At 66.6% G+C, this 55,833-nt stretch carries 53 protein-coding genes and 1 tRNA gene (2 of these 54 cut by a window edge); 26 read left to right on the top strand and 28 right to left on the bottom strand.

Annotated elements, in window-relative coordinates:
• A protein-coding gene (locus RAM80_RS30185; protein ID WP_416424028.1) for a trypsin-like peptidase domain-containing protein crosses the window boundary here: on the bottom strand, positions 1-626 show its 5' portion. 25 nt of this gene lie to the left of the window's left edge; 626 of the gene's 651 nt are visible here — the first part of the coding sequence; it begins with the start codon at positions 624-626; its stop codon lies beyond the left edge, outside the window.
• Positions 627-803: 177 nt separating this feature from the next.
• Here RAM80_RS30185 and RAM80_RS30180 point away from each other — a divergent pair, with 177 nt between their 5' ends.
• Positions 804-1,361: a flavin reductase family protein gene (locus RAM80_RS30180; RefSeq protein WP_416424027.1), complete on the top strand. Its 558-nt coding sequence runs from the start codon at positions 804-806 to the stop codon at positions 1,359-1,361.
• Between the two features lie 86 nt (positions 1,362-1,447).
• Here RAM80_RS30180 and RAM80_RS30175 read toward each other — a convergent pair whose 3' ends face one another.
• Both RAM80_RS30175 and RAM80_RS30170 read right to left on the bottom strand, forming a co-directional pair.
• Positions 1,448-1,858, bottom strand: a complete 411-nt coding sequence (locus RAM80_RS30175; RefSeq protein ID WP_416424026.1) for a RidA family protein — start codon at positions 1,856-1,858, stop codon at positions 1,448-1,450.
• Between the two features lie 27 nt (positions 1,859-1,885).
• Positions 1,886-3,190, bottom strand: a complete 1,305-nt coding sequence (locus RAM80_RS30170) for a flavin-containing monooxygenase (protein ID WP_416424025.1) — start codon at positions 3,188-3,190, stop codon at positions 1,886-1,888.
• Between the two features lie 237 nt (positions 3,191-3,427).
• On the opposite strand from RAM80_RS30170, the gene RAM80_RS30165 reads away from it, so the two are divergent.
• Positions 3,428-4,753 (top strand): hypothetical protein, encoded by a 1,326-nt coding sequence (locus RAM80_RS30165; RefSeq protein ID WP_416424024.1) that lies wholly within the window; start codon positions 3,428-3,430, stop codon positions 4,751-4,753.
• Here the strand turns inward: RAM80_RS30165 and RAM80_RS30160 are convergent.
• Positions 4,750-5,355 (bottom strand): TetR/AcrR family transcriptional regulator, encoded by a 606-nt coding sequence (locus RAM80_RS30160; protein ID WP_416424023.1) that lies wholly within the window; start codon positions 5,353-5,355, stop codon positions 4,750-4,752. The two genes, RAM80_RS30165 and RAM80_RS30160, sit on opposite strands and share 4 nt — an antisense overlap.
• Positions 5,356-5,486: 131 nt before the next feature.
• Here RAM80_RS30160 and RAM80_RS30155 point away from each other — a divergent pair, with 131 nt between their 5' ends.
• The 9 genes from RAM80_RS30155 (at position 5,487) to RAM80_RS30115 (ending at position 16,684) form a co-directional block, all read left to right on the top strand.
• The gene (locus RAM80_RS30155) at positions 5,487-6,869 is read left to right on the top strand and encodes an aspartate aminotransferase family protein (protein ID WP_416424022.1); all 1,383 of its coding nucleotides are present in this window, start codon (positions 5,487-5,489) and stop codon (positions 6,867-6,869) included.
• Positions 6,870-7,080: 211 nt separating this feature from the next.
• Positions 7,081-7,755 carry a DUF1028 domain-containing protein gene (locus RAM80_RS30150; RefSeq protein ID WP_416424021.1) on the top strand — a complete coding sequence of 225 codons (675 nt, stop codon included), beginning with the start codon at positions 7,081-7,083 and terminating at the stop codon, positions 7,753-7,755.
• Positions 7,748-8,899, top strand: coding sequence for an acetylornithine deacetylase (gene argE / locus RAM80_RS30145; RefSeq protein ID WP_416424020.1), 1,152 nt, complete (start codon positions 7,748-7,750; stop codon positions 8,897-8,899). The genes RAM80_RS30150 and argE overlap by 8 nt, the downstream gene beginning before the upstream one ends.
• A gap of 211 nt (positions 8,900-9,110) precedes the next feature.
• Positions 9,111-10,601 (top strand): aldehyde dehydrogenase, encoded by a 1,491-nt coding sequence (locus RAM80_RS30140; RefSeq protein ID WP_416424019.1) that lies wholly within the window; start codon positions 9,111-9,113, stop codon positions 10,599-10,601.
• A 172-nt stretch (positions 10,602-10,773) separates the two neighbouring features.
• Entirely contained in the window at positions 10,774-12,168 is a 1,395-nt protein-coding gene (locus tag RAM80_RS30135; protein ID WP_416424018.1) for a purine-cytosine permease family protein, read from the top strand.
• Positions 12,165-13,781, top strand: a complete 1,617-nt coding sequence (locus RAM80_RS30130; RefSeq protein WP_416424017.1) for a GMC family oxidoreductase — start codon at positions 12,165-12,167, stop codon at positions 13,779-13,781. The genes RAM80_RS30135 and RAM80_RS30130 overlap by 4 nt, the downstream gene beginning before the upstream one ends.
• Before the next feature lie 288 nt (positions 13,782-14,069).
• Positions 14,070-15,056 carry an ABC transporter substrate-binding protein gene (locus tag RAM80_RS30125; RefSeq protein ID WP_416424016.1) on the top strand — a complete coding sequence of 329 codons (987 nt, stop codon included), beginning with the start codon at positions 14,070-14,072 and terminating at the stop codon, positions 15,054-15,056.
• 9 nt (positions 15,057-15,065) lie between these two features.
• Positions 15,066-15,869, top strand: a complete 804-nt coding sequence (locus tag RAM80_RS30120; RefSeq protein ID WP_416424015.1) for an ABC transporter permease — start codon at positions 15,066-15,068, stop codon at positions 15,867-15,869.
• Positions 15,857-16,684 (top strand): ABC transporter ATP-binding protein, encoded by an 828-nt coding sequence (locus RAM80_RS30115; protein WP_416424014.1) that lies wholly within the window; start codon positions 15,857-15,859, stop codon positions 16,682-16,684. Before RAM80_RS30120 ends, RAM80_RS30115 begins: the two co-directional genes overlap by 13 nt.
• Positions 16,685-16,759: 75 nt before the next feature.
• On the opposite strand, the gene RAM80_RS30110 is transcribed toward RAM80_RS30115, so the two are convergent.
• Positions 16,760-17,170 carry a cupin domain-containing protein gene (locus RAM80_RS30110; RefSeq protein ID WP_416424013.1) on the bottom strand — a complete coding sequence of 137 codons (411 nt, stop codon included), beginning with the start codon at positions 17,168-17,170 and terminating at the stop codon, positions 16,760-16,762.
• A 39-nt stretch (positions 17,171-17,209) separates the two neighbouring features.
• Positions 17,210-18,358 (bottom strand): aldose epimerase family protein, encoded by a 1,149-nt coding sequence (locus tag RAM80_RS30105; protein ID WP_416424012.1) that lies wholly within the window; start codon positions 18,356-18,358, stop codon positions 17,210-17,212.
• A gap of 163 nt (positions 18,359-18,521) precedes the next feature.
• On the opposite strand from RAM80_RS30105, the gene RAM80_RS30100 reads away from it, so the two are divergent.
• Complete coding sequence (locus RAM80_RS30100) at positions 18,522-18,656, top strand: hypothetical protein (RefSeq protein WP_416424011.1); 135 nt, start codon at positions 18,522-18,524, stop codon at positions 18,654-18,656.
• Positions 18,657-18,779: 123 nt separating this feature from the next.
• Here the strand turns inward: RAM80_RS30100 and RAM80_RS30095 are convergent, their stop codons facing one another.
• The 12 genes from RAM80_RS30095 to nac all read right to left on the bottom strand — a co-directional run bounded on the left by RAM80_RS30095 (position 18,780) and on the right by nac (position 28,491).
• Positions 18,780-19,613 (bottom strand): ABC transporter substrate-binding protein, encoded by an 834-nt coding sequence (locus RAM80_RS30095; protein WP_416424010.1) that lies wholly within the window; start codon positions 19,611-19,613, stop codon positions 18,780-18,782.
• 29 nt (positions 19,614-19,642) lie between these two features.
• Positions 19,643-20,371 (bottom strand): amino acid ABC transporter ATP-binding protein, encoded by a 729-nt coding sequence (locus RAM80_RS30090; protein ID WP_416427590.1) that lies wholly within the window; start codon positions 20,369-20,371, stop codon positions 19,643-19,645.
• A gap of 23 nt (positions 20,372-20,394) precedes the next feature.
• The gene (locus RAM80_RS30085; RefSeq protein ID WP_416424009.1) at positions 20,395-21,138 is read right to left on the bottom strand and encodes an amino acid ABC transporter permease; all 744 of its coding nucleotides are present in this window, start codon (positions 21,136-21,138) and stop codon (positions 20,395-20,397) included.
• A gap of 6 nt (positions 21,139-21,144) precedes the next feature.
• On the bottom strand, positions 21,145-21,846 hold the full coding sequence (locus RAM80_RS30080; RefSeq protein WP_416424008.1) for an amino acid ABC transporter permease: 702 nt from the start codon (positions 21,844-21,846) through the stop codon (positions 21,145-21,147).
• A gap of 106 nt (positions 21,847-21,952) precedes the next feature.
• Positions 21,953-22,705, bottom strand: coding sequence for an SDR family oxidoreductase (locus tag RAM80_RS30075; RefSeq protein WP_416424007.1), 753 nt, complete (start codon positions 22,703-22,705; stop codon positions 21,953-21,955).
• Between the two features lie 94 nt (positions 22,706-22,799).
• Positions 22,800-23,570 (bottom strand): LamB/YcsF family protein, encoded by a 771-nt coding sequence (locus RAM80_RS30070; protein ID WP_416424006.1) that lies wholly within the window; start codon positions 23,568-23,570, stop codon positions 22,800-22,802.
• 10 nt (positions 23,571-23,580) lie between these two features.
• Entirely contained in the window at positions 23,581-23,976 is a 396-nt protein-coding gene (locus RAM80_RS30065; protein WP_416424005.1) for an acetyl-CoA carboxylase biotin carboxyl carrier protein, read from the bottom strand.
• Positions 23,977-23,986: 10 nt separating this feature from the next.
• Positions 23,987-24,946, bottom strand: a complete 960-nt coding sequence (locus RAM80_RS30060) for a biotin-dependent carboxyltransferase family protein (protein WP_416424004.1) — start codon at positions 24,944-24,946, stop codon at positions 23,987-23,989.
• Positions 24,943-25,614, bottom strand: a complete 672-nt coding sequence (pxpB, locus tag RAM80_RS30055; RefSeq protein WP_416424003.1) for a 5-oxoprolinase subunit PxpB — start codon at positions 25,612-25,614, stop codon at positions 24,943-24,945. Before pxpB ends, RAM80_RS30060 begins: the two co-directional genes overlap by 4 nt.
• The gene (accC, locus tag RAM80_RS30050; RefSeq protein WP_416424002.1) at positions 25,611-26,963 is read right to left on the bottom strand and encodes an acetyl-CoA carboxylase biotin carboxylase subunit; all 1,353 of its coding nucleotides are present in this window, start codon (positions 26,961-26,963) and stop codon (positions 25,611-25,613) included. The genes pxpB and accC overlap by 4 nt, the downstream gene beginning before the upstream one ends.
• The gene (locus RAM80_RS30045; protein ID WP_416424001.1) at positions 26,963-27,382 is read right to left on the bottom strand and encodes an acetyl-CoA carboxylase biotin carboxyl carrier protein; all 420 of its coding nucleotides are present in this window, start codon (positions 27,380-27,382) and stop codon (positions 26,963-26,965) included. The genes accC and RAM80_RS30045 overlap by 1 nt, the downstream gene beginning before the upstream one ends.
• A gap of 212 nt (positions 27,383-27,594) precedes the next feature.
• The gene (gene nac, locus RAM80_RS30040; RefSeq protein ID WP_416424000.1) at positions 27,595-28,491 is read right to left on the bottom strand and encodes a nitrogen assimilation transcriptional regulator NAC; all 897 of its coding nucleotides are present in this window, start codon (positions 28,489-28,491) and stop codon (positions 27,595-27,597) included.
• Positions 28,492-28,849: 358 nt separating this feature from the next.
• On the opposite strand from nac, the gene RAM80_RS30035 reads away from it, so the two are divergent.
• From RAM80_RS30035 to RAM80_RS30025, 3 genes are all read left to right on the top strand, one after another.
• A complete protein-coding gene (locus RAM80_RS30035; protein ID WP_416423999.1) occupies positions 28,850-30,058 on the top strand; it encodes an aspartate transaminase in 1,209 nt (402 codons plus the stop codon).
• An 11-nt stretch (positions 30,059-30,069) separates the two neighbouring features.
• Positions 30,070-31,611, top strand: a complete 1,542-nt coding sequence (locus tag RAM80_RS30030; protein WP_416427589.1) for an MFS transporter — start codon at positions 30,070-30,072, stop codon at positions 31,609-31,611.
• Between the two features lie 64 nt (positions 31,612-31,675).
• Entirely contained in the window at positions 31,676-33,016 is a 1,341-nt protein-coding gene (locus tag RAM80_RS30025) for an OprD family porin (RefSeq protein ID WP_416423998.1), read from the top strand.
• 34 nt (positions 33,017-33,050) lie between these two features.
• On the opposite strand, the gene RAM80_RS30020 is transcribed toward RAM80_RS30025, so the two are convergent.
• Positions 33,051-33,734 (bottom strand): glycosyltransferase, encoded by a 684-nt coding sequence (locus tag RAM80_RS30020; protein ID WP_416423997.1) that lies wholly within the window; start codon positions 33,732-33,734, stop codon positions 33,051-33,053.
• Between the two features lie 154 nt (positions 33,735-33,888).
• On the opposite strand from RAM80_RS30020, the gene RAM80_RS30015 reads away from it, so the two are divergent.
• On the top strand, positions 33,889-34,788 hold the full coding sequence (locus RAM80_RS30015; RefSeq protein ID WP_416423996.1) for an SDR family oxidoreductase: 900 nt from the start codon (positions 33,889-33,891) through the stop codon (positions 34,786-34,788).
• Between the two features lie 71 nt (positions 34,789-34,859).
• On the top strand, positions 34,860-35,075 hold the full coding sequence (locus RAM80_RS30010) for a hypothetical protein (RefSeq protein ID WP_416423995.1): 216 nt from the start codon (positions 34,860-34,862) through the stop codon (positions 35,073-35,075).
• A 126-nt stretch (positions 35,076-35,201) separates the two neighbouring features.
• Here RAM80_RS30010 and RAM80_RS30005 read toward each other — a convergent pair whose 3' ends face one another.
• Positions 35,202-35,582, bottom strand: a complete 381-nt coding sequence (locus RAM80_RS30005) for a termination factor Rho (protein ID WP_416427588.1) — start codon at positions 35,580-35,582, stop codon at positions 35,202-35,204.
• A gap of 89 nt (positions 35,583-35,671) precedes the next feature.
• On the opposite strand from RAM80_RS30005, the gene RAM80_RS30000 reads away from it, so the two are divergent.
• Together RAM80_RS30000 and RAM80_RS29995 are read left to right on the top strand one after the other, a co-directional pair.
• Positions 35,672-36,400 (top strand): AraC family transcriptional regulator, encoded by a 729-nt coding sequence (locus RAM80_RS30000; RefSeq protein ID WP_416423994.1) that lies wholly within the window; start codon positions 35,672-35,674, stop codon positions 36,398-36,400.
• A 77-nt stretch (positions 36,401-36,477) separates the two neighbouring features.
• Positions 36,478-37,389 carry a DMT family transporter gene (locus RAM80_RS29995; protein WP_416423993.1) on the top strand — a complete coding sequence of 304 codons (912 nt, stop codon included), beginning with the start codon at positions 36,478-36,480 and terminating at the stop codon, positions 37,387-37,389.
• Here the strand turns inward: RAM80_RS29995 and RAM80_RS29990 are convergent.
• A complete protein-coding gene (locus RAM80_RS29990) occupies positions 37,379-37,855 on the bottom strand; it encodes a VOC family protein (protein WP_416423992.1) in 477 nt (158 codons plus the stop codon). The genes RAM80_RS29995 and RAM80_RS29990 overlap by 11 nt on opposite strands.
• Positions 37,856-37,951: 96 nt before the next feature.
• Between RAM80_RS29990 and RAM80_RS29985 the strand changes: the two genes are divergently transcribed.
• A complete protein-coding gene (locus tag RAM80_RS29985; RefSeq protein ID WP_416423991.1) occupies positions 37,952-39,676 on the top strand; it encodes an ATP-binding protein in 1,725 nt (574 codons plus the stop codon).
• A 79-nt stretch (positions 39,677-39,755) separates the two neighbouring features.
• Here RAM80_RS29985 and RAM80_RS29980 read toward each other — a convergent pair whose 3' ends face one another.
• Complete coding sequence (locus RAM80_RS29980; RefSeq protein ID WP_416427587.1) at positions 39,756-40,691, bottom strand: DMT family transporter; 936 nt, start codon at positions 40,689-40,691, stop codon at positions 39,756-39,758.
• Between the two features lie 94 nt (positions 40,692-40,785).
• On the opposite strand from RAM80_RS29980, the gene RAM80_RS29975 reads away from it, so the two are divergent.
• A complete protein-coding gene (locus RAM80_RS29975) occupies positions 40,786-41,706 on the top strand; it encodes a LysR substrate-binding domain-containing protein (protein ID WP_416423990.1) in 921 nt (306 codons plus the stop codon).
• A gap of 53 nt (positions 41,707-41,759) precedes the next feature.
• Here RAM80_RS29975 and RAM80_RS29970 read toward each other — a convergent pair.
• Together RAM80_RS29970 and RAM80_RS29965 are read right to left on the bottom strand one after the other, a co-directional pair.
• A tRNA-Phe gene (locus RAM80_RS29970) sits at positions 41,760-41,835 on the bottom strand.
• A gap of 75 nt (positions 41,836-41,910) precedes the next feature.
• A complete protein-coding gene (locus RAM80_RS29965; RefSeq protein ID WP_416423989.1) occupies positions 41,911-42,870 on the bottom strand; it encodes a LysR substrate-binding domain-containing protein in 960 nt (319 codons plus the stop codon).
• Positions 42,871-42,964: 94 nt separating this feature from the next.
• On the opposite strand from RAM80_RS29965, the gene RAM80_RS29960 reads away from it, so the two are divergent.
• Complete coding sequence (locus RAM80_RS29960; protein WP_416423988.1) at positions 42,965-44,140, top strand: MFS transporter; 1,176 nt, start codon at positions 42,965-42,967, stop codon at positions 44,138-44,140.
• Positions 44,141-45,062: 922 nt separating this feature from the next.
• On the opposite strand, the gene RAM80_RS29955 is transcribed toward RAM80_RS29960, so the two are convergent.
• Positions 45,063-46,250, bottom strand: a complete 1,188-nt coding sequence (locus tag RAM80_RS29955; protein WP_416423987.1) for a XylR family transcriptional regulator — start codon at positions 46,248-46,250, stop codon at positions 45,063-45,065.
• A gap of 152 nt (positions 46,251-46,402) precedes the next feature.
• Between RAM80_RS29955 and xylA the strand changes: the two genes are divergently transcribed.
• The 4 genes from xylA to RAM80_RS29935 all read left to right on the top strand — a co-directional run bounded on the left by xylA (position 46,403) and on the right by RAM80_RS29935 (position 51,611).
• Positions 46,403-47,719: a xylose isomerase gene (xylA, locus tag RAM80_RS29950; RefSeq protein ID WP_416423986.1), complete on the top strand. Its 1,317-nt coding sequence runs from the start codon at positions 46,403-46,405 to the stop codon at positions 47,717-47,719.
• Between the two features lie 108 nt (positions 47,720-47,827).
• A complete protein-coding gene (xylF, locus tag RAM80_RS29945; protein WP_416423985.1) occupies positions 47,828-48,829 on the top strand; it encodes a D-xylose ABC transporter substrate-binding protein in 1,002 nt (333 codons plus the stop codon).
• An 88-nt stretch (positions 48,830-48,917) separates the two neighbouring features.
• Positions 48,918-50,474 (top strand): D-xylose ABC transporter ATP-binding protein, encoded by a 1,557-nt coding sequence (xylG, locus tag RAM80_RS29940; protein WP_416423984.1) that lies wholly within the window; start codon positions 48,918-48,920, stop codon positions 50,472-50,474.
• Complete coding sequence (locus RAM80_RS29935) at positions 50,475-51,611, top strand: sugar ABC transporter permease (protein ID WP_416423983.1); 1,137 nt, start codon at positions 50,475-50,477, stop codon at positions 51,609-51,611.
• Between the two features lie 4 nt (positions 51,612-51,615).
• Here RAM80_RS29935 and RAM80_RS29930 read toward each other — a convergent pair whose 3' ends face one another.
• The 3 genes from RAM80_RS29930 to RAM80_RS29920 form a co-directional block, all read right to left on the bottom strand.
• On the bottom strand, positions 51,616-52,086 hold the full coding sequence (locus tag RAM80_RS29930) for a GNAT family N-acetyltransferase (RefSeq protein ID WP_416423982.1): 471 nt from the start codon (positions 52,084-52,086) through the stop codon (positions 51,616-51,618).
• Between the two features lie 246 nt (positions 52,087-52,332).
• On the bottom strand, positions 52,333-53,724 hold the full coding sequence (locus RAM80_RS29925) for an efflux transporter outer membrane subunit (protein ID WP_416423981.1): 1,392 nt from the start codon (positions 53,722-53,724) through the stop codon (positions 52,333-52,335).
• Positions 53,721-55,833, bottom strand: partial view of an efflux RND transporter permease subunit gene (locus RAM80_RS29920; RefSeq protein ID WP_416423980.1) — the 3' portion only. 1,028 nt of this gene lie beyond the right edge of the window; 2,113 of the gene's 3,141 nt are visible here — the last part of the coding sequence; its start codon lies off the right edge, out of view; its stop codon occupies positions 53,721-53,723. Before RAM80_RS29920 ends, RAM80_RS29925 begins: the two co-directional genes overlap by 4 nt.

Genomic DNA, 55,833 nt, shown 5'->3' with positions numbered 1-55,833 from the left:
GCCTTCAGCGGCTGCGACTGCGCCAGGTAACGGTTCCACTCCCGGGTGATCTCGGCATAGGGCAGGAACACGCTGACCCGCGGCTGGTTGGCCAGGTCCGCGCGCTTGAGGCCCGCCAGGTCGCCGTGGGTCAGGTACGCCACGTTGATCCCCACCACCTTGCCGTCGGCGGCAAACACCGGCCCGCCGGACATGCCCTTGGCCGTGGGCGCATCGTTGGTGGCGTACATCACGTTGCCTTCCTTCGCGTCCAGCCGCACCATGGCCGGCAGCGCGCGGCCCTGGCCTTTCACCGGCACGTAGAGGGAATTGAAGCCAACCGCCGTCAGCGTCTCGCCCGGCACATAGGCGCGCCACTGCGGCGCACCCTCGGCCTTGTGGCGGAAGAACTGCACATCTGCCTGGCCCTGATAGACGGCGCCCGGCAGGTATGGAATGTGTTTCACCGTGACCGCATAATCGGCGTTCCACTGCACCGCCGTGCCCATCAGCATAAAGGGCAAAGGCCCCCCTGAGTGAACGACGAAGGCTTGGTCATAGACAGGGTCCGTGGTGTAAGCGGTCGGCATTCCATTGCACCCGCTGAGCAGCACACAGGCTGCCAGGAGCGACTTGAGGGGGTTCATTTCTTCACGCTGGGGTGGGTGAGTGATGGCGCAAATATATCAGTGTGCCATCATACGGTCGATAGGGTGAGCCTACCGTTCGGCTGGATCCAATTTGTTTTGAATATCGTCTGACTGATTGAATTTTTTCCGCCCGTGCTACCCAAACAAGGGAGATCAACCCACCCGGAGATCCCCATGCCCGCCACGAAAAAGTCCTACCCCGTCGCCAACGTCCGCCACTTCCTGGAACCTGGCCCCATCGTGCTGCTGTCGTCGCGCTGGCAAGACCAGAGCAACATCATGACCCTGGGCTGGCACATGGTGATGGAGTTCACGCCCTCGCTGATCGGCTGCGTGATCTCCAGCGCCAACCATTCGTTCGAGCTGGTGCGCAACAGTGGCGAATGCGTGATCAACCTGCCCGAGGCGAAGTGGGTGGACACGGTGGTGGGGATTGGCAACTGCTCGGGCACCGAGTTGGACAAGTTCGAGCACTTCGGCCTGACGCAGGGCAAGGCCAGCAAGGTCAAGGCGCCGCTGATCGAAGAGTGCCACGCCAATTTCGAGTGCCGGTTGCACGATGACACCATGGTGGATGGCTACAACCTGTTTATCTTCGAAGTGGTGAAGGCCCATGTGGCGCCCTCGCCCGCCCAGCCCGAAACCCTGCATTACCAGGGCATGGGCCAGTTCATGCTGTCGGGCAAGACCATCGACCGCAAGCGCTTGTTCAAGGCATCGATGCTGACCTGAATCACGAACCCCGCTGCTACATCCTGTGGGAGCCGGCCTTGTGCAGCCCCGTAGCAGCTGCCGCAGGCGGCGTCCGCGGCCAACGGTCAATCCGGGATCACGGCAATCACATCAATCTCCATCAACCACTGCGGCTGCCCCAGCGCCGACACCACCAGCCCGGTGGAAATCGGGAACACGCCCTTCAGCCATTTCCCCACTTCCTGGTACACCGGCTCGCGGTAACGCGGGTCGATCAGGTAGGTGGTGGTCTTGACGATGTGCGACAGGTCCGAGCCTGCCTCTTCCAGCAGTTGCTTGACGTTTTTCATCGCCTGTTCGGCCTGGGCGCGGGGGTCGCCGAGGCCCACCAGGTTGCCTTCGAAATCAGTGCCCACCTGGCCGCGCACGTACACGGTGTTGCCGGCGCGCACGGCCTGGCACAGGTCGTTGTCCAGGGCCTGGTTGGGGTAGGTTTCCTTGGTGTTGAACATGCGGATACGGGTATGGGTTGGCATCGGTGGCTCCTTGGCAAATGGCAGTAATCAGGCGCTGACGGTGGTTTTTTCCGCGACCCGGGCCTGACGCTGGCTGGCATCACGGTGGTAGGCGGCGTACTGGCGCTGGATGGCGATCTGGTCGGCGATGTACTTGGCGTCGTGCCACACGCCCCAGATGAACGACGAGCCGCGCCGCGACTGCCACGGCAGCCCGAGGAAGTACACGCCCGGCTCGGTGGACACGCCGCGCTGGTGGGTCGGCTTGCCCTTGGCGTCGAAGGCGTCCACGGCCAGCCAGGTGTAGTCGGTGGCAAAGCCGGTGGCCCAGATGATGGTGCTGACCCCGGCTGCCAGCAGGTCCAGCTGCTGCAGCGGCTGGCTGATGCACGGCGCGTCGGCGAACACCCGGCGCGCGCCGGGCTCGGGCGCAAGGTCGAGGCCGTTGCGCTCGATGTAGGCGTCGGCAGCGTCCAGCAGGGCCAGGTAGTTGTCGTCGCCGCGCTTGAGGTTGTCGACCAGGTCGGGCTGGAAGCGCGCCACCGCGCCGTCGAAGGCCTGGGTCAGGCCCACCAGGGTCATGCCCTGCTGCGCCAGTTCGCGGAAGTCCACGGTGCGCCCGCCATGGGCGCCGCTGACGGCGATGGTGACGTGCTCGCGGCCCGGCTTCATGGCCGCCGCGTCCCACTCGCCCAGCACCCCCAGCCACCAGCAGAAATCCCGCCCGCGGTAGGCCCGTGGCGGCCGGTCGTGCTGGCCTACCGACAGGTACACGTCGCGGCCGGCGCGGCGCAGTTCATCGGCGATCTGCACGCCGGAGGAGCCGGCGCCCACCACCAGCACGCCACCGGCCGGCAGTTGCTGCGGGTTGCGGTAGTCGGCGGAGTGGATCTGGGTCAACGGCACGTTCCTGGGGGCAATGGCCGGAATCACCGGCACCTGGAACGGCCCGGTGGCGACCACCACGCGGTTGGCCTCGATGACACCTTCGCTGGTGTCCACGGTGAAGCCGGGACGGCCGACGTTGCGCTGCACCTTCTTCACCTCGACGCCGGTGCGGATCGGCGCGTTGAACTTGCGCGCATAGGCTTCGAAGTAGTCGGCCACGCGCTCCTTGGGGGCGAAACCGTCGGGGCTCAGGTCATCGAATTCCATGCCGGGGAAGCGGTCGTGCCAGGCCGGGCCGTTGGCCACCAGCGAATCCCAGCGGCCGGTGCGCCAGCGCTCGGCGATGCGGTTGCGCTCCAGCACCAGGTGCGGCACACCCAGCTTGCTCAGGTGCTCACTCATGGCCACGCCGGCCTGGCCGGCGCCGACGATAAGCGTATCGATTTCCACGGTTGCCACTGTCATGTCTGTGTCCTTCTCAAAAGCGTGCCGAAGTGGTTCGGTCAGGTGGGTGCTCTTGAGCGCATTCTGTGCAAGGACGGTGGCGGGCGAAATGAGGTTTTTTGTGGTCGCAGGGCAGGAAAAAAAGATAGGGGCAACCGCTGGCGACATGCCACCTGTCAGTTCTATCAGTTTCGCCCCCGCCACCACCGGAGGTTCAATGCGGCCTGCGGGATGTCCCCGCGTCTAGGGTTTTGGCACATGAGTAACGAACACGCACGACAAGCCGGCGAAGTTGATCCTGTTTTCAACAATGGCTCGGTGGATCTATCACATACAGGCCCGGAGTCGAGCTTGATGGGCATAACCAACACATCTGACGGTGGAGTGCTGGCACTATCCTTAGAGTTCAATACCGAGGGTTATTTTGTGACGAAGCTAACGAGGTCTGGCCAGCTCGACGGAACCTTCGGCACAGGGGGCTTCATTCACGTGGTGCCTCCCATCAACCTTGAAGCCTGGTCTATTCACGCGCTCGAGGATGATTCGTGCCTCGTGATGGGGACGTGGACCCATACGCTGCTGGTGAGCCGTTTCAAATCCAATGGCAGCCTTGATACTGCCTATGGAATCGACGGCCATGCCGTAGTAGAAGTGCCTGACCTGATTCGGATAGCGGGTAGGGAGGCCCCCTCGCTGGCAATGCCTTTACCGCAGCAGGAACCGCCAGGTGAGACTGCGCAGCGGCTGCCGTCGCGGGGCTTGTCCATCGTTCTCAGCCTCCTGGATGGTGATCGCCTTTACCTGATATTCACCATCGGCTGGGAGCTCTACCACGAGCAAATGACCGTCGCCCTGCGCCTGGACGCGCAAGGCGGAGTCGACACTACATTCAATGGCTCTGGGTATGTGGTAGTGACGCTGGCAGGTACCGGTATTGAGTACAACACAAGCCGGCTGGCATTCCTCCAACAGCAAGACCTTCAGCCGCGGCAACTAGTGGTTGCGGTACAGGAGTCCATTCGTGATGAGGGGAACAGCGGCGATGTCTACATGGTGCGCCTGAACGAATCCGGCCAGCAGGACTTCAGCTTTGGCGCCCCACACGAACACGGTGTGGTACACATCACCCGCGCACAACTATGGTCCTTCTACACCGCGTTCACCGATCAAAACGGCGCCATCAAACTATTGGGGTTCGCGGCGATAGGCGACGGAGCAGAGCCCGCCATCCGAGGCTACACCGCCAGCGGCAAGGTCGATACCGCTTTCAACGCCGGAGAAACACTGCTAATTCCGGTGTCAGGTGGCATACCACTTTGGGAAAATGGTGCATCCTTGGGAGTGGGGGCTGACGCACGAATGCTGCTTCTAACCAACCAAAGCGATTCTAAAAAAATCGTCGTGCGCTTGTTGGCAGATGGTGCCTTCGACACTGCCTTTGGCGCGGGAGGTATAGTGAGGCTGACATCGCGCTTTGATAAGCCGGTGCAAGTCACCGGAAGTTCCTTCATCCTCCTGCCCAATGGCGACTCGTTCGTAGGAGCCGGCATCCGCCTCTACCGTCTGCTGGGCAACCCCAGCTAACCCGCCAGTAGCCCATGACACAGCAGCCCCAGCACCGCGCGCATGTGCGCGGCATGCGCCGCCCGGTCAGGTTCAAGCTGGGTCGCCAACTGGATAAACGCCAGGTTCGCGTACTGGTTGAACACCGTCGCCGCCACCTCCATGTCCACCTCGGCGCGCACCTTGCCCAGGCGCTGGAAGTGCGCCAGCAGCGCGCGGGTCTCGGCCACCACCGCGTCGTTCCAGGGTTGCAGCACGGCGGCAAACTCGCCGGTGAACAGGAACGGCGCCAGCTCGCGCCACAAGGTGGCGGGCATGGCCTGTAGCTGGTAGCGGGTCATCAACCCTTCCAGCTCGCACAGGGCGTCCAGCGGGTCGGAGTCGTCGTCCAGGTGTGCGCGTGCTTCCAGCATGGCCTGCTGGTCGGGGCCCTTGAGCAGGGTCAGCAAAATCTCCTGCTTGCCGCCGAAATAATTCACCACCGTGGGCGCCGAGACCCCGGCGCGGTTGGCAATCTGCTCAAGGGTGGTGGCGACGAAGCCCTGGCTGATGAACAGCGCCAGGGCCGCCTCGGCGATGACCTGGCGGCGCTGTTCTTTCTGTCTTTCGCGTAGACCGGTCATGGAGGCTCTGGGCTGCGGCATGGGAGCCCCTAGGGTAAGGGTTTGTCTTTTTTCTGCAAAATATTTTGTTTACAAAAATATTTTTGGCTGCAAATAATTAACCCACACTTCGCCGCCACAGGAGCCAGGCAATGTCCGACCAGACCCGCCCTACCCGCAGCACCCGTGATTACCAGGCCGCCGACGCCGCCCACCACATCCACGCCTTCGTCGACCAGAAAGCCCTGAACGCCGAAGGCCCGCGGGTGATGGTGCGCGGCGAGCGCCTGGCCCTGTGGGACAACGAAGGCAAGCGCTACCTGGACGGCATGTCCGGCCTGTGGTGCACCAACCTGGGCTACGGCCGCAAGGACCTGGCCGCTGCCGCCAGCCAGCAGCTGGAACAGCTGCCGTACTACAACATGTTCTTCCACACCACCCACCCGGCGGTCATCGAACTGTCCGAGCTGCTGTTCAGCCTGCTGCCCGGCCACTACAGCCACGCCATCTACACCAACTCCGGCTCCGAGGCCAACGAGGTGCTGATCCGCACCGTGCGCAAGTTCTGGCAGGTGCAGGGCAAGCCCGGGAAGAAGATCATGATCGGCCGCTGGAACGGCTACCACGGCTCCACCCTGGCGGCCACGGCGCTGGGCGGCATGAAGTTCATGCACGACATGGGCGGCACCGTGCCCGACGTGGCGCACATCGACGAACCCTACTGGTACGCCCACGAAGGCAACCTCACGCCAGAAGAGTTCGGCCTGCGCGCGGCGCGGCAGCTGGAAGACAAAATCCTCGAACTGGGCGCCGACAAGGTCGCCGCCTTCGTCGCCGAGCCCTTCCAGGGTGCTGGCGGCATGATCATCCCGCCGGCCACCTACTGGCCGGAAATCCAGCGCATCTGCCGCAAACATGACGTGCTGCTGTGCGCCGACGAAGTCATCGGCGGCTTTGGCCGCACCGGCGAGTGGTTCGCCCACCAGGCCCTGGGCTTCGAGCCCGACACCCTGTCCATCGCCAAGGGCCTGACCTCGGGCTACATCCCCATGGGCGGGCTGATCCTGTCCAAACGCATGGCCGAGGCGCTGGTGGAGCGCGGCGGCGTGTTCGCCCACGGCCTGACCTACTCCGGCCACCCGGTGGCGGCGGCGGTGGCGATTGCCAACCTCAAGGCACTGCGGGACGAAGGCGTGGTGGCCCAGGTGAAAAGCGACACTGGCCCCTACCTGCAGAACACCCTGCGCGAGGTGTTCGGCAATCACCCCTTGGTGGGCGAGGTGCAAGGCATCGGCCTGGTGGCGGCGCTGCAATTCACCCAGGACAAGGCCACGCGCCAGCGCTTCGCCAACGAGAACGACATCGCCTGGCGCTGCCGCACCATCGGCTTCGAGGAAGGCCTGATTATCCGCAGCACCCTGGGGCGCATGATCATGGCGCCGGCGCTGGTGGCCACGCGCCTGGAGCTGGACGAGCTGGTGGACAAGACCCGCATCGCCGTGGACCGCACCGCCCGCGAGATCGGCGTGCTTTAACCCGTACGCGGTGCCCGGCCGTCAGGGCCAGCGCAGCCTACGGCAGCGGCTACGGGGTGTAGCCGCTGCCGTAGGCTGCGCTGGCCTTGTTGGGCACAGGCGATTATTCAGTTACAGAGCTTTTTACGAACCTGCGACGATAAAAATCCTCGTTTCGCCCGCCCGGGGCCATGGCCATGATGGTCTTGAGCACTCAACAGGACGAACCCTCATGACCTTCTCCATCGTCGGCCGCTGCGCCGAAACCGGCCAGCTGGGCATTGCCATCAGCTCTTCCAGCATCGCCGTGGGCGCGCGCTGCCCGTGGCTGCGCCCCGGCGTGGGCGCGGTGTCTACCCAGAACATCACCCTGCCGGCCCTGGGCCCGCAGGTGCTCGACCAGCTGGAACAGGGCCTCACCCCCGCCCAGGCGCTGGACAAGGCACTGACCAGCAACGGCTACAGCCAGTACCGCCAGGTCACCGCCCTGGACCACCTGGGCAACGCCGCGCATTTCAGCGGCAGCGAGACCCTGGGCACCCACAACGCCGTGGCAGGCGAGCAATGCGTGGGCGCCGGCAACATGCTCGCCGACCGCGCCGTGATCGACACCCTGGTGCGCACCTTCGAAACCAGCGAAGGGCAACTGGCCGACCGCCTGCTGGCCGCCATGCAGGCCGCCGTGGCCGCCGGTGGCGAAGCCGGGCCGGTGCATTCGGCCGCGCTGGTGGTGGTGGGCGAGCTGACCTGGCCCATCGTCGACCTGCGCGTGGACTGGGCCGACGAGGCGCCCATCGACGCCCTGGCAACGCTCTGGCACGCCTACCGCCCGCAGCTGCAGGACTACCTGACCCGCGCCCTGGACCCCACCAAGGCCCCCAGCTACGGCGTGCCCGGGGATGAATAGCCGTGCCTTGCTGGCCGACCTGATCGGCTTCGACACCACCAGCCGTGAGTCCAACCTGCAACTGATCGAATACGTGCGCGACTACCTGGCCCGCTTCGACGTGCCCTGCCAGCTGATCTTCAATGAGCAGCGCAGCAAGGCCAACCTGTTCGCCACCCTGGGCCCGGACGACCGCCCCGGCATCGTGCTGTCGGGCCACACCGACGTGGTGCCCGCCGACGGCCAGGCCTGGAGCGTGCCGCCATTCAGCCTCACCGAGCACGGCGGCAAGCTGTACGGCCGTGGCACCGCCGACATGAAAGGCTACATTGCCTGCGTACTGGCGGCGGTGCCGGCGTTGCTGGCCGCGCCGCTGCGCCTGCCGGTGCATATCGCCTTGAGCTACGACGAGGAAGTAGGCTGCCTGGGCGTGCGCTCGCTGCTCGCCGAACTGGCCCAGCGGCCGCACCGGCCGCTGCTGTGCATCATCGGCGAACCCACCGAACTCAGGCCGGTGCTGGGCCACAGGGGCAAGCTGGCCATGCGCTGCGACGTGCACGGGGCGGCCTGCCATTCGGCCTATGCACCGCAGGGGGTGAACGCCATCGAGTATGCCGCCGAATTGATCGGCGAGCTGGGCCGCATCGGCGCCGGGCTGCGCGCGCCGGAGCTCCATGACGAGCGCTTCGACCCACCGTTCAGCACCGTGCAGGCCGGTGTGATCAGCGGCGGCAAGGCGCTGAACATCGTGCCCGAGGACTGCCGCTTCGACTTCGAGGTGCGCGCCCTGCCCGCCCACGACCCACGCCAGGTGGCCGAACAGCTGCAACGCTATGCGCGCACTGAAGTGCTGCCGCGCATGCAAGCGGTGCACGCCGACAGTGCCATCCACTTCAGCGAACTATCGGCCTACCCGGGCCTGGCCACCGACCGGCACAGCCAGGCGGCGCAGTTGATTGCGCAGTTCTGTGGCAGCGACGCGTTCAGCACCGTGGCGTTTGGCACCGAGGGCGGGCTGTTCGACGCCCTGGGCATTGCCACGGTGGTGTGCGGGCCGGGCAGCATGGACCAGGGGCACAAGCCCGACGAGTTCGTCAGCGTGGCGCAGTTGGAGGCCTGCGATGGGATGCTGGGGCGTGTTGCCGAGTATCTGCATACGCCGTAACACAACCACCGTAGGAGCCGACCTTGGTCGCGATGCGGCCACCGCAGGTGTGGCAGGCCAACCGTCATCGCGGCCAAGGCCGGCTCCTACCGGTCACCGGAATTGCCGAGGTTTTTTATCGAGGCGGAGCACATTTTTACTAATTTCCTGCCCGCCACGCATCGCCCAGTATCACCCCCATCAACCGTGGACATGGACTCTGGAGACCACCGTGACCGACCTCAGCACCTGGCAACGCCTGGCCCGTGAACAACGCTTCATCACCACCGCCCACATCGACGGCCGCGCCCATGCGGCGCTGTCGGGCGAGACCTTCGCGGTCATCAACCCCGCCACCAACGCCCTGCTCGCCCACGTCGCCGCCTGTGGCGACGCCGACGTCGACCTGGCCGTGCAGGTGGCGCGCCACAGCTTCGCCAACGGCCCGTGGGCGCGCATGGCACCGCGCGAGCGCAAGGCGGTGCTGCTGCGCCTGGCCGAGCTGATCCTGGCGCACCGCGAAGAGCTGGCGCTGCTCGACTCGCTGAGCATGGGCAAGCCGGTGATGGACGCCTGGAACATCGACGTGCCCGGCGCCGCCCAGGTGTTCGCCTGGTACGCCGAAAGCCTCGATAAGCTCTACGACCAGGTGGCACCCACCGGCCCCGGCACCCTGGCCACCATCACCCGCGAGCCACTGGGGGTGATCGCCGCCGTGGTGCCGTGGAACTTCCCGCTGGACATGGCCGCCTGGAAGCTGGCCCCGGCCCTGGCCGCCGGCAACAGCGTGATCCTCAAGCCCGCCGAGCAGTCGCCGTTCTCGGCCCTGCGCCTGGTGGAACTGGCCCTGCAGGCCGGCGTGCCCGAGGGTGTGTTCAGCGTGGTCACCGGCCTAGGCGAGCAGGCCGGCCGCGCCCTGGGCCTGCACCCGGACGTCGACGCCCTGGCGTTCACCGGCTCCACCCAGGTGGGCAAATACTTCATGCAGTACGCCGCGCAGTCCAACCTCAAGCAGGTGTGGCTGGAGTGCGGCGGCAAGAGCCCGAACCTGGTGTTCGCCGACTGCCAGGACCTGGACCTGGCCGCCGAGAAAGCCGCCTTCGGCATTTTCTTCAACCAGGGCGAGGTGTGCTCGGCCAACTCGCGGCTGCTGGTGGAGCGCAGCATCCACGACGAGTTCGTCGAACGCCTGGTGGCCAAGGCCCGCGACTGGCAGCCCGGCGACCCGCTGGACCCGGCCAGCAAGATGGGCGCCATCGTCGACGCCAGCCAGGCGGCGCGCATCATGGAGCACATCGCCGACGCCGACGCCAGCGGCGCCCGCCGCGTGGCCGGTGGTGAACGCCTGGCCTTCAATGGCTCGAACAACTTCATCCAGCCGACGCTGTTCACCGAGGTGCGCGCCGACATGCGCCTGGCCCGCGAGGAAGTGTTCGGCCCGGTGCTGGCCATCAGCGCGTTCGACCACGAAGACGAAGCGGTGCAGCTGGCCAACGACCACATCTATGGCCTGGCCGCCTCATTGTGGACCGACGACCTCAACCGCGCCCACCGCGTGGCACGGCGCTTGAATGCCGGCACCGTGTCGGTGAACACCGTCGACGCCCTCGACGTGTGCGTGCCTTTCGGCGGCGGCAAGCAGTCGGGCTTTGGCCGCGACCTGTCGCTGCACTCGTTCGACAAGTACACCCAGCTGAAAACCACCTGGTTCCAGCTGCGCTGAACCTCCCCTTTTCCGTAGGAGCCGACCTTGGTCGCGATGGCGACACCGCCAAACCGTGTCGCCTGCATCGCGACCAAGGTCGGCTCCTACCGGATCGAGGCGAGAGAAGAATAAAAACCATGCAGCACTTCCTTGATTTATCTGCCCGCCACCCATAGAGCGAACGCATGCCATGAATCACCCCACCCCCAAGCCCGCCACGCTGGAGTTGAGCACCATCCAGCCCATTGCCGCCGACCAGCGCCACGGTCGCGCCCGCGACCTGTTCACCATCTGGTTCGGCTCCAACATCATGCTGCTGACCGTGGTCACCGGCGCCCTGGCGGTGACGGTGTTCAAGCTGCCCTTCATCACCGCCCTACTGGCGCTGGTGGCCGGCAACCTCATCGGCGGCGTGTTCATGGCCCTGCACTCGGCCCAGGGCCCGCAGCTGGGCGTGCCGCAGATGGTGCAGACCCGCGGCCAGTTCGGCTCCTACGGCTCCTTGCTGGTGGTGGCCCTGGTAGTGATCATGTACCTGGGCTTCTTCGCCTCCAACCTGGTGCTGGGCGGGCAGTCGCTGCACAGCCAATACGCCCTGGTCAGCACCAACCAGGGCATCGTCCTGGTGGGGCTGATCAGCGTGGTGGCGACGGTGTTCGGCTACCGCCTGATCCACGCCTACACGCGGCTGATGTCCTACCTGTCGGGGGCCATCCTGCTGTTGTGCTTCATCTGGATCGTCGCCGTGCACGGCCTGCCCGCCGACTTCCTGCAACGCAACGCCTTCAACCTGCCCGGCTTCCTCGGCACCCTGTCGGTGGCGGCGCTGTGGCAGCTGGCCTACGCGCCGTACGTGTCGGACTACTCGCGCTACATGCCCGCCGACACCGGCGGCCGCGCGGCCTTCTGGTCCAGCTACTGGGGCTGCTGCCTGGGCTCCATCCTGCCCATGGCCCTGGGGGTAATCGTCGGCCTCAGCGTTAACGGTGACATCATCGCCGGCCTGATCGAGCTGACCGGCCCCATCGCCACCCTGGTGGTGGCGGTGTTCTCGGTGGGCATCGCCGCCACCAATGCCATGAACCTGTACTGCGGCACCCTGTCGGCCATCACCGTGGGCCAGACGTTGGTGCCCAGATGGTCGGCCGGCGCGCTGTCGCGCACCGTTACCGCGCTGGTGCTGTTCGGCATTTCCCTGGCCCTGGCGCTGCTGGGCCAGGATGACTTCATGGCCAACTACACCAACTTCATCCTGCTGCTGTTGTACGTGCTGGTGCCCTGGACCGCCATCAACCTGGTGGACTACTACCTGGTGGCCCACGGCAGCTACGACGTGGCGTCGTTCTTCCGCCGCGATGGCGGCATTTACGGCACCTTCAACTGGACCGCCGTGGGCTGCTACGTGCTGGGCGTGCTGGTGCAGGTGCCGTTCATGGCCACCGAGCTGTACACCGGCGTGGTGGCCAAGGCCATGGGCGGCGCCGACATTTCCTGGATCGTCGGGCTGCTGGTGATCTCGCCGGTCTACTACCTGCTCAGCCGCCGCTTCCGCGCCCCCGCGCTGCTGGCCGGGAGAAACGCATGAACACTGACTACGACTACATCATCGTTGGCGCCGGCTCTTCGGGCTGCGTGCTGGCCAACCGGCTGAGCGCCGATCCGCAGGTCAAGGTGTGCCTGATCGAGGCCGGCGGCCACGACAACAGCCCGCGTATCCAGACCCCGGCCGGCACCATCACGCTGTACAAGAGCAAGAAGTACAGCTGGAACTTCTTGTCCGCGCCGCAGAAGCACCTCGCCAACCGCTCGCTGCACACCCCGCGCGGCAAGGCCCTGGGCGGTTCCAGCTCGATGAACAGCATGATCTACATCCGCGGCCACGCCAGCGACTATGACCGCTGGGCGCAGCCGGGTTGGGACTGGGCCAGCGTGCTGCCCTACTTCAAGCAGTCGGAAAACAACCGCCTGGGCCAGGACCCTACCCTGCACGGCAGCGGCGGCGAACTGAACGTGGAAGCGGCGCGTGATCCCAATCCGCTGTCGGCGCTGTTCGTCAAAGCGGCCGAAGCCATCGGCGTCCGGCGCAATGACGACTTCAACGGCGCGCGGCTGGAGGGTTGCGGCATTTACAACCTGACCCAGAAGAACGCCAGGCGCCTATCCAGCTACCGCGCCTTCGTGGCGCCGGTGCTGGCGCGGGAAAACCTCACCGTGGTCACCGACTGCACCGTCAAGCACGTGGTGCTGGAGCAAAAGGTCGCCAAAGGCGTGGTGGTGGACAGCGACGGCGTGCAGACCTTCCTCAAGGCCCGCCGCGAGGTGATCCTCAGCGCTGGCGCCCTGGGCAGCCCGCAGCTGCTGCTGGCCTCGGGCATCGGCCCGGCCGCCGAGCTGGCCGAGGCCGGCATCGAGGTGCGCCATGACCTGCCCGGCGTGGGCAAGAACCTTCAGGACCACCTCGACGGCCTGGTCACCGTGCGCTCGAAAAGCCCGCTCACCCTGGGCTTTTCCGCTGGCGCCCTGCCGGCCATCCTCGCCGCGCCCCTGCGCTATGTGTTGAGCAAAACGGGCTGGCTGACCACCAACTACGTGGAAGCCGGCGGCTTCGCCCGCACGCCCCTGGCCGAGGGGCTGCCGGACGTGCAATTCCACTTCGTGCCCGGCTACCGCAGCCACCGTGGACGGCTGTTCGAATGGGGCCACGGCTACGCGGTGCATACCTGCGTGCTGCGCCCCGGCAGCATCGGCGAGCTGCGCCTGGGCCGCGACGGCAAGCTGGTGATCGATTTCAACTTCCTCAGCGACCCCCACGACGCCAAGGTGCTGGTCGAAGGCATCAAGCTGGCGCGGCGAATCCTCGCCGACTCGGCCTTCGACGCCCTGCGCGGCAAGGAAATGCTGCCCGGCGCCCAGGTGCAGAGCGACGCGCAACTGCTGGACTATGTGCGCGACCATGCCGCCACCGTGTTCCACCCCGTGGGCACCTGCAAGATGGGCAGCGACCCGCTGGCCGTGGTCGACCCGCAGCTGCGCGTGCATGGGGTGCGCGGGCTGCGGGTGGTGGATGCGTCGATCATGCCGACGCTGATCAGCGGCAACACCAACGCGCCGTGCATCATGATTGGCGAGAAGGCGGCGGCGATGATGCTGCATGAATCAAACATCCCCCGGCCGACACTCGAGCGCACCACCGGCTAACAGGGCGTGTGGGAGCTGGCTTGCCACCGAGCTTTGGGGGCCCCCAACAGCTCGCTGGCAAGCCAGCTCCCACCTACGCCCCGATCAAATCACCGGCGCATGCCGAACAACCTTTTTCCTCGTTAGCGACCACATATTTCATCGTTTTCCTGCCCCGCCACATGGGCCAACATCGACCCTGCCGCACAGAGGCAAAAGGTCCGTCAGAGACCCCACGTACAACGTTTTTGGCGTTACGCCCACTGCCCCGAGAAACCCATCAGAAAACCAAGATTCCGGGAGTGTCACATGATCAAGTCGTTCGTTTCACGCTGCGTGCGCCCACTGGCCCTCACCGCCCTCGCCGCCGGCATCGCCAGCGGCGCCCAGGCCGGCACCCTGTCCATCGGCCACACCACCTGGGTCGGCTACGGCACCCTGTACCTGGCCCAGGACCTGGGCTACTTCAAGGAAAAAGGCCTGACCGTCGAGCTGCCGACCATCGAGGAAGCCTCCATGTACATGGCGGCCCAGGCCTCGGGCAAACTGTCCGGCTCGGCCTCCACCCTGGATGAAATCCTCAAGTACCGCCCGCAGTTCTGCTTCAAGGCCGTGGCCGCGCTGGATGAAAGCCACGGTGGCGACGGCGTGCTGGTAGGCAAGGACGTCAGCAGCCTGCAGGACCTCAAGGGCAAGGCCGTGGCCGTCAACGAAGGCTCGGTGTCGCAGTTCTGGCTGGCCTACCTGCTGAAGAACGCCGGCATGAAGATGAGCGACCTGACCATCCAGAACATGACCGCCGACGACGCCGCCACCGCCTTCATCGCCGGCCGCGTGCCCGCCGCCGTCACCTGGGAGCCGCACCTGACCAGCGTGCGCGACAAGAACGTGGGCAAGGTGCTGGTGGACAGCAGCACCACCCCAGGCGTGATCGTCGACGTGGTGGCGCTCAACTGCGACGTGGTGGAAAAGCAGCCAGAAGACATCAAGGCCCTGGTGGCCGGGCTGTACAAGGCCGTGCAATACACCCAGGAACACCCCAAGGAGGCCTACGCGATCATGGCCAAGGGCGTCGGCGGCTACCTGGCCGACCCGGCCGAGCTGGCGGCCGCAGCCAAGGGCGTGCGCTTCTACGACCAGGCCATGAGCGAAAAACTGCTGGGCACCGCCGGCACCAGCGGCGACGCCGCCACCGTGATCAAATTGGCCAACCAGACCGCCAGCGACCTGCAGGGCAAACCGTTCAACGTCAGCTACAGCGACTTGATCGACAACCGCTTCGTCACCCCACGATAGGAGCCTGGCATGTCCAAGCGCAACTCATGGCTCAACCGCTGCCTCACGCCCAAGACCAGCCTGCCGGTGCAGGTGGTGTGGAGCGCCAGCGGCCTGGCCTGGATCCTGCTGATCGGCCTGTGGGCCTTCCTCTCCTACGGCGGCGTGGTGCCGGCGATGTTCCTGCCCAGCCCCGGCGCGGTGTGGGACGCCGCCGTGCGCCTGGCGCGCGACGGCACCCTGGGCACCCACGTATGGGCCAGCGTCGAGGTGGTGATGGTCGGCTTCGTGGTTTCCTCCATCGTCGCCGTGCCGGTGGGGCTGCTGATGGGCAGCTTCCGCGTGGTTCAGGCGTTCCTGGAGCCGCTGGTGAACTTCATCCGCTACCTGCCGGTGACCTCGTTCGTGCCGCTGTTCATCCTGTGGATCGGCATCGGCCTGGAACAGCGGGTGTCGATCATCATCTTCGGGGTGTTTTTCCAGCAGCTGGTGATGATCGCCGACGTCTCCAAGGGCATCTCCAAGGACCTGATCAACGCCTCGTACACCCTGGGTTCCAACCGCGTCGACGCGGTGGTGCACGTGATCGCCCCGGCCTCGGTGCCGGGTATCCTCGACACCCTGCGGGTGACCATGGGCTGGGCCTGGACGTACCTGGTGGTGGCTGAACTGGTGGCCGCCTCCAGCGGCCTGGGCTACCTGAGCCTGAAGGCCATGCGTGGCTTCCAGGTGGACGTGATTTTCCTGGCGATCGCGGTCATCGGCCTGTTGGGCCTGATCACCGATCAACTGTTCCGTTTCCTGCGCATAAAGGTGGCCGCATGGGCTCAGTAACCGCAACCTCACCCCGGCTGGTCACGCCCGTGGCCCCGGCCGCCAGCGCTGCGCCGCGGCTGCAGGTGGACAAGGTCTGCCTGCAGTACAAGACGCCCTCGGGCGACACCTTCACCGCGCTTGAACAGGTGTCGTTCCAGGTGCCCGACCAGCAGTTCGCGGTGCTGGTGGGGCCATCGGGCTGCGGCAAGTCGAGCCTGCTGTACCTCACGGCCGGCCTCGCCGAGCCCACCAGTGGCGCCATCTACGTCGGTGGCCAGCAGGTGGACGGCCCCGGCGCCGACCGTGGCATGGTGTTCCAGAGCTACACCCTGTTCCCCTGGCTGACGGTGCGGCAGAACATCGAGTTCGGCCTGAAACGCCGGGGCATGCCGGCGGCCGAGCGCAAGGACATCGTCGAGTTCTACCTCAACGAGGTAGGCCTGCAGCGCTTCGCCGACAACTACGCCAAGCAGCTGTCAGGCGGCATGATGCAGCGCGTGGCCATCGCCCGCGCCCTGGCCAACGACCCGCAGATTCTGTTGATGGACGAACCCTTCGGCGCGCTGGACAGCCAGACCCGGCTGCAGATGCAGCAGCTGTTGCTGAAGGTGTGGGAACACAGCAAGAAGACCGTGCTGTTCGTGACCCACGACATCGACGAGGCCATCCTGCTGGGCGACCGCATCTTCGTCATGGGCGCACGGCCCGGGCGCATCAAGCAGGTGCTGGACGTGCCGATCGAGCGGCCGCGCAACCTGGACATGGTGATGGACGCGGACTTCATCCGCATGAAGCGCGAGATCTTCCACCTGCTCCACGACGACGCTCACTGAGCCCTTGTGGGAGCTGGCTTGCCAGCGAGCTGTTGAGGCCCGAAAGGCTCGCTGGCAAGCCAGCTCCCACACAATTTACGGCAACACGTGCGTCAACGGCTTGCCCAGCTCGGTGATGTAGGTGCTGACGATCTCCGTCTCCTGCGGCCCGTTCTTGACGATGTGCGGCGCGTTCGCCGGGGTCTCGAAGGTATCCCCGGCGTGCAGCACATGCTCGGGCTGGCCATCGATGGCGATGGTCACCGAGCCACGGGCCACGTAGCCCGATTCCAGGCCCGGGTGGGTGTGGTGCGGCGAGTTGGTGTTGGCCGGCAGCACGATGCGAATCACGTTCACCTCGTAGCCTGCCGGGTACACCACGTGCTGCAGCACCGTGCGCGAACCGGCGGCGGGCTTGGCCGCAGGGGTGTTCAGCGAAGCGCAGCCGCCCAGTACCAGGGCTGCCGCCAACACGGCGCAGGTCTTGCCATTGAAGCCGAAGATCATGTGTTTCCCTTCCAAAACGTGGCTAAAGGCCACAGGCTATCACTCGTGGCTGAACTTCAACACGGTAGTTTGCAGAAACGTTTCACCTGGGTTCAGGCGCGTGCTCGGAAACGCCGGCTGGTTGGGCGAATCCGGGTAGTGTTCAGCCTCCAGCGCAAAGGCGCCCCAGTGCCCGTACACCTTGCCGGCCTTGCCGCTGATGCTGCCGTCCAGCGAGTTGGAGGTGTAGAACTGCACCGCTGGCTGGGTGGTGAACAGCTGCAGATGGCGGCCCGACTGCGGGTCGCTGATTTCCACGGCAGGCTTGCTCAGGTCGCCCTTGGTGTCGAGCACGTAGTTGAAATCAAAGCCACCCTGCTTGGGCTCGGCGAACTTCAGCTGCGGGTGGTCAGCCTTGATATGAGTGCCAATGGGCGTGGGTTTGAGGAAATCCATGGGCGTGCCCGCCACCGGGGCGATTTCGCCGGTGGGAATCAGCTTGGCCGACACCGGCGTGTAGTGGCTGGCGTGCAGGGTGGCGACCTGGTCGAGGATGGTGCCGTTGCCGGCGCCCGCCAGGTTGTAATAACCGTGGTTGGTCAGGTTGACCACCGTCGGCTTGCTGGTGGTGGCGTGGAACTGGATGCGCAGTTCATTGCGCTCGTTGAGGCTGTAGGTGACCTGGGTGTCCAGTGCCCCCGGAAAGCCCATCTGGCCGTCGGCGCTCAGGTAGCTCAGGGTCACGCCTACCGAGCCCTTGTCATGGGTAGGGGTGGCTTTCCACACGTGCCGGTCGAAGCCTTCCGGGCCGCCGTGCATGGCGTTCGGCGCGGCGTTGACGGGAATGCTGTAGGCGTGGCCGTCAAGGCTGAACTTGCCGTCGGCAATGCGGTTGGCATAGCGGCCAATGGTGGCGCCGAAGTGCGGGTCGTTATTCTTCAGTTCGTAGTCGTGGACGTTGTCGAAGCCCAGCAGCACGTCGTCGAACGCGCCATGCTTGTCGGCCACCACCACCGATTGCAGGATGGCGCCGTAGGTAATCACCGCCACCTGCGTGCCCTGGCTGTTGCTCAGGGTGTATTTCTCGATGGGCGTGCCGTCGGCCAGCGTGCCGAAGCTGCTTTTTTGGCTGGCCAGCCCGGCGGCGTGGGCGTTGGCGGCCAACAGCAAGGCCAGGGATAGCCCGGACAGCAGCGAGAGGTTTTTCATCGGTGACTTCCTGTGCGCAAAGAAATCCATGAAAACACGATAGCCGATGCCAGGCAGGCCCTACCAAGGTCGCCCTGGAAAACGTAGGGGCAAGAAAAACTGAATCATCCCGGCAAAGGCCCGGTCAAGACCTATGTACAGGTAATCTGACGAGGCAATTCCCATGACGCTCGAAGCAGACACACTGGCAGAACTTACCGAAGCCTTGCAGCAACGCGGGCTCATTCTGGTGCGCGACGTGAAGTTCACGCGCGCGCCTTACCGGCATGATCATCACTGGATTTGCAGTGTGGCCTGACGCGGCCTACGGCCGCTGCTACACGCACCTGTAGCAGCGGTCTTGAAACGGCGGCGATGCAGGCGACGCGATAGACGAGGTACAAAGGGCCCTGTAGCAGCGGCCGCAGGCCGCGTCCGAAGCTTACGGCAACGGCTCGAACTTCAGCTGCGCCAGGCTCTGCACCTTGTCCTCGCGGACCATTTTGTAAGGCGTTTCAGGGCCGATCCAGCGGTTCCAGATGCTGTCGATCTCGCCCGCCTGGTCCATGGCGCGCAGGGCTTCGTTGACCTTGGCCAGGAACGCCGGTTCGCCCTGGCGCATGCCGGCGCCGATGGGTTCCAGGGCCATCGGGTCCTTGGCGATGGCCAGGTTCACCCCGCCCTCCTTTGCCTGGCCCACCAGCTTGATGGCGGTCATGGTGTTGGTCACCAGGCCCACCACCTTGTTCTGCTGCAGGGCCATGTAGGCCGAGCCGGTGTCCTGGAAGGTCACCGGGGTGGCGTTGGCCATGCGAATCGACTGCTCGGAGGTGGAGCCCTTGGTGGAGCTGATTTTCTTGCCGGCGAAGAACTCGCGCGGCTGGTCGGCGTTGGGCGCGCGCACCACCAGGGTTTCCTTGGCGATGTAGTACGGGTCGCTGAACTGGATCTGTTCGGCGCGGCTCTTGGTGTAGGCCAGGTTGGCGAAGATCAGGTCGACGCGGCCCATCTTCACCTCCGGAATGCGCGCCTCCACCGACATCGGCTTCAGCTCCAGGGCCACGCCCAGGCGCTTGGCCAGCGCGGTGCAGAGGTCGACGTCCATGCCCACCAACTCGCGGGTCTGCGGGTCGGGCGCGGAGAACGGCGGCACGTCGGCGTAGACCCCGCAGCTCAGGCTCTTCTTCGCCATCACGTCGGCCAGTTGGTCGGCCTGGGCCACCGAGATTGCCAAGGGGGCCAACGCCAGTGCCACCATCAGTTTGTTCATAGCCATGGGCTTACTCCAGTTCAATCAAGGTGAATTCAGTGGGCACGCAGGTCAGCGATGAAACGCTGCGCGCGCGGGTGGGACGGTTGGCTGAAGAACTGCTCGGGGGTGCCTTTTTCCAGGATCTGCCCGGCGTCCATGAACCAGATGGTGTCGGCCACCTCGCGGGCGAAGTTCATTTCGTGGGTCACGCACATCATGGTCATGCCCTCCTTGGCCAGGCCCTTCATCACGCTCAGCACCTCGCCGACCATTTCCGGGTCGAGGGCGCTGGTGGGTTCGTCGAACAGCATCACCGGCGGCTCCATGGCCAGCGCGCGGGCAATGGCCACGCGCTGCTGCTGGCCGCCCGACAGCTGCGCCGGGTAGGCGCTGGCCTTGTGCGCCAGGCCCACACGGTCGAGCAACTGCATGGCGTGGGCGCGGGCGTCGCTGGCCTTGAGGCCGCGCACCTTGGTGGGCGTGAGGATGATGTTGTCCAGCACCGACAGGTGCGGGAACAGGTTGAAGCTCTGGAACACGAAGCCGACGCGGCTGCGCAGGCGGTTGAGGTTGGCGTCGGTGCCGTTGACGTCCTGGCCGTCGAACAGAATCTGGCCCTTCTGGATGTCTTCCAGGCGGTTGACGGTGCGGATCAGCGTCGACTTGCCCGAGCCCGAGGGCCCGCACAGCACCACCACTTCACCGCGCTTGACCTCGGCGGTAACGTCGGTAAGCGCCTGGTACTCGCCGTACCATTTATTGATGCTGGAAAACATGATCATCGGATGCATGAAGGCAACCCTCTTCAGTTATCGGTGGTCAGCAGGGAAGCCTGCGGGGCGGCCGGCGTGGCGTGGCCCAGGCGCTTGCGGGCGATGCGCCCTTCAAGCACGCCGGCCAGGCGGGTCAGGCCGTAACACAGTACGTAATACGTAATGGCAAGAATGAAGAACACCTGGAACGGCTTGGTCAGCAGCTGGTTGTTGACCTGGTTGGCGGCGAACGTCACCTCCTGCACGTTGATCACATAGCCCAGGGAGGTTTCCTTGATGATGGAAACGAACTGGCTGATCAGGCTGGGCAGTGCGTTGTACAGCGCCTGGGGCAGGATCACCCACAGCGTGGTGCGCACATAGCCCAGGCCCAGGGCCCGCGCGCCTTCGTACTGGCCGCCGGGCAACGCCTGGATGCCGCCACGAATGATCTCGCACAGGTAGGCGCTCTGGTACACCACCAGGGTGCAGAGCATGGTGGTGAAGCCGGTGATGTTGTGGCCGATCAGCAGTGGCACCAGGAAGTAGGTCCAGAAAATCACCATCAGCAGCGGGATGCCGCGCAGCACGTACACCCACACCGTGGCCGGGTAACGCAGCCAGCGCCATGGCGACACCCGCGCCAGGGCCAGCAGCAGGCCCAGTGGGAACGCCAGCACCAGGGCTGCGGCCGCCAGGATCAGCGTGCTGGCCAGGCCGCCCAGGGGGCCGTGGGGGTATTGGCCGATGAGGAACAGCGGCCAGTTGTCGTGGACAATCTTGAACAAATCGAACATGGCCGCCTACCTCGCCAGGGCTTTGCTGAAGTGCCGTGCCACCAGGGCGCCAGCGCCCATCAGCAACAGCGAAAACACCAGGTACACCACCGTGGCCACCAGGTACGACTCGAACGTGCGGAAGGTGTAGTTCTCCACCTCGCGCGTGGCGTACGTCAGCTCCACCACGCCGATGGCCATGGCCAGGCTGGTGTTCTTGAACAGCAGCACGCTGTGGTTGATCAACGACGGCAGGCAGTTGCGCACGCCCTGGGGCAGGATCACGTAGCGCAGCGAGCGCACGTAGCCCAGGCCCAGGGCGCGGGCGGCCTCGGTCTGGCCGTTGGGAATGGCGCGCAGGCCACTGCGGATGTCCTCGCTGAAATACGCCGCCTGGCACAGGCCCAGGGCGATGATGGAAAACAGGTATTCGCTGCTGTAGTTGGCCAGCCACACCTGGGTGTTGTCGCTGAGCAGCGTGGGGATGCCGAAGTACCACAGCATCAGTTGCACCAGGGTCGGTACGTTGCGGTGGTAGGAGACGTAGGCCGCCACCAGGCGCTCGGCGTATTGGTTGCCGGTCAGGCGGATGGACACCAGCAGCAGGGCCAGGACCATGGCCAGGCACCAGGCGAACAGCGCCAACTGCAGGGTCATGCCAATGCCCTTGAGGATCAGCTCGGCGTATTCGCCGTGCAGAATCGCGGCAAGATTGAAGTCGTGCGTCATGGTCAATTCCCATCGACTGGCGTGGGGCAGAAGCAAGGCGCCGGGGCGAACCCGACGCGGGCGCAGCAATGACGGCTAGGGCCGTTCTTCTTCGCAGGCCGGCGCTTCAGCCCTGCCACTCCTGGGGCCGCGCGGTGGACAGGCCACCGGGCACCTGCAGGGTCGGGGTGATTTCCATGTGGCCGACGTTCATCGACACCGGGGCGGCGATGGCGAAGGCAATGGCGTTGGCGATGTCCTTGGCTTCCGGCAGCTCGAAGCCCTCGATGAAGCGCTTGCGCACCTCTTCGGAGTCACCATGCACGTGGGCAAAGATGTCGGTGGCAACACGCCCCGGGCAAATCTCGGTGACCCGCACGCGCTTGCCGAAGGCGTCCACACGCAGCTGCTTGGAAAGCATGCTCACCGCCGCCTTGGTGGCGTGGTAGGTGGCGTTGCCGCCGAAGTTGTAGGCGGCGGCAATGGAGCTGATGTTGATGATGTGGCCGCAGTCGCGCTCGACCATACCCGGCAGCGCCAGGCGCGCCAGGTGCAGCACCGCGCGCAGGTTGACGTCCACCAGCAGGTCAATGCCTTCGGCGTCGGCCTTGAGCAGCGAGCCCGGGCGGTCGACGCCGGCGTTGTTGACCAGGATGTCGAAGCGCTGGCGCTGGAACAGCGCGGTCAGCCCGGCCAGGTCAGTGACGTCGATGGGGTGGGCGATGCAGCCGGTGCGCTCGGCCAGTTCCGCCAGCTTGTCGGCGCTGCGGGCCAGGGCGTGCACTTCGATGCCCTCGGCGCACAGGCGCTCGACCACGGCGGCGCCGATGCCGGACGAGGCGCCGGTGACCAGCGCGGTTTTGTAATCGGAAAATGGCATGGGGAAACTCCTTGAATCCTGCGTCTGCCTTGGACTGTACCGAGCACCGCTCGCACCGGCCAAGACGCATTGGTTGTGTGGCAATAAGGTGCGCTTATGACCGCACCAGTTGGCTGATCGGGGTGATGACGGCGCCCTGCCCTTCGATGAACGCGCGCAGGTCGCGGGCCAGGTCCACCGCGCCCGGCGTGTCGCCGTGCAGCAGGATGGAGCTGGCGTTGACCTTGACCCGCTGGCCGTCGAGGGTGGTGACGGTGCCGTCCTGCAACAGCTGGGCAACGCGTTCGCGCACCTGGGCCGGGTCCTTGATCACCGCGCCGGGCGTGCCGCGCGGCACCAGCAGGCACTGCGCGTCGTAGGCGCGGTCGGCCAGGAAGGTGGTAGCCACCGGCAGGCCGTGCCGGTCGGCGGCGGCCTCGATGGCCTGGCTGCTGGACGAGCTGATGATCAGGCCGGGGTCGAACTGCGCCACCGCGCCCACCAGCACGTCGGCCATGGCGGCGTCGGCGGCCACGCGGTTGCCCAGCGCGCCGTGGAAGCTCATGTGGCTCATGCGGTAGCCGGCCACCGCCGCCATGCCGGCCAGGGCACCCAGCTGGTAGACCACGTAGGTGGCCAGCTCCGCCAGGTCGATGTTCATGGCGCGGCGGCCGAAGCCCTGCAGGTCGGGGTAGCCGACATGGGCACCGAGGTCGATGCCCAGGGCCTTGGCGCGGCGCACCGTGGTGTCCATGATCAGCGGGTCGCCGGCGTGGAAACCGCAGGCCACGTTGGCCGAGGAGATGATCTCCATCAGCGCCTGGTCTTCGCCCAGGGTCCACGGGCCAAAGCCCTCGCCCAGGTCGGCGTTCAAGTCGATACGCATAAGGGTCTCCTCAGCCGGCCAGGTCAAAAAGCGGCTGGCCGTAGCCCACCTGTTCACCTTCGGCGGCGCGCACGGCGCTCACCTGCCCGTCCTGCTGGCTGCGCACCGGCAGCAGCAGGTGGCCGATCTGCAGCACGCCCACCAATTGCCCGTTGTGCACGCTGTCGCCGGGCTTGACCCAGGGCGTGCGCTCGTCGGGGTGGTGGCTGAAGAACAGCCCCGGGCCGCTGGCCTTGATCGACGCCACGGGCACGTCGACGCGAGCTGGCGGCTCAGCGTGCAACACGGGAGCAGCCGCCGCCCCACGGCGCAGCAGCAGGTCGAAACCAGGCCGCTGGATATGCAGCACGCTGAGGTTGGCGGCGCCGAGCCAGCCGGCCAGCTGGCGAATTTCCTTGATGTTCATGGCAGGTTCCTCAAAGGCTGTGCAAGGTCAGCAGGCGGCGGGTGGCGTCGAGGAAGGCGCGGTTGGCCTCCAGCGCGTCCAGGGCCTGCGCGTAGCTGCAGTGGATAAAGCGCACGCGGCTGCCAATGGGCGCCTGGCCCAGGCGCCATAGGTCGGCCTCGATCACCGTGCCGAACTTGGGGTAGCCGCCGCTGGGTTGGGCGTCGCGCATCTGGATGATCGGCTGGCCGCCGTGGGGCACCTGGATCACGCCCGGGACGATGCCGTGGGAGCGCACCTCCAGGGGCTTTTCCGGCAGCAGCGGCTGGCCCTCCAGGCGGTAGCCGTAGCGGTTGCTCTGGGTGGTGACCTTCCACTCCCCGGCCCAGAACGCCGCTTGCGCCTCGGCGCTGAAGCAGTCGTATTCGGCGGCGGGCAGCACGCGCATGGCCGGCACGCCGTCCACTTCCAGGGGCAAGGCGCGGGTCGCCAGGCTGACGCCGAAGTCGCTGTTGCCGGCCTTGCCAGCGCGGCCTGCGGGCAGGCGGTCGCCCTGCTGCAGCATGCGCCCGTTCAGGCCGCCGAATTCGCCGCGCAACTGGGTGCTGCGCGAACCCAACACCTCAGGGACGTCGACACCACCGGCCAGGCACAGGTAGGCGCGGCTGCCGGCGGAGGGGTAGTTGAGCTTCAGCACCTGGCCGGCGCTGGCCTGGGCCACCCAGTTGGGCGGCAGCGCCTGGCCGTCGAGGGTGGCGCCACAGGCGGCACCGGTCACGGCAAACGCGCAGGCTTCAATAAAGCGTGCCTCGAACGGGAACAGCGGAATCTCGATGGCGGCCGCGCCTTCATCGTTGCCCAGCAGCAGGTTGCCGAGGATCAGCGACAGGCTGTCCATGGCCCCGGAGGTACCCACGCCGTAGCCCAGGCTGCCGTGGCGCCCCAGGTCCTGGACGGTGGCCAGGGCGGTGGCACTGATGATCTCGATCATCGAATGATCCTCTCGATACGAAAGCGAATGTGGTCGCCGGGTTGCAGCAGCGCCGGGGGCGATTGTTCGGCGTCGAAGAACACCATGTCGGTGTGGCCGATGGTGTTCCAGCCGCTGGGGCCGGCCGAGGCCGACACACCGGTCTGCACGCCACCGATCGACACCGCGCCAGCGCCGATGCTCAGCACCGGCACCTGGCGCCGCGGCGTGGCCAGGCGCGGGTCCATGCCGCCCAGGTAGCAGTAGCCGGGGTGGCTGCCCAGGGCATACACCGGGTACAGCGGCTCGGCGTGCAGGTTGGCGATGGTCTCGATGTCCAGGCCGGAATGGGCGACCACGTCGGCCATGTGCGGGCCATGCTCGCCACCGTAGATCACCGGCAGTTCGATGATGCGGCCTTCCAGCGGCAGCGGCTGGCACTGCTCCCAGGCCTCCAGCAACCGGCTTTGCAGGCCCTGCAGGTCGCGCGGCGGGGTGGCGAAGGTCAGCATCAGGTTGTTCATGCCCGGCACGGCCTCGGCCACGCCGCCCCAGTCCTGGGCCAGGCGGGCCAGGGCCCAGATGCGTTGCTGCGGCGGCAGGTCGAGGCTGCCCGGTGCTTCCAGCAGCAGCGCGGTGGTGCCCAGCAGGCTGATGCGCGGGGTGGCGTCCATGTGCATGGCACTCATGATGCGGTCCTCTGTTGCAGCCAGCGTTCAAGATGGTGAATGTCGACGCCGCCCTCGCAGAAGCCGGGGTCCTGGAGAATGTCGCGGTGCAGCGCGATGTTGGTGCTGATGCCTTCCACGCGCATCTCGCCCAGGGCCAGGCGCATGCGCGCCAGGGCCTCGTCGCGGGTGGCGCCGTGGGTGATGACCTTGGCCACCATCGAGTCGTAGTACGGCGGCACGCGGTAGCCGTGGCTGACGTGGCTGTCGACGCGCACGCCGTAGCCACCGGGGATTTCCCAGCGGCTCACCTGGCCCGGGGTGGGCATGAAGGTGTCGGGGTCCTCGGCATTGATGCGGCATTCCAGGGCGTGGCCATGCACGCCGATGTCGGCCTGGGTCAGCGTCAGGCGCTCGCCCTGGGCCATGCGGATCTGCTGCTGGACAATGTCGATGCCGGTGGTCATCTCGGTCACCGGGTGCTCCACTTGCAGGCGCGTGTTCATCTCAATGAAGTAGAACTCGCCGTGCTCGTAGAGGAACTCGAAGGTGCCGACGCCCACGTAGCCGATCTGCCGGCAGGCGGCGGCGCAGCGCGCGCCGACCTTGGCCACCAACGCGGGGTCGATGCCAGGCGCCGGCGCTTCTTCCAGCACTTTCTGGTGGCGGCGCTGCAGGGAGCAGTCGCGGGCGCCCAGCCACAAGGCGTTACCGTAGGCGTCGCAGAGCACCTGGATTTCCACGTGGCGCGGCTGGCCGAGGAATTTCTCGATGTACAGCTCCGGGTTGCCGAAGGCACGCCGGGCTTCTTCGCGGGTCAGGTTGATGGCGTCGAGCAGCGTGGCCTCCTGCTCCACCACGCGCATGCCACGGCCACCACCGCCGCCGGCAGCCTTGACGATCACCGGGTAGCCGATGTCGCGGGCGATGGCCAGGATGCTCTCGGCGTCGTCCGGCATGCTGGTGTCGGGCCCCGGCACGCAGGGCACGCCAGCTTCGCGCATGGCGCGCTTGGCCGAAACCTTGTCGCCCATGGTGCGGATGCAGGCGGCGCTGGGGCCGATGAAGGTCAGGCCGGCCTGCTCGACGCGTTCGGCGAAGGCGGCGTTCTCGGACAGGAAGCCGTAGCCGGGGTGAATCGCCTGGGCGCCGCTGAGTTCGGCGGCGAACAGCACGGCGGCGTGGTCCAGGTAGCTTTGGCCGGGGGCCGCGGGGCCGATGCAGATGGCCTGGTCGGCCAGTTGCACGTAGCGGGCGTCGCGGTCGGCTTCCGAATACACGGCCACGGTCTTCAGGCCCAGGCCCTGGCAGGCGCGCAAAATGCGCAAGGCGATTTCGCCGCGGTTGGCGATAAGGACGGTATCGAACATCACACGGCCTCCAGGCGGAACAGCGGCTTGCCGGCGGCGACTTCATCGCCACTGGCGGCGAGGATGGCGCGCACGACGCCGGCGCGTTCGGCCTTGAGCGGGTGGAACATCTTCATGGCTTCCACCACGGCCAGGGTCTGGCCGGCCTCGACCGCATCACCCACCTGCACGAACGCGGGCTGGTCGGGCGCGGGGGTCAGGTGCAGCACGCCGTAGAGGGCGGCGCTGGCGTCGAAGGTGTCGCTGCTGGCTGCCGGGGTGGCGGCGGCAACTGTCGCCGTCAGCGGGCGAGCGACGGCCGCCACGGGCTGGCCGTCGCGCAGCAGGCGCAGCTGGGTGTCGCCTTCGTTGAGGCTCAGCTCGCTGAGGTCGGATTCGGCCATCAGGTCGATCAGCGCTTTAATGCGTTCCGGGTTCATGCAATGGCCCTGCCGTGAATAGTAAAAGTGGCTGGATGAACTCTATCGAGCGCACAAAAACACGGCCAAGACGGTTTGACTGTGGGGAGATAAGGGTCGCTTATGACCATCGCGTAGCCGCTGCCGCCAGGCTGCGCTGGCCCTGTACCTCGCTGAAGGTCTTCAGGGTTCAGACTGGCCAGCGCAGCCTGACGGCAGCGGCTACGGCGGCGTTACCCACGCATCTCGGCAATCAACTCCAGCAAGATCGCCTTCACCGCCTGGGCCGGCACTGACAGCGGCAAATGCCCCGACAGGCACAGCGCCAGCGGCGCCTCGATGTCCGGCGCGGTGATGCGCACCAGGTGCGCCTCGTGCACGGCCACCAGGGCGCGGGCGGCGGATTCGGGCAGGATGGTTGAACCGAAATGCTCGCTGACGGCGGTGGCCAGGGTGGTGGACGACTCCACCTCGGCGATCACCCGGGCGCTGAGGCCGATCTTCAGGAAGGCTTCGTCCACCAGCCGGCGCATGGTGTTGTAGGTGCGCGGCAGCAGCAGGTCCAGCTCGGCGACCTCGGCCAGGCCGATCTCGTCGCGGCGTTGCAGCTCGGGGTCGGCGCTCACCAGGTACAGCTGTTCGCGCAGCAGCGGCACGAAGGTCAGGCCGTGCACTTCGCGGCCGCCGTAGAGCACGGCCATGTCCATGCGTCCGTTCATGATCAGCTCACTGAGGGTGGTGCCGAAGTTTTCATTCAGGTACAGCAGGATGCCGGGGTGGCGCTCGCGCACCCGGCGCAGCAACGGCAGCGACAGCGCCGAGGCCGCAGTGCCCGGGGCCAGGCCGACCGAGACCTGGCCGGACAAGGCGAAACCGGTGGCGTTGACGTCGCTCTGGGCCTGCTCGCACTGGCGCAGGATCAGTTGCGCATGACCGTACAGCACCTTGCCCGCTTCGGTCGGCGTGACGCCGCGCTTGGTGCGGATGATCAACTGCTGCTGCAGCTCGGCCTCCAGGGTGACCAGCTGCTGGCTCAGCGCTGGCTGGGCGATATGCAACACATCGGCAGCCTGGGTCAGGCTACCGACATCGACGATCTTCACGAAGTACTTCAAACGGCGCAGGTTCACAGGGGTGGCACACTCTGGCAGGTGGATAACACCTGATAGAGCAAGAGGCGGGCCATGTTTTGACTGGGTGGTCATGTGTCGCACTTCAGGGCCTCATCGCGAGCAAGCTCGGCTCCTACCGGTAGGAGCCGAGCTTGCTCGCGATGGCCCCACCATAAGTCTTTGATATGGCACCGGGACAAGAGGCTCCGCTAAACCCGCCCATCCCCCGCAAATACGCCATGGCACCATCTTGGTGCGCCCCATGCACCAACCGGTCATAAGCTGTGCCTATCAACCCAGAACAAACTTGTCTTATCAGCCCCGCCGCCCCGCCTCGTAACGTAGCCGTCATCAGGCCACCACCGAGGACTCCCCCGTGACCGCTTCCCGCATCGCCGCCCGAGTGCACCGCATCAAACCCTCGCCCAGCAGCGCCGCTGCCGACCGCGCCAACGAACTGCGCCGCGCCGGCAAGTCGATCATCAACCTGGTGGTGGGCGAGCCCGACTTCGACACCCCGGCGCACATCCGCCAGGCCGCCTGCGCCGCCATCGACAACGGCGACACCCGCTACACCCAGAACGCCGGCACCCCGGAACTGCGCCAGGCCATCGTCGCCAAGCTGCAGCGCGAAAACGGCCTGGCCTACACGCCGTCCCAGGTGGTGGTCACCAACGGCGCCAAGAGCGCCATCTACAACGCCTTCTCCGCCACCCTGGGCCCGGGCGACGAGGTGCTGATTCCCGCGCCCTACTGGGTGTCATACCCGGACATGGTGCTGGCCTGCGAAGGCGAACCGGTGACCCTGGCCTGCACCGAGGAACACCACTTCAAGCTCACCGCCGAGCAGCTGCGCGCCGCCATTACCCCGCGCACCCGCTGGCTGCTGCTGAACTCGCCGAGCAACCCCACCGGCGCGGTGTACCACGCCGAGGAGCTGCGCGCCCTGGCCGACGTGCTGCTGGACTACCCCGACGTGCTGGTGATGACCGACGACATCTACGAGCACATCCGCTACGACGACCGCCCCGCCACGCACATCCTGGCCGTGGAACCGCGGCTCAAGGACCGCGTGCTGGTGATCAACGGGGTGTCGAAGTCCTACGCCATGACCGGCTGGCGCATCGGCTTCGGCGCCGGGCCCGCCGACCTGATCACCGCCATGGCCACCCTGCAGTCGCAGTCCACCAGCAACGCCTGCAGCGTCAGCCAGGCCGCCGCGGTGGCCGCCCTCAACGGTGACCAGGGCTTCATCGAGCAAAGCCGCGCGGTGTACCGCCAGCGCCGCGACCGCTGCCTGGAGCTGATCAACGCCATCGACGGCCTCAGCTGCATCCCGCCCGAAGGCGCGTTCTACCTGTACGTCAACTGCGGCGCCGTGCTGGGCAAGCGCACTCCCCAAGGCCAGGTGCTGGCCAGCGACAGCGACTTCATCCTTTACCTGCTGGAAAGCCAGGGTGTGGCGGTGATTCCCGGCAGCGCCTACGGCCTGGCACCGTTCTTCCGCATGTCCACGGCCTCGGCCATCGAGACCCTGGAAACCGGCTGCCAACGCATCGCCACCGCCGTCGCGGCGCTGGTGTAAGGGGTTCGATGATGACGATGCCGAGCCACAGCGCCCTGACCTTCAAGCAAGCCTTGCTGGCCATGCTCGGCCTCTCCCTGGTGCTGATGCTTTCAGCCCTCGACCAGACGGTGATCGGCAACGCCTTGCCGAGCATCGTTGCCCAGTTGCAGGGCTTCGAGCTGTACGCCTGGGTAGCCACCGGCTACCTGCTGGCCTCCATCGTCACCATCCCGATTTTCGGCCGCCTGGGCGACTACTACGGGCGCAAGCCCTTCGTGCTGGCGGCCACGGTAATCTTCACCCTGGCCTCGCTGGTCTGCGCCCTGGCCAACGACATGCTGGTGCTGGTGCTGGGCCGCGCCCTGCAAGGGGTGGGCGGCGGCATGCTGATCGGCACCGCGTTCGCCTGCATTCCCGAACTATTTCCCGACACCCGCCAGCGCCTGCGCTGGCAGATTTTGCTGAGCGCGCTGTTCAGCGTGGTCAACGCCATCGGCCCGGGCCTGGGCGGGTATTTGACCGGCGCCTTCGGCTGGCGCTCGGTGTTCTATATCAACCTGCCGCTGGGCGCGGTGGCGCTGTGCTTCGCCTGGCGCTACCTGCCCCACTACCGCCCGCTGCAAAGCCGCGCCATTCGCCTGGACTGGCTGGGCGCGCTGCTGATCGCGGTGGCGCTGGGCAGCCTGCAATTGTTCGTCGAATGGCTGGGCCAAGCCCAGGTGTGGGGCAGCGCGATACTGGGTGCGGTGTGCATCGCCGCTGCGGTCGCGCTGTGGTGCTGGGAGCGTCGGTGCAGTGAAGCCTTGCTGCCGGCCGCGCTGTTCCGCTCGCCCAGCGTGCGCCTGCTGTTCGTGCTGTCGTTGCTGGCCGGGGCCATCATGTTCAGCCTGTTGTTCTACCTGCCGCTGCTGCTGCAAGGCAGCTACGGCTATTCGCCCCAGGACGCCGGCCTGCTGATCACGCCCCTGGCCTTGAGCATCACCCTGGGGGCCATCGTCAACGGTCGCATCATCACCCACCTGCGCAACCCCAACCTGATTCCCCTGGCCGGTTTCGCCGTGCTGCTGGTGGCCTGCGCCGGGCTGGCGCTGGTGGGCCTGCACGCCTCGTTCCACGCGTTGCTGGGGCTGATCCTGCTGGCCGGGCTGGGCCTGGGGTTCATCCTGATGAACCTCACGGTGTTTACCCAGACCCTGGCCGAGCGGCAGTTCCTGGGCATCGCCACCGCCCTCACCCAGTCGCTGCGCCTGGTCGGCGGGCTGCTGGGCACCGCAGTGATGGGCGTGCTGGTCAAGCTGCTGTACGCCAGCCACCTGCAAGGCGCGTTCATCGCCGCCGGCCAGCCCGATGCCCTGCCCCGCTTCATCGACCCACAAGTGCTGCTCAAGGCCGGCGGCGACCCGGCGCTGCTGCAACTGGCCCGCCAGGCCCTGGCGCAAGCGCTGGGCAGCGGCCTGCTGCTGTGCGCCGGCCTGGGCGTGCTGGCCCTGTGGGTGTTGTACCGCTTGCCGCCGGTGGCGCTGACCCGCGCCGCCGCACCCGTTGCTCCTGTTGCTCCTGAAGAACAATAAAAACCTTAACTGCCGCCCCTGCACCTGCCTCTCACAACATTGACTACAGCATGAGGAATTCCCGATGGTGCTCTTGAATCGCGCAGCTTACCGCGCACCCGCAATTCTGGCCGGCCTGTGCGGCCTGGCCATGGCGCAACCAAGCAACGCCGAAGGCTTTATCGAGGACAGCACCGCGACCCTGCTGGCGCGCAACTTCTTCAGCAACGCCGACAACCGCAGCGGCGCCGCCAACCCCAACTACACCCAGGAATGGGGCCAGGGCTTCATCCTCAACTTCAAGTCCGGCTACACCCCGGGCACCGTCGGTTTCGGCGTGGACGCCATCGGCATGCTCGGCATCAAGCTGGACTCGGGCAAGGGCACCCACTACAACCCGTCGGGCACCGCCTACAACGGCAACATCTTCCCCACCGACGACGGCCGCGCCGCCGATGAGTTCGGCAGCCTGGGCGCCACGGCGAAGATGCGCTTCGCCAAGACCGAAGTGCGCGCCGGTACCCTGGTGCCGATGCTGCCGGTGGTGATGTCCACCGACCGCCTGCTGCAACAGACCTTCAACGGCGAGCAGATCCAGTCCAAGGACCTGGACCACTTCACCTTCATCGCCGGCCAACTGGACAGCGTCAAGGGCCGTGGGTCGACCAACCAGATGGGCATGTCCATTCCCGGCGCCAACAGCCGCCTCACCGGCAAGTTCGTGCACAAATTCCAGTACGCCGGCGTCGACTGGAAAGCCACCCCCGACCTGCTGCTGCAGTACTACTACGGCGGCCTGGAGAACTTCTACAACCAGCACTTCCTGGGCCTGGTGAACAACTGGAAGGTGGGCCCCGGCACCCTGCGCACCGACCTGCGTTACTTCAACAACAGCGCGGCCGGCAAGAACGACAATGACGCGGACTACTACACCGCCGGCTACTACGGCGACGGCGTGACCAAGGGCAAGGTCGACAGCCAACTGTCCAGCGCGCTGTTCACCTACCTGGTGGGCCCGCACACCATCGCCGCCGGCTACCAGCAGGTGACCGGCGACAGCGATGCGGTGTGGCTGAACCAGGGCGACGGCTCGACCTCGTACTTCATCACCGAGTCAATGATCGGCAAGTTCCAGCGCGCCGGCGAGCGCACCTGGCAGGTGCGCTACGGTTATGACTTCGCCGCCATGGGCGTGCCCGGCCTGACCTTCCTGGGCATGTACGAAAGCGGCTCGGGCGCACGCACCGCCGCTGGCGACAAGAGTGAGTGGGAGCGCAACCTGACCCTGACCTACACCGTGCAATCGGGCCCGGCCAAGGACCTCAGCGTGGCGCTGCGGCACGCCTCCATGCGCACCGAGTTTCCCGGCGTGCGCGACCAGGACGAGCACCGGGTGATCGCTACCTACCCGATCAATCTGTTCTGACCGTGGTTGTGGGAGCTGGCTTGCCAGCGAGCCTTTAAAAACTCGCTGGCAAGCCAGCTCCCACACGCTCTTCCTGCAGCGACAACAGGTACTCGCCAAACCCCTCGCGGCACTTGAAATCGCGGCGCGCGCTGGTGACCACCGAGGTGGTCGCCGTCCACACGATGCGCGCGCCGATGCGCTCAAGGTCCGCTACCAGTTGCACGTCTTCATGGGCCGCCAGGTGCTGGAAACCGCCAGCCCTGGCATAGGCCTCGGCGCTCAGCCCCAGGTTGGCACCATGGATGTGCCGGTGCCCCTCCTCGAACCGGTACCCCGCCAGGTATTTCGCCCGCGCTTGCTCGGTGTGCTCGGCCCAACTGTCCACCGCCACCGTGCCACACACGGCATCGGCCTGGAACGCCAATTGGCGGGCCAGCCAGTCGCCCGGCACTCGCGTGTCGGCATCGGTGAACGCCAGCCACTGCGCGCCGGCGTTGAGCAACGCCTGGGCGCCGAAGGCCCGCGCCTTGCCGACGTTACGAAAGCCCACCTCCAGCACCTCGCACCCGGCCGCAGCCGCCAGCAACCCGGTTTCGTCGCTGCAGTGGTCGAGCACCACCAGCACTTTTACCGTCATGCCCGCCAGTTGCGGGTGCCGCGCCGCCGCCTGGATCGAGGCCAGGCAAGGGGCGATGTAGCTTGCTTCATTGTGCGCCGGAATCACCACACCAATCATGAGTCGCCCTCTTCTGCCCGAGCCCGCCTGTTCCCAATCGACCCGGGCGGTTGGCGGAAGGTTTAAAAAATTTTCATCGGCAGAAAAACTGAACGTTCGCCTGGCCGTCTGCCTCCATTGTCCTGATTCGATTGGGCAAGAGAGGAAGTCCACCATGGCAACTGAAAACCAGTATTCGATGCAGAACCCACTGACCCAGTATCCACACCCCGAATTCCCCAAACAGCCCCAGGGCGCGCCCGGCACCGTGCACAAGATGACGCCCGCGCCGGACCACGGCGAGCACAGCTATAAGGGCTTCGGCCGCTTGCTGGGGCGCAGGGCGCTGATCACCGGTGCCGACTCCGGCATTGGCCGCGCGGCGGCAATTGCCTATGCCCGCGAAGGTGCCGACATCGTCCTCAATTACTTGCCTGAAGAGGAAAGCGACGCCCGCGAAGTGGTGAAGCTGATCGAAGCCGAAGGCCGCAAAGCCGTGGCCATTCCCGGCGACCTCAAGAACGAGGCGTTCTGCCAGGCGCTGGTGCAGAAGGCGGTGGCCGCCCTGGGCGGCCTGGACATACTGGTGAACGTCGCCGGCAAGCAGCAGGCGGTGGAGGCCATCGCCGAGCTGACCACCGAGCAGTTCGACGCCACCTTCAAGTCCAACGTCTACGCGCTGTTCTGGCTGTGCAAGGCGGCGCTGCCGCACTTGCCAGCTGGCGCCACCATCATCAATACCGCGTCCATCCAGTCCTACAGCCCGTCGCAGAACCTGCTGGACTATGCCTCGACCAAGGCCGCCATCGTCGCCTTCACCAAGTCGCTGGCCAAGCAGGTGATTGCCCAGGGCGTGCGGGTCAACGCCGTGGCGCCGGGCCCGGTGTGGACGCCGCTGCAGCCCAGCGGCGGTCAACCTCAAGAGAAAATCCCCACCTTCGGTTCGCAGACGCCCATGGGCCGCCCCGGCCAACCGGCCGAATGCGCGCCACTGTATGTGTTCCTGGCCACCCAGGAATCCAGCTATATCACCGGTGAAACCTTCGGCGTGACCGGCGGCAACCCGCTGCCATGACCGGCCGGCCGCCCGGCTGGAACTCCTGGCCGGGCGGCGGCTCAACCGTGCATACACCCCAGGAGACCATCATGAGCACAGACAACCGCCCCGAAAACGCGCCGCCCACCGATACCTCCGGCAAACCGGTAAATGTGGTGAAGCGCGACCTGGAAGACCGCGACGACGACACCCGTGGCGTCGATGAGGTCATCACCCCCTCCTCCACCCGCGCCAAGGAGCAGGACGCCGAAACCCTGCAAAAGAAAACCGCCGAAATCGAACGCAAGGTCGCCGACGGCAACTGACCCCACACTGTTCCCCGGCGAATCACGTGCGTGGGAGCGGGCTCTGCCCGCGAAGAGATCACCGCGTTGGTCCGACATATCGCGGTGTGCTTTTCGCGGGCAGAGCCCGCTCCCACACAGCTGCAGTCAGGTGGCTTTGTGCAGGGCTTCGATCAGCTGAGCCTTGGTCATGGTCGAGCGCCCACGAAGGTTGCGGCTGCGCGCTTCGCTCATCAGACTCTCCTTGGTCTGGCTGGCCAGCGAAGCACGATCGCTGCGCCCATGCCCTTGCCGGGTCTTTGCCGCACGCTTGGCCGAATCCGACGCCGCAGTCTCCTTTTTTGCCTTCGAGGTGTGGCGCCCCGAGCCACCGGGTTTCTCGCCACCGCCCGACTGCTTGTTCACCGTTGCCCAGGCACGCGCCTCGGCGGTTTTCTTCGATGCACCCTTATCCTCGTAACTCTGTTCGATGTGTTCGGCCTTGCGTTTCTGCTCGGCGGTGTATTTGTCTTTGCTACCCCGTGGCATGATGTTCACCCCTATGTGGCGCCGGCGATTTTTTCCGGCCTGTAATGGTGTGAAGCCCTGTTTTTGAATTAGTTCGCTGGAATACTGCCGTGACCCCATCCCTCGACCTGCGTAGCTACAGCGGCGAATGCGCCCACCACCAGCACGGCTTCACCCAGCTGGTGCTGCCCGTGGTCGGCGGCATGGAGATGGAGGTGCAGGGCCGTGGCGCGCGGCTGGACCTGTCCATGGCAGCGCTAATCGCCCCCGGCGCCGCCCACGGCCAGCGGGCCGACGGTGCCAACCGTTTCCTGGTGCTGGACTGCCCCAACGGCTGGTTCGAGGCACGCACCCTCGAAGCCCTGGCGCGGCGGACTTATGTGCCGGTGTCTGCCGCCACCCGCCGCCTGATCGAGTTCGCCGACCTGCTGGGCCCGCAAGGCTTGCCCGGCAGTGCCGCGCACCTGCTGCCGCTGTTACTCGACAGCCTGGGCCGTGACGCAGGCCAGCCGGCCAGCGGCATGGACCGCCTGCTGGCGCACCTGGAAGCCGACCCCGGCCAGGCCTGGAGCAACGAGGCCATGGCCCGCGTCGCCGCCATGAGCGTCAGCCAGCTGCACCGGCGCTTTGCCGAACGCTACGCGCAAGCACCCCAGGCGTGGCTGGCGCAGCTGCGCATGCGCCATGCCTGCCGCTGGCTGGCCGAAAGCCGCCTGCCGTTGGCTGACATTGCCCTGAAGGTCGGTTTCAGCGACCAGGCCGCCCTCACCCGGGCCATGCGCCGCCTATGCGACACCACGCCGGCGGCCTACCGCCACGCCGCGCGCCAGCCTGGGTAAAGCACTCGGCAGCCTGGGCCAATACCCCGGCGCGTGAAGCCGGCACACTGCGCGCCTTTCCATCAGGCGGTTGCTTCATGACAACTCATCCATCCTTGGCCAAGGGCATTGGCTACGGCGTCGCCGCGGGCATGTGCTGGGGCGTGATCTTTCTCGGCCCGGCGCTGACGCCGCAGCTGTCGGGGCTTGAATTCGCGGTACTGCGTTTCCTTGCCTACGGGCTGTTCTCCCTGGCGTTGCTGCTGCCGCGCTGGCGCAAGGTGCGCGCGCAGTTGACTCGCGCCGACTGGCGGGCGCTGGGCTGGCTGAGCCTGGTCGGCACGCTGATCTATTACGCGCTGGTGGGCAGCGCCGTGCAGCGGGTCGGCGTGGCCACCACCTCGCTGGTGGTCGGGCTGATTCCGGTGCTGGTGGCGCTTGCCGGCCGTGGCGACGCCGGCGCCGTGCCCTTCGCCCGGCTGCTGCCGTCGCTGGCGTGCGCCACGGCCGGGGTGGCGTTGATCAGCCTGCACGCCATGCACGGCGCCGCGCTGGGCAGCATTGTCGGGCTGCTGTGCGCGTTTGGCGCGCTGCTGACCTGGAGCTGGTACGCGGTCAGCAACGCCCGGCGCCTGGCGCTGACCGCCGTGTCGGCCCAGGACTGGGCGCTGTTGACCGGCGTGGTCACTGGCGCCCTGGCGCTGCTGCTGGCCGTGCCGGTGCTGGGCAGCCACCTGGCCAGCGTCGACCTGCACGCCGTGCTGGTCACCGCCGGGGTGGCGCTGCTGGCCTCGGTGATCGGCGGCGCCTTCTGGAACCAGGCCAGCCGCCTGCTGCCCCTGGCGCTGAGCGGCCAGGTGCTGGTGATCGAAACCCTCAGCGCGCTGCTGCTGGGCTTCCTCTGGGAGCAGCGCTGGCCGGACAGCCAGGAGGTGGTCGCCATGGTGCTGCTGGTGGTGGGCGTGGCCTGGTGCCTGCGCAGCCACCAGCGCCACCGGCTCACGCCTTGATCGCGGCCTCGATGGCGGCGACGTCGATCTTGCCCATGGTCATCATCGCCTCGAAGGCGCGCCGGGCGGCCTCGCGGTCGCTGCCGGTGAACGCCTCGGTCAGCACCCGCGGGGTGATCTGCCAGGACAGCCCCCACTTGTCCTTGCACCAGCCGCACTCGCTGGCCTGGCCGCCGTTGTCGACGATGGCGTGCCACAAGCGGTCGGTCTCGGCCTGGTCCTGGGTGGCCACCTGGAAGGAAAAGGCCTCGCTGTGGGGAAAGCCTGGGCCACCGTTGAGGCCCAGGCACGGGATGCCCATCACCGTGAAGTCCACCGTCAGCACGTCGCCCTCCTTGCCCGCCGGGTAGTCCGAGGGCGCGCGGTGCACCGCGCCCACCGCGCTGTCGGGAAAGGTTTGCGCGTAAAAGGTCGCGGCGTCCAGCGCCGTGCCGTCGTACCACAGGCAAAGGGTGTTCTTGTTCATGGCAGTGCGCTCCAGGCAATGAGTCCACCCCTGAAGCGTAGCTTGCGCGGTTGTGTGATAATTGCCGCTCAGCCATTTCCAGCCGAGAAGCCGCGCATGCCTTACCGGGCCCCACGGGACCTCGCCCTTGACCTCGCCTTGCGCAGCCTGCTCGAGAACCAGGTGCGCGAGGGGCATTACGCCAGCGTCGAGGACGCCCGCCAGGCGGCGCAGCAGATCCTCCACACCGCGCCCTTCGAGGCGCGCGACGTCACCGCCGAACAGCCGCGCGAGACCGCCCTGCACGACTCCATGGACTTCGCCCGCCTGGCCCTGTCCGCCGTCAGCGGCGTGGGCGTGTGGACCTACGAGGTGGCCAACGACTGCTTCTACTGCGACGCCGGCATCAGCGAGCTGTACGCCATCGACCCGGTGCAGGGCGCCCAGGGCATCAAGCGCACGGACTTTCTCGCCAACGTGCACGGCGACGACCTGGCCGCGCTGCGCCGGACCATGGCCGGCGGCCTGGTCAACAGCGGCGACCTGGAGCTGGAATACCGCATCGTCCACCCCGACGGCTCGGTGCGCTGGGTGCTGTCGCGCGGCCACACCTACTTCAACGCCGCCGGCGAGCCCGTACGGCGCACCGGCGTGGGCGTCGACATGACCGCCCAGCGCCTGCTGGAACAGCAGCTGCGCCAGAGCCAGAAGATGGAAGCCGTGGGCCAGCTCACTGGCGGCCTGGCCCACGACTTCAACAACCTGCTGACCGGCGTCATGGGCAGCCTGGAGATGATCCGCCTGCGCATCGCCAAGGGCCGCGTCGCCGAGACCGGGCGCTACCTGGACGCCGCCCTGGGCGCCGCGCGCCGGGCCGCGGCGCTCACCCATCGGCTGCTGGCCTTCTCGCGCCGGCAGACCCTGGACCCCACGCCCACCGACGCCAACCGCCTGGTGCTGGGCATGCTGGAGCTGATCCGCAGCACCGTCGGCCCGGCCGTGCAGGTGGACATCCACAGCGAACAGCCGCTGTGGCTGACCCAGGTGGACGCCAACCAGCTGGAGAACGCCCTGCTCAACCTGTGCATCAACGCCCGCGACGCCATGCCCCTGGGCGGCACCCTGGGCATCCAGACCCGCAACTGCACCCTGGCCGCCAAGGCCGCCCGCGAGCGCGACCTGGTGCCCGGCGAGTACCTGGCCCTGAGCGTCAGCGACACCGGCAGCGGCATGAGCAGCGACGTCATGGCCCACGCCTTCGACCCGTTCTTCACCACCAAGCCCACCGGCAAGGGCACCGGCCTGGGCCTGTCGATGATCTACGGCTTCGTGCGCCAGTCCGGCGGCAGCGTGCACATCCAGTCGCAGCCCGACCAGGGCACCACCATGACCCTGTACCTGCCACGCTCGCGCGAAACCCTGGGCGACGCCCAGGCGCCGTTGCCACCCGCGCCGCTGCCCCACGCGGAACAGGGCGAGACCGTGCTGGTGATCGACGACGAACCCACCGTGCGCATGTTGATCATCGAAGTGCTGGACGAACTGGGCTACACCGCCCTGGAAGCCGCCGACGGCGCCAGCGGCCTGGACATCCTGCAGTCCGGCCGGCGGATCGACCTGCTGGTCACCGACGTCGGCCTGCCCGGCGGCATCAACGGCCGCCAGGTGGCCGACGCCGGCCGCAGCCTGCGCCCTGGGCTCAAGGTGCTGTTCATCACCGGCTACGCCCACAACGCCGAGGCCTGGGCGCAACAGCTGGAGCCGGGCATGCACCTGCTGACCAAGCCGTTCACCATGGAAGACCTGGCCAGCCGCATCAACACCGCCATCACCGCCGCGTAACCCCGGCCTTGTGGGAGCTGGCTTGCCAGCGAGCTGTTGAGGCCCTAAAAGCTCGCTGGCAAGCCAGCTCCCACAAGGTTTACGAGGCGAGGTGCGCGTGCTGGTGCCGCCGGGCGGCCCACACCACCCCGCCCACCAGCAGCGCAATCGAGGCAAGCTCCATCAGCCCCGGCGCGCGCTGGCCGTAGACGAAGCCATACACGCAGGCGAACAGCGTCTCGAAGACGATCATCTGCCCGCTCAGGGAGCTGGCCATGCGCCGCGAACAGGCGTTCCACAGGCTGTTGGCCAGCCACGAGCCGCACAGCGCCAGGAACAGGCTTACCCACAGGAAGGTCATCCAACGATCGTGGCCCACCTGGGCCGGCACCAGGTTGGGGAACAGTAACAGGGCAAGCGCGCCCACCACCACGGCAACGCCGCCGGTGACGATGCCCAGCAACGTCGACCACTCGCTGCTGTTGAAGTGGCTGTGCTTGAGGTAGCGCCCGTTGTGGGTGGCGTACCACGACCAGCACACCACGCCGCTCAGGCCGCAGGCCAGGCCCAGCAGCTGGCGGCCCAGGGAGGTGCCGCCAGCATGGCCGCCGGCGTGCTGCAGGCTCACCGATACGATGCCGAGGAATACCATCAGCAGTGGCAGCTTGAGCCGCTTCATCGGCAGCGAACCGGCGTCGCCGCGCCCCAGGAAGGTAATGGCCACCGGCAGCATGCCGTTGATCAGCGCCGCCGTGGTCACCCCGCTCAGCTGCACCGAGGCGCCCAGCAGGGCGAAGTTCAGCACGTTGCCGGTCAGCGACAGGCGCAGCAGCATCGACAGGTCGCGGCGCTTGAGCCGCGCCAGCAGGCGCCCGGCCATGGGCAGCGCCACCAGCAACGAAAACAGCCCGTACAAGGCAAAACGCACGCTGCTGATCAGCACCGCATTGAACTCGGGCAGCAACGACGGGGCGATGATCACCCCGCCCCAGATGGCCCCGGCCAACACGGCAAACACTATCCCACGGTTCATTATCTCGACTCTGGCAGTTAACGCTAATGGCGCGATTCTAGCCGTGGACAGCGCCCGCCACCTGCGATAAAAAGTGGGCTACCCATTCCCCAGGGGAATGCCTGCGAGGACCCTCATCATCAACCGTTACCTGCGTACCCTGCCGCCGCTGGAAACCCTGATCACCTTCGAGGCCGTGGCCCGCCATGCCAGCTTCACCGCCGCAGCGGGCGAGCTGTTCCTCACCCAAAGCGCGGTGAGCAAACAGATGCGCCAGCTGGAAGACGCCATGGGCGTGCCGCTGTTCGAGCGCAAGCCGCGCGGCGTGGCCCTGACCGGTGCCGGCGACGAACTGCTGATGACCGTCAACGTGCTGCTGGGCACCCTGTACCAGAGCGTCACGCGCATCCGCAACGTGCACCAGAGCAACGCCGTGTCGGTGCTGGCCACCCACGCCCTGGCGCAGTTCTGGCTGTTCCCCAAGCTGATCGAGTTCAACAAGGCCTACCCCGACATCGCCGTGCACGTGCACGCCATCAACGAATTCGACGACACCAGCCTCAACGACTTCGACCTGGGCGTGCTGTACGGCGACGGCGACTGGGCGACCCTGGACAGCGATTTCCTGCTGCCGGAGATCGTCTACCCGGTGGCCCACCCCGGCCTGGACGTGGCCGCCATCGACAGCCTGGCGCAGCTGGCCAAGGCCAACCTGGTGCAGATCGACACCCGCGCCTGGCAATGCATGGACTGGCCGCAATGGTTCGGCCACCTGGGCGTGGACTACACGCCACGGGACAAGGCGCCGGTGTTCAACCAGCTGACCCTGGCCTACCGCGCGGTGCAGCAAGGCATGGGCATTGGCCTGGCGTGGTCGTTCATGGCTGATGAAGCATTGGCGAAGGGCGAGCTGCAGCGGGTGACGGGTTTTGAATGCCGCACCGGCAAGGGCGAATACCTGGTGTCGGTGAAGCACCGTGGGCGCTCGGCGTGCGCGGCGGTGTTTCGTGAGTGGCTGCTGGCGTCGATGCAGGAATGACGACCAACAAAAAACCCCTGACGCCTTGCGGCCATCAGGGGTTTCGGAAGTTGTGGTGCCCAGAGACGGAGTCGAACCGCCGACACGAGGATTTTCAATCCTCTGCTCTACCGACTGAGCTATCTGGGCAACGGGGCGCATTAAACGTGTTTTCAGCCCATGCGTCAAGCGCCAAAACAAAAAAAATACAACAAATACCGAAACTTACGCCTGTGGGAGCTGGCTTGCCAGCGAGCTGTTGAGGCCCGAAAAGCTCGCTGGCAAGCCAGCTCCCACGGGATGTTGCTCCAGCAGGAAGTCGACGAAGGCGCGGACGCGGGCTGGCATGGCCGCGCCGCCGATGAACACGGCGTGGATCGGCTCGCGGTCGTCGGGGTTGTAGGCTTCCAGCAGCGGCACCAAGGTACCGTCGCGCAGCTGCTGCGCGACGCTGAAGGCGCCGATGCGCGCAATGCCCGCGCCCAGGCTGGCCAGCTGCGCCAGCGCCTCGCCGCTGTTGCCTTCGATGGTGCCGCTGACTTTCAAAGCGAAGTCCTCGCCGTCGCGGCGGAACGGCCAGTCGCTGGTGGCGCGGCGGAAGTTGAAGCGCAGGCAGTTGTGCGCCAGCAGGTCTTCGGGCACCTGCGGGGTGCCGCAGCGGGCCAGGTACTCGGGGGATGCCACCACCACCTGGCCGGTGTCGCCGATCAGCCGCGCGGTCAGCGGGCTGTCGGCCAGCTGGCCGAAGCGGATGGCGACGTCGGCCTGGCCGGCGAGAATATCGACCACCTCGTCGCCCAGCATCAGGTCCACCAAGATGGCCGGGTAGCGGGCGCTGAACGCCGCCACCAGCGGCACGATGGTCTGCCGGCCATGGGCCAGGGCGGCGCTGACCCGCAGCCGGCCGCGCGGCACCCCCTGGTCGGTGATGGCGTCCTCGACCTCGGCCAGGTCCGCCAAAATCCGCCGCGCGCCGCGCAGGTAGGCTTCGCCTTCAGCCGTGAGGGTAATGGCGCGGGTGGTGCGGATCAGCAGCCGCGTGCCCAGGCGCTGCTCGGTGCGGGCGATGATGCGGCTGACCGACGACGGCGTCAGCCCCAGTGCCCGCGCCGCGCCCGACAGGCTGCCGGCCTCGGCCACCCTGACGAACACGTCCATTTCCCCCGAACGCCCGGTGATGTCCATTTGTGCTTCCTACGCAAAGGTGTTGGTCCCGAACTGGGACTACCGCTGTAAAAGCCTCGATCGTAGCATTCACCGCATAGATGAGGAGTAACCTATGCGTATCAATCCACCGTTAATCGCCCTGTCCATCGGCGCCTTTGGCATCGGCGTCACCGAGTTCGCGCCCATGGGCATGCTGCCGGGCATTGCCGCCGACCTCGGCGTGTCGATTCCCACTGCCGGCCTGCTGGTCAGCGCCTACGCCCTGGGCGTGCTGATCGGCGCGCCGCTGATGACCCTGGCCACCGCCCGCGTGCCACGCCGCCAGCTGCTGATCGGGCTGATGGCGATCTTCACCCTCGGCAACCTGCTGTCAGCCCTGGCCAGCAACTACGAAACCCTGCTGATGGCGCGGGTGGTGACCTCGCTCAACCACGGCGCGTTCTTCGGTATCGGCTCCATCGTCGCCGCCAGCGTGGTGCCGCCGGACAAGCGCGCCGGCGCCGTGGCGGCGATGTTCATGGGCCTGACCCTGGCGACCATCGGCGGCGTGCCCCTGGCCACCTGGTTCGGCGAGACGTTCGGCTGGCGCACGGCGTTCTGGGGCATTGCCAGCCTGGGTGCGGTGGCCATGGCCTCGCTGTGGTACGCCCTGCCCAACGTCCCGGCGCCCAAGGGTGATGGCCTGATGGCAGAAATCCGCGTGCTCGGCCGCGGCCCGGTGCTGTCGGCGCTGGCGTTGACCGTGGTGGGTTCCAGCGCCATGTTCACCGTGTTCACCTACATCGCGCCTATTTTGCGCGACGCCACCCACGCCTCCACCAACTTCATCACCGGCATGCTGGTGCTGTTCGGCATCGGCCTGACCCTGGGCAATATCTGGGGTGGCAAGGCCGCCGACCGCTCGGTGGACCGCACGCTGATCCTCTCGCTGGCGGTGTTGATCGTGGTGCTGCTGGCCTTCGCGGTGCTGATGCGCTGGCCGCTGGCGGCTGCGGTGGCGATTTTGGTGTGGGGCGCGGCGAGCTTCGCCCTGGTGCCGCCGCTGCAGATGCGCGTGATGGAGGCCGCCAAGGACGCGCCGAACCTGGCCTCGGCGGTGAACATCGGCGCGTTCAACTTCGGCAACGCCATTGGCGCGGCCCTGGGTGGCGCGGTGATCAACGCAGGCCTGGGCTACCCGGCCATTTCCCTGGCGGGCGCCGGCATGGGCGCGCTGGGGCTGCTGATGGTGCTGGCCATGACCCGGCGCGCCCAGTACGTTGCCGCCGCTGACACCCCTGCCGCGTAGCCGCTGCCGAAGGCTGCAGATCTTCAGTGTACTTAAGGGCCAGCGCAGCCTGGTGGCAGCGGCTACAGCGCTGCCGCCGCTGACACCCCTGCCGCGTAGCCGCTGCCGAAGGCTGCGCTGGCCCGAATCCACGCTGCAGATCTTCAGTGTACTCAGGGGCCAGCGCAGCCTGGCGGCAGCGGCTACAACGCTGCCGCCGCTGACACCCCTGCCGCGTAGCCGCTGCCGAAGGCTGCGCTGGCCCGAATCCACGCGGGAGATCTTCAGTGTACTCAGGGGCCAGCGCAGCCTGGCGGCAGCGGCTACAACGCTGCCGCCGCTGACACCCCTGCCGCGTAGCCGCTGCCGAAGGCTGCGCTGGCCCGAATCCACGCTGCAGATCTTCAGTGTACTCAGGGGCCAGCGCAGCCTGGCGGCAGCGGCTACCACGTTGCCGCCGCTGATACCCCGTCGCGTAGCCGCTGCCGAAGGCTGCGCTGGCCCGAATCCACGCTGGGGATCTTCAGTGTACTCAGGGGCCAGCGCAGCCTGGCGGCAGCGGCTACAGCGCTGCCGCCGCTGACACCCCTGCCGCGTAGCCGCTGCCGAAGGCTGCGCTGGCCCGAATCCACGCTGGAGATCTTTAGTGTACTCAGGGGCCAGCGCAGCCTGGCGGCAGCGGCTACCACGTTGCCGCCGCTGACACGCCTGCCGCGTAGCCGCTGCCGAAGGCTGCGCTGGCCCGAATCCACGCTGCAGATGTTCAGTGTACTCAGGGGCCAGCGCAGCCTGGCGGCAGCGGCTACAACGTTGCCGCCGCTGACACCCCGTCGCGTAGCCGCTGCCGAAGGCTGCGCTGGCCCGAACCCACGCTGGGGATCTTCAGTGTACTCAGGGGCCAGCGCAGCCTGGCGGCAGCGGCTACAGCGGTGACCAGGCCGCGTCAGGCGGTATCCACGGTTTTATGCTGCTGATATTGGCGCGGCGTGCAGCCGAACTCACGGCGAAACACCGTGTGCAGGTACTGCGCCGAGGTGAACCCGCAGCGCCTGGCGATCTCGGCGATCGCCACCGCGCCGTCCTGCAACTGGCTGGCCGCCGCTGCCAGCCGGAAGCGCAGAATCTCGTCGTGCACCGTACAGCCCCGGGCCTTGCGGAAGTGCGACTCCAGCGACGAACGCGACACCCCCACGTACCCCGCCACCTGCGCCGTCTTGATGCCCTGGCAGGCGTACTGCCGGATGAAATGCAGCGCCTGCATCACGTAAGGGTTGTCCAGCGGCTGGTGCAGGCTGGACGCCTGGACGTTGACCGCGTCGGGTGGCACCAGGATCTGCTGCGCCGTCGACGGCATGCCATGGAGCAGCTGGTGCAGCAGGTGCGCGGCGGTGCGGCCCATGGTTTCCGTGCCCTGGATCACCGAACTGAGCGGCACCCGGGTCAGGCTGCGGGTCAGCGGGTCGTTGTCGATACCAATCAGCGCCACCTGCCCCGGCACCGCGATGCCGGCGGTCAGGCACGCCTGCAGCAGCTGGCGGGCGCGGGCATCGGTAACCGCAATGATGCCGATGGGTTTGGGCAGGCTGTGCAGCCAGGCAATCTGCTGTTCCACGGCGCTGTCCCACAGCGGCGCGCTGGTGCCCAGGCCGCGGTACACCTCGGCGTGCAGGCCATCGCGGCGCATCAGCTGGCGGAAGGCCTTCTCCCGTTCCTGGGCCCAGCGGTTGGCCTGGGCCGGCGGTAGGCTGAAGCAGGCGAAGCGCGTCAGCCCGGCCTCGATCAGGTGGTCGTAGGCCAGCTTGATCAGCGCCGCGTTGTCGGTGGCCACGTAGGGAATATGCCGCGGGTAGGCGCTGGCGTCCTGGTACGAGCCGCCTACCGCCACCACCGGCAGGCGGCTGTGGGCCAAGGCCTCGCCGATCTGCGGGTCGTCGAAGTCGGCGATGATGCCGTCGCCCTGCCAGCGCTCGATGCCGTTCAGCCGGCACAGGAAGTCTTCCTCCAGGAACAGGTCCCAGGACGCGCGGGTGCTGCTCAGGTAGTTGCCGATGCCGCTGATGATGCCGCGGTCGTAGACCTTGCTGCCGTTGAACAGCAGCGCGATACGGTGGGCGGGAGGTAGGTTTTTCATTGTTGTTGTCCTTGGCCAGTGCTTCCAGCCTAGGCCGCGAATGGCAGAAGCTCAACGCAAAATCGCACTGCCTGTTGGTGATTTTCATGACCGGCGCAGGCCGGGGCCTCGCTACCATCAGCACACCGCCAAGAACAACAAAGGAAACGCGAATGTCCTACTTCCCCGCTGTCGACAAGATTCGCTACGAGGGCCCGGCCAGCGAGTCGCCCCTCGCCTTCCGCCACTACGATGCCGACGCGCTGGTGCTGGGCAAGCCCATGCGCGAGCACCTGCGCATGGCCGCCTGCTACTGGCACAGCTTCGTCTGGCCGGGCCTGGACATGTTCGGCGTGGGCACCTTCAAGCGCCCCTGGCAGCAGGCGGCCGCCCCCTTGGAAATGGCCATCGCCAAGGCCCAGGCCGCGTTCGAGTTCTTCTCCAAACTGGGCATCGACTACTACAGCTTCCACGACACCGACGTGGCCCCCGAAGGCGGCTCGCTTGCGGAGTACCGCAACAACTTCGCGCACATGGTCGACCGCCTCGAACGCCACCAGCAGGACACCGGCATCCAGCTGTTGTGGGGCACCGCCAACTGTTTCAGCAACCCGCGCTTCGCCGCCGGCGCCGCCAGCAACCCCGACCCCGAGGTATTTGCCGTGGCCGCCGCCCAGGTGTTCAGCGCCATGAACGCCACCCAGCGGCTCAAGGGCGCCAATTACGTGCTGTGGGGTGGCCGCGAAGGCTACGAGACCCTGCTCAATACCGACCTGAAGCGCGAGCGCGAGCAACTGGGGCGCTTCATGACCATGGTGGTGGAACACAAGCACCGCATCGGCTTCCGTGGCGACCTGCTGATAGAACCCAAGCCCCAGGAACCCACCAAGCACCAGTACGACTACGACAGCGCCACGGTGTTCGGCTTCCTGCAGCAGTACGGCCTGGAGAAGGAGATCAAGGTCAACATCGAGGCCAACCACGCCACCCTCGCCGGCCACAGCTTCCACCACGAGATCGCCACCGCGGTCTCGCTGGGCATCTTCGGCAGCATCGACGCCAACCGCGGCGACCCGCAGAACGGCTGGGACACCGACCAGTTCCCCAACAGCGTCGAGGAAATGACCCTGGCCACCTACGAGATCCTCAAGGCCGGTGGCTTCCGCACCGGCGGCTTCAATTTCGACGCCAAGGTGCGCCGCCAGAGCGTCGACGACACCGACCTGTTCCACGGCCACGTGGCGGCCATGGACGTGCTGGCCCTGGCGCTCAAGCGCGCCGCCGCCATGGTCGAGAACGACCAGCTGCAACGCTTCAAGGACCAGCGCTACGCCGGCTGGCGCCAGCCCTTCGGCCAGGCGGTGCTGGCGGGCGAGTTCAGCCTGCAAGCGCTGGCCGAGCATGCCTTCGACAACAACCTCGATCCCCAGGCCGTCAGCGGCCGCCAGGAGCTGCTGGAGGGCGTGGTCAACCGCTTTATCTACCCCTGAGGGCGGCGGTTACATTCGCGCGACAATTCTCTGCGCGCGGGTGTGATTCACGCTCTACAGTTTCAGGCGACAAGTAGTGTCTCAAACAACAATAAAAGGACGCCCAGCATGAAATCGTTAAAACGTACGCTATTGGCCAGTGCCCTCGCCCTGCTCTCGCTGCCGGTGATGGCCGACGCCGCCCACCCCAAGATCGGCTTTTCCATCGACGACCTGCGCCTGGAGCGCTGGGCCCGCGACCGTGACTACTTCGTGGCGGCGGCGGAGAAGATGGACGCCAAGGTCTACGTGCAATCGGCCGACGCCAACGAGCAGAAGCAGATCTCGCAGATCGAAAACCTCATCTCCCGCGGCGTCGACGTCATCGTCATCGTGCCCTTCAACGCCACCGTGCTGACCAATGCCGTGGCCGAGGCGAAGAAGGCCGGGATCAAGGTGGTGTCCTATGACCGGCTGATCCTCAACGCCGACATCGACGCCTACATTTCCTTCGACAACGAAAAGGTCGGCGAGATGCAGGCCAACGGCGTGCTGCAGGCGGCGCCCAAGGGCAACTACTTCCTGCTGGGTGGCGCGCCCACCGACAACAACGCGAAGATTCTGCGTGAAGGCCAGATGAAGGTGCTGCAGCCGGCCATCGACAAGGGCGACATCAAGATTGTCGGCCAGCAGTGGGTGAAGGAATGGAACCCCACCGAGGCCCTGAGCATTGTCGAGAACGCCCTGACCCGCAACGGCAACAAGATCGACGGCATCGTCGCCTCCAACGACGCCACCGCCGGCGGCGCGATCCAGGCGCTGGCCGCGCAGAAGCTGGCCGGCAAGGTGCCAATCTCGGGCCAGGACGCCGACCTTGCCGCGGTCAAGCGCGTGCTTGATGGCACCCAGACCATGACCGTGTACAAGCCGCTGAAGCTGATTGCCTCCGAGGCCGCCAAGCTTTCGGTGCAACTGGCCCGCAGCGAGAAACCCACCTACACCTCGCAGTACGACAACGGCAGCAAGAAGGTCGACACCATCCTGCTCACCCCTACCCCGCTGACCAAGGACAACATCGACCTGCTGGAGAAGGACGGGTTCTACAGCAAGGCGCAAATCGCCGGGCAGTGATAACCCGAGACGCGGCCTGCGGCCGCTGCTACGCCCGTAGCAGCGGCCACAGGCCGCGTCCCGCCACCCCTTCCATGAGCCCGCAGTCATGTCCCAATTCCTTCTGCAAATGAAAGGCATCGTCAAGAGCTTTGGCGGTGTGAAAGCCCTCAATGGCATCGATATCCAGGTCAGGCCCGGCGAGTGCGTGGGCCTGTGTGGCGAGAACGGCGCCGGCAAGTCCACGCTGATGAAGGTGCTGTCGGCGGTGTACCCCCACGGCACCTGGGAGGGCGAGATCCTCTGGGACGGCCAGCCGCTGCGCGCGCAGTCCATCAGCGAGACCGAGGCCGCCGGCATCGTCATCATCCACCAGGAGCTGACCCTGGTGCCCGACCTGTCGGTGGCCGAGAACATCTTCATGGGCCACGAACTGACCCTGCCCGGCGGGCGCATGAACTACCCGGCCATGATCCACCGCGCCGAGGCGCTGATGCGCGAGCTGAAGGTGCCGGACATGAACGTGTCGCTGCCGGTGTCGCAGTACGGCGGCGGCTACCAGCAGCTGGTGGAGATCGCCAAGGCGCTGAACAAGCAGGCGCGCCTGCTGATTCTCGACGAGCCCTCCTCGGCCCTGACCCGCTCGGAAATCGAGGTGCTGCTGGACATCATCCGCGACCTCAAGGCCAAGGGCGTGGCCTGCGTGTACATCTCGCACAAGCTCGACGAGGTGGCGGCGGTGTGCGACACCATCGCCGTGATCCGCGACGGCAAACACATCGCCACCACGGCCATGGCCGACCTCGACATCAACCAGATCATCACCCAGATGGTCGGCCGCGAGATGAGCAGCCTCTACCCCACCACGGCCCACGCCATCGGCGAGGTGATCTTCGAGGCGCGCCACTTCACCTGCTTCGACGTCGACAACCCGCAGCGCAAGCGCGTCGACGACATTTCCTTCGTGCTCAGGCGCGGCGAGATCCTCGGCATCGCCGGCCTGGTGGGCGCGGGCCGCACCGAGCTGGTGTCAGCGGTGTTCGGCGCCTACCCCGGCAATTACCACGGCGAGGTGTGGCTGGACGGCCAGCGCATCGACACCCGCACGCCGTTGAAATCCATTCGCGCGGGCCTGTGCATGGTGCCCGAGGACCGCAAGCGCCAGGGCATCATCCCCGACCTGGGAGTGGGCCAGAACATCACCCTGGCGGTGCTGGACAATTACTCGAAAATGACACGCATCGACGCCGAGGCCGAGCTGGGCAGCATCGACCGGGAAATCGCGCGCATGCACCTGAAGACCGCCAGCCCGTTCCTGCCCATCACCAGCCTGTCGGGCGGCAACCAGCAGAAGGCGGTGCTGGCGAAAATGCTGCTGGCCCAGCCGCGGGTGCTGATTCTCGACGAGCCCACCCGCGGCGTCGACGTGGGCGCCAAGTACGAGATCTACAAGCTGATGAGCGCCCTGGCCGCCCAGGGCGTGTCGATCATCATGGTGTCGTCGGAACTGGCCGAGGTGCTGGGGGTGTCCGACCGCGTGCTGGTGATCGGCGAAGGCCAGCTGCGCGGCGACTTCGCCAACCAGGGCCTCACCCAGGAACAGGTGCTCGCCGCCGCCATCACTCAACCTCCAAGCCCTGCCAACCAGAACGGGAAGTTCGCGTAGATGAACCAGGTCAAACAGTTGTTCACCCGCTATAAAATGCTCGCGCTGGTGATTGCCGTGGCCATTATCTGGCTGTTTTTCAGCTGGCAGACCGAGGGCGGCTTCGTCACCCCGCGCAACCTGTCGAACCTGCTGCGGCAGATGTCGATCACCGGCATTCTCGCCTGCGGCATGGTGCTGGTGATCATCAGCGGCGAGATCGACCTGTCGGTGGGCTCGCTGCTGGGGCTGCTGGGCGGCGTGGCGGCGATTCTCGACGTGGTCTACCACGTGCCGCTGCTGGGCAACCTGGCGCTGGTGGCGGTGTGCGGACTGGTGATCGGCCTGGCCAACGGCTACATGACCGCGTACCTGCGCATTCCCTCGTTCATCGTCGGCCTGGGCGGCATGCTGGCGTTCCGCGGCATTTTGCTGGGGGTGACCGGCGGCACCACGATTGCACCGGTGTCGGCGCCGCTGGTGTACGTGGGCCAGGGTTACCTGCCGCCCACCGTGGGGCTGGTACTGGGCGTGCTGCTGTTCGCCCTGACGCTGTACCTGACCTGGCGCCAGCGCCGCAACCGCGCCCTGCATGGCCTGGCGGCGCGGCCGCTGCTGCGTGACGGGCTGCGCGTGGTGCTGATTGGCGCGGTGCTGGCGGGCTTCGTCTATACGCTGAACAGCTACGACGGCATTCCGGTGCCGGTGCTGCTATTGCTGGTGCTGCTGGGGGTGTTCAGCTACGTCACCAGCCAGACCGTGTTCGGCCGTCGTATCTACTCGGTGGGCAGCAACATGGAGGCCACGCGGCTGTCGGGCATCAACGTGCAGGCGGTGAAACTGTGGATCTTCGGCATCATGGGGGTGATGTGCGCCCTGGCCGGGCTGGTCAACACCGCGCGGCTGGCGGCGGGTTCGCCGTCGGCGGGCAACATGGGCGAACTGGACGCCATCGCCGCCTGCTTCATCGGCGGCACCTCCATGCGCGGCGGCTCGGGCACGGTGTACGGCGCGCTGCTGGGCGCGCTGGTGATCACCAGCCTGGACAACGGCATGTCGATGCTCGATGTGGACAGCTACTGGCAGATGATCGTCAAGGGCAGCATCCTGGTGCTGGCCGTGTGGGTCGACGTCAGCACCCGCAGCGGGCGGCGTTGAGCGCCTACAGCGTGAGCACGAAGCCGGCGCCGCCGGGCACGAAGCCGCAACGCTGCAGCACCGCCCGCGAACCCAGGTTGCTGTCGTACACCTGGGCCACCAGTCGCGTCAGCTGCCAGCGCCCACGGGCCTCGTCGATCAGCCGGCGCAGCGCCAGGGTCGCCAGGCCCTGGCCGCAGGCGTGCTCGGCGATGCGGTAGCCGACTTCGGCACTGCGAGTGAGCAGGTCAATGTCCTTGAGGTTGGCGCGGCCGACGATGGCCTGCTTGGCGTCGACGATCACCAGCGGGTGCCAGGTGCCCTGGGCGAAGCCGGCCAGGTATTGATCAATGTGCGCAGCCACGCCTTCCAGGCAATAAAAGCCCGGATCGCGCGGGTCGATATGCGCCTCGAACCAGCCACGGTTCGCGGTTTCGAAGGCCAGCAGGGCTGGTGCATCGGTGCGCTCAAGCGGGCGAATGTCCAGGGGGTGCATCCGTGCTGCTCCAGTTGGTTGCAGCACTACAGCGCAGCCGCGCCCCTTTCGCGGGCATAGCCGGATGGCCGCCCCCCCGCTCCCACAGGGAACGATGTAGCAGCAACTGTCTTGTGGGAGCTGGCTTGCCAGCGAGCTTTTATGGCCCCAACAGCTCGCTGGCAAGCCAGCTCCCACAGGCCGCGTCCAAGGCGCCGCCGCAGCGAACCCGGACGCCGCCTGCGGCGGATGGCCGCGTCACGGGCGCTACTGCCCGCCGCCCAGGGCCTTGTACAGCGACACGCTGTTGTTCAGCCGCGCCAGCTGGCTTTGCACCAGGGTCTGTTGCGAGGCGAACAGGTTGCGTTGCGCGTCCAGGCTGTTGAGGTAGGTGTCCACGCCTTCCTGGTAACGTCGGTCGGCCAGCTGGTAGCTGCGCATGTTCGCCGTCACCAGCAGGCTGTCGGCGTTCACCTGGTCGATCAACGTGCCTTGGGCCACCAGCCCGTCCGCCACTTCGCGGAAGGCCACCTGGATGGCCTTCTGGTAGTTGGCCACTTCGATGGACTTCTGCACCTTGGCTGCGTCCAGGTTGGCGCGGTTGCGGCCGGCGTTGAAGATCGGCAGGTTGATGCTCGGCGCAAAACTCCAGGCGCCCTGCCCGCCTGCGAACAGGTGGCCCAGGTCGCTGCTGGCCGAGCCCGCCGAGGCGGTCAGGCTGATGCTGGGGAAGAACGCTGCGCGCGCCGCGCCGATGTCGGCGTTGGCGGCCTTCAGGGCGTGCTCGGCGCCCTGGATGTCCGGGCGCAGGGTCAGCAGGTCCGAAGGCAGGCCCACCGGCAGGTTCTCGTCCATGCCAGCCGGCAGGCCTTGCACCGCCTGGAACACCTCGGGTGCCAGCGGCTTGCCCACCAGCAGCACCAGGGCGTTCTTGTCCTGTTCCACCTGGCGGGTGTACTGCGCCTGGCTCGACTGCGCCGTGCGCACGGTGCTCTCGGCCTGGCTCAGGTCCAGCTCGGTGGACACCTGGTTGTCGTAGCTGCTTTTCACCAGACCATAGCTGGCCTGCTGGCTGGCCAGGGTCTGGCGGGCGATGGCCAGCAGCTGCTGGTCGGCCTGCAGCTGGTACCAGGCGCTGGCCACTTCCGCCACCAGGGCGATGTGCGCGCTGCGCTGCGCCTCCACGCCCTGCAGGTAGGTTTCCAGCGCCTCCTCATTGAGGCTCCGCACCCGCCCGAAGAAGTCCAGCTCATAGGCGGTGAAGCCAATGCCAGCGCTGTTCACGTGAGTGACCTGGGTGCGCCCGGTGGTGCTCAGGTCAGCCGGCGTGCGCTGGTTGTCGCCCGCCACCGTGGCGCCGATGGTGGGCAACAGGTCGGCGCGCTGGATGCGGTACAGCGCCTGGGCCTTCTCGACGTTCAAGGCCGCCACGCGCAGGTCACGGTTGTTCTCCAGCGCCTGGCCGATCAGGTCCTTGAGGCGCGCGTCCTTGAAGAACACCGGCCAGCTGGCCAGGGTGCCCCCGGCCACTTTTGGCGCCGGGCTGTCCCATTGCTGCGGCACCGGCGCCTCGGGGCGCTGGTACGCCGGGATCAGCGAACAGCCGCCCAGCGCCATGGCCGCCACCAGCGCGGCCAGTTTCAAGCCTGTGTGTCTCATGCTTCTTCTCCCACCGCCGGCGCAGGTTGTTGCGCGGGTTTCTTGCTGAACAGGTTGCAGATCAACACAAAGAACATCGGCACGAAGAACACCGCCAGGAAGGTCGCGGTGACCATGCCACCGACCACGCCAGTGCCGATGGAGTGCTGGCTGCCGGAGCCGGCGCCGTTGGAGATGGCCAGTGGTAGTACCCCGAGCATGAACGCCAGCGAGGTCATGATGATCGGCCGCAGGCGCAGGCGCGCTGCTTCCACGGCCGCTTCCAGCAACGGCTTGCCGTGTTCTTCATGCAGGGCCTTGGCGAACTCGATGATGAGGATGGCGTTCTTCGCCGACAGCCCCACCGTGGTCAGCAGGCCGACCTGGAAGAACACGTCGTTGGACAGGCCGCGCGCCAGGGTGGCGATGACCGCACCGATGACACCCAGTGGCACCACCATGATCACCGCCACCGGCACCGACCAGCTTTCATACAGCGCGGCCAGGCACAGGAACACGATCAGCAGCGAGATGGCGTACAAGGCCGGCGCCTGGGAGCCCGCCGAACGCTCCTCATAGGAAATGCCGGTGAACTGGATCCCGATGCCCGAAGGCAGCTGCGCAAGGATCTTCTCCGCCTCGGCCATGGCCTCGCCGGTGCTGTGGCCAGGCGCCGGTTCACCCTGGATCTCCACCGCCGGAATGCCGTTGTAGCGCTCAAGCTTCGGTGAGCCGTAGGTCCAGTAGCCCGAAGCGACCGCCGAGAACTTGACCATCTCGCCCTTGTTGTTGCGCACGTACCACTTGTCGAAGTCCTGGGGCGAAATGCGCGAGTCGACCTGGCCCTGCACGTACACCTTCTTCACGCGCCCGCGGTCGACGAAGTCGTTGACGTAGGACGAGCCCCAGGCCGTGGTCATAGTCTCGTTGATATCGGCGATGCTCACCTGCAGCGCCCGCGCCTTCTCGTCGTCGATCACCACCTTGTACTGCGGTTCGTCGTTCAGGCCGTTAGGGCGCACGTTCATCAGCAGCGGGTTCTGCGCCGCCAGTTGCAGGAACTTGTTGCGCGCCTCCATCAGCTGTTCATGGCCCATGCCAGTGTTGTCCTGCAGGTACAGGTCAAAGCCCTTGGCGTTGCCCAGCTCGAGAATGGCCGGCGGCACGATGGCCACCACGGTGCCGTCCTTGATGGCCGAGCCCATTTTTTGCAGGCGCGCCGCCAGGTTGAAGATCGAGGTGTCCTTGCCCTCACGCTCTTCCCAGGGCTTGAGGCCGATGAACAGCATGCCCGAGTTCTGCCCACGCCCAGCGAAGTTGAAGCCGTTTACCGTGTAGGCCGATTCGACGATGGCGCTTTCGTCTTTCAACAGGTAGTCGCGTACCTGGTCCAGCACCACCTGGGTGCGCCCGGCGGCGGTATTGGGCGGCATCTGCACCTGGACCACCATGGTGCCCTGGTCTTCATCGGGCAGGAACGCCGTGGGGATTTTCGGGAACAGCAGCACCACGCCAGCGACGATCACCGCCCACACCAGCATGAACAGCCCCTTGCGCTTGGCAATGGCCGCCACCCCGCCCTTGTAGCGGTCGGCGCCACGGTCGAAGGTGCGGTTGAACCAGCCGAAGAAACCTTGCTTGTGGTGATGGTCGTGGCTGACCGGCTTGAGCAGCGTGGCGCACAGGGCCGGGGTAAAGACCATGGCCACCAGCACCGACAGGGCCATGGCCGAGACGATGGTCACCGAGAACTGCCGGTAGATGATGCCCGTGGCACCGCCGAAGAAGGCCATGGGCACGAACACCGCGCTGAGCACCATGGCGATGCCCACCAGCGCACCCTGGATCTGGCCCATGGATTTTTGCGTGGCCTCCTTGGGCGACAGGTGATCCTCGACCATCACCCGTTCCACGTTTTCCACCACCACAATGGCGTCGTCCACCAACAGGCCGATGGCCAACACCATGCCGAACATGGTCAAGGTATTGATGGTGAAGCCGAACGCCGACAGCACGCCGAAGGTACCCAACAGCACCACCGGCACCGCCAGGGTGGGAATCAGCGTGGCGCGCAGGTTCTGCATGAACAGGTACATGACCAGGAACACCAGCACGATGCCTTCGAACAGG

It is taken from the genome of Pseudomonas sp. App30 (assembly GCF_047947025.1).
In the GTDB taxonomy this organism is placed as follows: Bacteria; Pseudomonadota; Gammaproteobacteria; order Pseudomonadales; family Pseudomonadaceae; genus Aquipseudomonas.
Note: the sequence above shows the minus strand (reverse complement) of the source record. Positions and strands in the feature narration are given on the sequence as shown.

Coding starts and splice junctions, on each gene's coding strand:
- RAM80_RS30065 (WP_416424005.1), bottom strand. CDS start 23,976: ATGAACATCAAGGAAATTCGCCAGCTGGCCGGCTGGCTCGGCGCCGCC.
- RAM80_RS30030 (WP_416427589.1), top strand. CDS start 30,070: ATGACGATGCCGAGCCACAGCGCCCTGACCTTCAAGCAAGCCTTGCTG.
- RAM80_RS29965 (WP_416423989.1), bottom strand. CDS start 42,870: ATGGACATCACCGGGCGTTCGGGGGAAATGGACGTGTTCGTCAGGGTG.
- RAM80_RS30015 (WP_416423996.1), top strand. CDS start 33,889: ATGGCAACTGAAAACCAGTATTCGATGCAGAACCCACTGACCCAGTAT.
- RAM80_RS30090 (WP_416427590.1), bottom strand. CDS start 20,371: ATGATCATGTTTTCCAGCATCAATAAATGGTACGGCGAGTACCAGGCG.
- RAM80_RS30070 (WP_416424006.1), bottom strand. CDS start 23,570: ATGCGTATCGACTTGAACGCCGACCTGGGCGAGGGCTTTGGCCCGTGG.
- RAM80_RS30135 (WP_416424018.1), top strand. CDS start 10,774: ATGAATCACCCCACCCCCAAGCCCGCCACGCTGGAGTTGAGCACCATC.
- RAM80_RS30160 (WP_416424023.1), bottom strand. CDS start 5,355: ATGACCGGTCTACGCGAAAGACAGAAAGAACAGCGCCGCCAGGTCATC.
- RAM80_RS30085 (WP_416424009.1), bottom strand. CDS start 21,138: ATGTTCGATTTGTTCAAGATTGTCCACGACAACTGGCCGCTGTTCCTC.
- RAM80_RS30005 (WP_416427588.1), bottom strand. CDS start 35,582: ATGCCACGGGGTAGCAAAGACAAATACACCGCCGAGCAGAAACGCAAG.
- RAM80_RS30125 (WP_416424016.1), top strand. CDS start 14,070: ATGATCAAGTCGTTCGTTTCACGCTGCGTGCGCCCACTGGCCCTCACC.
- xylG (WP_416423984.1), top strand. CDS start 48,918: ATGTCCCAATTCCTTCTGCAAATGAAAGGCATCGTCAAGAGCTTTGGC.
- RAM80_RS30170 (WP_416424025.1), bottom strand. CDS start 3,190: ATGACAGTGGCAACCGTGGAAATCGATACGCTTATCGTCGGCGCCGGC.
- RAM80_RS30180 (WP_416424027.1), top strand. CDS start 804: ATGCCCGCCACGAAAAAGTCCTACCCCGTCGCCAACGTCCGCCACTTC.
- RAM80_RS29955 (WP_416423987.1), bottom strand. CDS start 46,250: ATGAAAAACCTACCTCCCGCCCACCGTATCGCGCTGCTGTTCAACGGC.
- RAM80_RS30075 (WP_416424007.1), bottom strand. CDS start 22,705: ATGCCATTTTCCGATTACAAAACCGCGCTGGTCACCGGCGCCTCGTCC.
- RAM80_RS30060 (WP_416424004.1), bottom strand. CDS start 24,946: ATGATCGAGATCATCAGTGCCACCGCCCTGGCCACCGTCCAGGACCTG.
- RAM80_RS30100 (WP_416424011.1), top strand. CDS start 18,522: ATGACGCTCGAAGCAGACACACTGGCAGAACTTACCGAAGCCTTGCAG.
- RAM80_RS29985 (WP_416423991.1), top strand. CDS start 37,952: ATGCCTTACCGGGCCCCACGGGACCTCGCCCTTGACCTCGCCTTGCGC.
- pxpB (WP_416424003.1), bottom strand. CDS start 25,614: ATGAGTGCCATGCACATGGACGCCACCCCGCGCATCAGCCTGCTGGGC.
- RAM80_RS30115 (WP_416424014.1), top strand. CDS start 15,857: ATGGGCTCAGTAACCGCAACCTCACCCCGGCTGGTCACGCCCGTGGCC.
- RAM80_RS29960 (WP_416423988.1), top strand. CDS start 42,965: ATGCGTATCAATCCACCGTTAATCGCCCTGTCCATCGGCGCCTTTGGC.
- RAM80_RS30110 (WP_416424013.1), bottom strand. CDS start 17,170: ATGATCTTCGGCTTCAATGGCAAGACCTGCGCCGTGTTGGCGGCAGCC.
- RAM80_RS30020 (WP_416423997.1), bottom strand. CDS start 33,734: ATGATTGGTGTGGTGATTCCGGCGCACAATGAAGCAAGCTACATCGCC.
- RAM80_RS29990 (WP_416423992.1), bottom strand. CDS start 37,855: ATGAACAAGAACACCCTTTGCCTGTGGTACGACGGCACGGCGCTGGAC.
- RAM80_RS29995 (WP_416423993.1), top strand. CDS start 36,478: ATGACAACTCATCCATCCTTGGCCAAGGGCATTGGCTACGGCGTCGCC.
- RAM80_RS29925 (WP_416423981.1), bottom strand. CDS start 53,724: ATGAGACACACAGGCTTGAAACTGGCCGCGCTGGTGGCGGCCATGGCG.
- RAM80_RS30010 (WP_416423995.1), top strand. CDS start 34,860: ATGAGCACAGACAACCGCCCCGAAAACGCGCCGCCCACCGATACCTCC.
- xylF (WP_416423985.1), top strand. CDS start 47,828: ATGAAATCGTTAAAACGTACGCTATTGGCCAGTGCCCTCGCCCTGCTC.
- RAM80_RS30095 (WP_416424010.1), bottom strand. CDS start 19,613: ATGGCTATGAACAAACTGATGGTGGCACTGGCGTTGGCCCCCTTGGCA.
- RAM80_RS30045 (WP_416424001.1), bottom strand. CDS start 27,382: ATGAACCCGGAACGCATTAAAGCGCTGATCGACCTGATGGCCGAATCC.
- RAM80_RS30120 (WP_416424015.1), top strand. CDS start 15,066: ATGTCCAAGCGCAACTCATGGCTCAACCGCTGCCTCACGCCCAAGACC.
- RAM80_RS29975 (WP_416423990.1), top strand. CDS start 40,786: ATGCCTGCGAGGACCCTCATCATCAACCGTTACCTGCGTACCCTGCCG.
- RAM80_RS30165 (WP_416424024.1), top strand. CDS start 3,428: ATGAGTAACGAACACGCACGACAAGCCGGCGAAGTTGATCCTGTTTTC.
- RAM80_RS30130 (WP_416424017.1), top strand. CDS start 12,165: ATGAACACTGACTACGACTACATCATCGTTGGCGCCGGCTCTTCGGGC.
- RAM80_RS30155 (WP_416424022.1), top strand. CDS start 5,487: ATGTCCGACCAGACCCGCCCTACCCGCAGCACCCGTGATTACCAGGCC.
- RAM80_RS29935 (WP_416423983.1), top strand. CDS start 50,475: ATGAACCAGGTCAAACAGTTGTTCACCCGCTATAAAATGCTCGCGCTG.
- RAM80_RS30105 (WP_416424012.1), bottom strand. CDS start 18,358: ATGAAAAACCTCTCGCTGCTGTCCGGGCTATCCCTGGCCTTGCTGTTG.
- xylA (WP_416423986.1), top strand. CDS start 46,403: ATGTCCTACTTCCCCGCTGTCGACAAGATTCGCTACGAGGGCCCGGCC.
- argE (WP_416424020.1), top strand. CDS start 7,748: ATGAATAGCCGTGCCTTGCTGGCCGACCTGATCGGCTTCGACACCACC.
- accC (WP_416424002.1), bottom strand. CDS start 26,963: ATGTTCGATACCGTCCTTATCGCCAACCGCGGCGAAATCGCCTTGCGC.
- RAM80_RS29930 (WP_416423982.1), bottom strand. CDS start 52,086: ATGCACCCCCTGGACATTCGCCCGCTTGAGCGCACCGATGCACCAGCC.
- RAM80_RS30025 (WP_416423998.1), top strand. CDS start 31,676: ATGGTGCTCTTGAATCGCGCAGCTTACCGCGCACCCGCAATTCTGGCC.
- RAM80_RS30175 (WP_416424026.1), bottom strand. CDS start 1,858: ATGCCAACCCATACCCGTATCCGCATGTTCAACACCAAGGAAACCTAC.
- RAM80_RS30150 (WP_416424021.1), top strand. CDS start 7,081: ATGACCTTCTCCATCGTCGGCCGCTGCGCCGAAACCGGCCAGCTGGGC.
- RAM80_RS30080 (WP_416424008.1), bottom strand. CDS start 21,846: ATGACGCACGACTTCAATCTTGCCGCGATTCTGCACGGCGAATACGCC.